This is a genomic window from Gordonia sp. BP-119, from assembly GCF_016924115.1.
GTDB classification, from domain to species: Bacteria; Actinomycetota; Actinomycetes; order Mycobacteriales; family Mycobacteriaceae; genus Gordonia; species Gordonia hongkongensis.
On the sequence record NZ_JAFFZF010000041.1, the window covers coordinates 1 to 42,818 of the forward strand.

The window sequence follows — 42,818 nt, forward strand, 5'->3', positions numbered from 1 at the left end:
CCGGCTCATCGGCATCCTCCACGGCTGCCTCAAACACCGCACCCTCTACAACGAACACACCGCCTGGAACCACCGCGCCAACCTCGCCGCTTGACACCTTGCACCCCTGGGATGTCTTCGTGGCTCGTCGCTTGCGCTCCTCGCACCTCAGGGAGCAGAGGGGGGCATCGCTTGCACAACATAGACCAGCGGTTTGTTGTTCTTTCGTTTTGGGAGCAATGGTTTGCGGGACTCTCGGATTGAGGGAGCGGAAACAGGCGCGCACACGCGTGAACGGTGGGTGGCGAGCCGGGGCGCGGCGGGCGAACTACAGTGAGTTGGTGCGATCGGCCGGACGAAGGGTAGTGGTGTGACGCGGGTGGCTCGTTGGCTCGGCGTCCTGCTCGCCGTCCTGGTCGTCGTAACCGGATGCGTGGACAACGAGGCGCGGGAGCGCGCCGGCCAGGTCGTCCCGATCGACGTCGACGTCGCGACCGTGCCGGAGATCGCCGCGCTGGTCCCACCGGAGATCGCGCGCACCGGACGCCTGATCGTCGGGGTCAACATCCCGTACCAGCCGAATGAGTTCAAGGACGCGTCGGGAAAGATCATCGGCTACGACGTCGACCTGATGAACGCCGTCGGCAAGGTGCTCGGACTCGTACCCGATTACAAGGAGTCCCAGTTCGACACCATCATCCCCTCGGTGCAGGCCGGGACCTACCAGCTGGGGATGTCGTCGTTCACCGACACCCTCGAGCGCGAGAAGCAGGTCGACTTCGTGACCTACTACAGCGCGGGCGTGCAGTGGGCGCAGGCGAGCGACAACGACGACGAGATCGACCCCGACAACGCTTGCGGCCTCCGAGTCGCGGTGCAGACCACCACCTACGAGGACACCGACGAGGTTCCCGCCAAGAGCGCGGCGTGTGTCGCTGCGGGGAAACCGGCGATCGACAAGGTTCGGTTCGACAGCCAGGACGAGGCCGTCAACGCACTGATCCTGGGCCGGGTGGACGCGATGTCGGCCGACTCGCCGGTCACGGCCTATGCGATCAAACGCACCGACGACCGTCTGAAGCCCGCCGGTGGGGTCTTCGACTCCGCGCCGTACGGGTGGCCGGTGCGGAAGGGTTCACCGCTCGCGCCCGCACTGCAGCGGGCTGTGCAGTACCTGATGGACAACGGACAGTACGAAGAGATCGCGGCCAACTGGGGCCTCGAGGAGGGCATGATCGATGTCTCCGTCATCAACGGCGCGGTGAGCTGACATGACGTCACCGCACAGCACCGCCGCGTCACCGCCGGGCGAACCCGAACCGATCCAGGCGGTTCCGCTCCGTCGTCCCGGACAGTGGGTCGCGGCGGTGATCATCGTCGTGTTGGGCGCGCTGTTCGTCTACGGTGCCGCCACCAACGAGGCCTACAGCTGGGGCACGTACGGCAACTATCTCTTCGACTCGCGCATCTTGTCGGGAGTCGGTTACACGCTCGCTTTGACCCTGCTGTCGATGACCATCGCCATCGTGCTCGGCGTCGTCCTCGCGATCATGCGGCTGAGCCCGAACCCGGTGTTGCGCGGCACATCGTGGGTGTACCTGTGGATCTTCCGCGGCACCCCCGTGTATGTGCAGCTGGTCTTCTGGGGCCTGTTCCCGGCGATCTACAAGCAGATCGACCTCGGCATCCCGTTCGTGCACCAGTTCGTGTCGCTCGACATCCAGACGCTCAACGCCGCGTTCCTGTTCGCGGTCATCGGACTCGGCCTGAACGAGGCAGCGTACATGGCCGAGATCGTCCGCGCCGGTGTGTCCTCGGTCGGTGAGGGACAGACCGAGGCGTCGGTGGCACTGGGTATGTCGTGGGCGCAGACCATGCGACGAACGGTGCTGCCCCAGGCCATGCGGGTGATCATCCCGCCCACCGGCAACGAGCTGATCAGCATGCTCAAGACCACGAGCCTGGTGGCGGCCGTGCCGCTCACCCTCGACCTCTACGGACGACAGCGGGACATCTCGGGCGTGATCTTCGAGCCGATCCCGCTGCTTCTCGTCGCGTCCACGTGGTACCTCGTCATCACCAGTGTCCTGATGGTGGGCCAGTACTACGTGGAGCGCTACTACGCGAAGGGCGCGACCCGGCAGCTCACGGCGCGGCAACTCAAGACGATGGCCGACGGCGCGGCCACGGCGCCCGGCGGCGCCGCCGGGCCGGCAGGGGGAGAGAAGGCATGAGTCCCGCAGAAGACACGGCCGCACCGGCCGCCGGCGGATCGCCGCCGCCCATGGTGGTGGCCGACCGGGTCTGCAAGAGCTTCGGTTCGGTCCAGGTCCTCAAGGGGATCTCGCTGGAGGTGGCGCGCGGCGAGGTGCTGTGTCTCATCGGTCCGTCGGGATCGGGGAAGTCCACGTTTCTCCGCTGTGTGAACCACCTCGAAGTCGTCAACGCCGGCCGGCTCTACGTCGACGGTGATCTGATCGGTTACCGGGAACGCAACGGCAAGCTCCACGAGATGAGTGCCAAGGACGCGGCGACCCAGCGACGCGACATCGGCATGGTGTTCCAGCATTTCAATCTGTTCCCGCACCGCACGGCCCTCGAGAACGTGATCGAGGCGCCGATGCAGGTGAAGCGTCAGTCGCGTTCGGAGGCGGTCGACAAAGCCCGCTACCTGCTGGACCGGGTCGGCCTGTCCGACCGGGCCGACGCCTATCCGGCCCAGCTGTCGGGTGGCCAGCAACAGCGTGTCGCCATCGCGCGTGCGCTCGCGATGGACCCCAAACTCATGTTGTTCGACGAACCCACCTCGGCGCTCGACCCCGAACTCGTCGGCGATGTCCTGAAGGTGATGCGTGAGCTGGCTGCGTCGGGCATGACCATGCTGGTCGTCACGCACGAGATGGGTTTCGCCCGGGAGGTCGCCGACCAGCTCGTGTTCATGGACGGCGGCGTCGTCGTGGAGAAGGGGAACCCTCGTCAGGTCCTCGCCGATCCGAGAGAACAGCGCACTCGGGAGTTCTTGTCGAAGCTGCTGTGAGCGCCGCTAGTCGGCCTTGTGGCTGCAGAAGATGGCTGTTCCCGGAAAGTAGCTGCCGCGCAACGGGCTCCATTGCCCCCAGGTGCGGTCGAAACCGTCCGGCCACTCGGGTTCGACGATGTCGTCGAGAACGAACCCGGCGGCCCGGAGTTCGCGAACACGGTCGCCGATGGTGCGGTGGTGCTCGACGTAGGTCAACGTTCCGTCGGCATCGGTCTCGGTGTACGGCGTGCGGCTGAAATAGGGGATTCGTACGGTCAGGCCCTCCGGCCCGGGATCGTCGAGGAACATCCAGCGCATCGGGTGGTTGACGGCGAAAACCCAACGCCCACCGGGTTTCAGGACTCGTGCGACTTCGCTCATCACTCCGGCCGAGTCGGCGACGAACGGTACCGCGCCGAAGGCCGAACACGCGGCGTCGAACGACGCGGCCGCGAAGGGCAGGGTCTCGGCGGTCGCCTGGACGAGCGGGACCCGCACGCCTTCCGCCGCCATCGCGTCGAGTCCGATGCCCAGCATCCGCCGCGACAGGTCGACGCCGACTGCGCGCGCGCCGTGCGCGGCCAGCCATCGGGCGCAGGGCGCCGAACCGCAGCCGATCTCGAGGATGTCCTGGTCCTCGATGTCCCCCAGGAGCCGTACATCGGCCTCGCGCAAACCCTCCGGACACCACACGAAATCCCCGCCCGCGGCATGGGCACCGAGGAAGTCGCCGTGCTCGACGTGATAGTTCTCCGCATCGTGATCCCACCACCACCGGCTGGCACGGTCACTGGTCGCGGAGTCGACCTCGCCGAGGATCCTCGGGGGACGGCTCGACCCCGGGCCGTTCGATGTGGTTTGTTCGGATTCCGCCTGGTTGGGGGACATCCTGCGATGATAAGGCCATGGTCTGTCTCACTCTGCTGGGTCCGGTGGACACACCGGATGACGCGGGTGTGTCCCGACCGCAGTTCGGCACCCCTCGCCTCCGCTGTCTGCTCGCCGCCCTGGCATTGCGCGCGAATGCGGTTGCCGATGTGGACTGGCTGACCGACATCCTGTGGGCCGACGCGCCGCCGGCCACACCTGAGTCGGCCCTGCACAACCTCGTTTTCCGACTGCGAACCACCTTGCGGCGACGTCAGGTCGACGGCCGTCTGCGAGTCGTCACGACCGCGCCCGGGTACACGCTCCTCGTCGATCGGACCGATGTCGACGCACTGCTCTTCGACGACACCGTGGCACGGGCCGTCGCCGTCGTCGATGCCGAGCCACAGCTGGCTGTCGATCTGCTCGACCAGGCCGAGAGTCTGTGGCATGGAACGCCATACGGCGAGTTCGCCGACTGTGCCTGGGCGCAGCCGGAGGTCGGGGCGCTCCTCGAACGGCGTGTCCTGGCCGCGGAGACAGCTGCCGATGCCCTGGTCACCCTCGGCCGTCCGGAAGACGCCTATGTCCGGTTGCTGCCCTTCGCCGATGATCATCCCTATCGCGAGGGGCTCCACCTCAGGGTCATGGCGGCGTTGTGGCGGACGGATCGCGCGGCCGAGGCGCTCGATGCCTACCAACGGTTGCGTCGACGCCTCGCGGAGGACCTCGGCACGGACCCGGCCCCGTCGGTCCGCGAACTGCATGCCCGCATCCTCGACGGGGACCCGCCGCCGCGCCGCGTCCGCGGCGATGGGCGGCCGGAACGAACAGTCGCGGTACCACATACCGAAATCGGCGCGGCGAACCATGATTCGGGCCAGCTGATCGGCCGGGATGCCGACCTGACTGGCCTGACGGCAACCGTGCGGGGACGCGGGGTCTTCACGGTCCTCGGCCCCGGTGGTGTTGGCAAGACGGCGCTTGTCCGGCACCATGTCCGGTCGCCGAGTGACCGTCCCGTCTGGTTCGCCGAACTGGCAGCGGTCGCGAGCCGCGACGCGGTGGTGCACCTGGTGGCTTCGGCGACGGGCCTGTCGATGCGTCGCGATGTCGCGGCCCTGGACGCACTCACCGGCGCGCTGACCGGTCGACGCGGACTGCTCGTGCTCGACAATTGTGAGCACGTCCTCGAGGCAGCGGTCGAACTCGTTGTCGCGCTGCAGGATCGGTGCCCCGATATCACGGTGCTCGCGACCTCACGGGTGCCGCTGGGAATTGCCGCCGAACAGATCATCTCCCTTGACCCACTTCCGGTGCCGGACGTGGATGCGGCGCCCGCCGCCATCGAGTCGTCGGATGCCGTCCGGCTGTTCTGTGTCCGTGCCCGGGCACGCGATCCACGCTTCGAGCTGAACGAGGCAACGGCGCCGGCGATCGCGGAGATCTGCCGACGGCTCGACGGCCTGCCGCTCGGCGTCGAGCTCGCGGCGACGAAGGCGCGCGCGATACCGCCGGCAGTGCTCGTCGACCGACTGCACTGGCGTTTCCGGGTCCTGCGCGGTCCGCGCGGGATCGCGCCCCGGCACCGGAGCCTGCACGCACTCGTCGACTGGTCCTATGGACTGCTGAGCGACTCAGCGCGTGGTCTGTTCGACGTCCTCAGCATCTTCCCCTCCCGGTTCGGACTCGACGATGCGGAGTTCCTGGCCGCGGCGACGGGAGTGCTGGACCGCGAAGACGTGGCCGATGCGATGGCCGAACTGGTCGACGCGTGCATGGTGTCGGTCGATCCGGGGGGCTACCTCCTCTTGGAGACGTTGCGTGCCTTCGGTATCGATGCACTGGCGAGTCGGGACGCCCTCGACGGTGCGCGGTGTGCGCACACCGCGTGGGTCGCGGATTGGCTCGGTCCGTTGGGGTGCGAGGTCTACGGTCGCGGACACCTCGACGCCGCGCGCCTGATCGATGAACGGCTCGATGACGTGCGGCAGGCGATCGACCATGCGAGTGTTCACGATCCCGCTCTCGCCGACACGATCCTGCAGGGGTCGATCCCCTTCCTCGAACTGACCATGAGTCCGGAGGTCACCGCATGGGCGCGGATGCTCATCGACCGTCACGACGACTCGTCGCTCGGGTCCGCGGTGTGGGCGGTGTCGGCCGGCGGTGCCCGCTTCGATGGCGACCTGCCGACCGCGCGGCGGTGCACGCGCCGGGGCCTCGACGCCGGCCCAGACCCGTCGGTCCGCGTCTACCTCCACATGATGCTCGTGGACATCGGCCTGTTTCAGGGGGATCTCGACACTGCGCTCGACGACGCGCGGACGTTCCGCGAACTCGCACTGGCGGCCGGGATGCCGGGGGCGGCGCACATGGCCGACATCAGTGCACTGCTCATCCGCGCCTACCGCGGCGAGGACGCGTACCCGGCTGCGCGGTCCCTCGAGATCGCCTGTGCCACAGCGGGTGAAGACGTTGTCGCGGCCTGGTGTCGCTACGTGTCCGGCGAGTGTCTGCTCGACGCCGATCCCGGGCGGGCGCGGCAACTCCTCGAGGGTGCCATCGAGTCCGCGCGCCGGCACGGTGACCGGTATCTGCTCGGGGTGGCGATGGCGTCGCGGGCGTCGATCGAGGCCCGTTCCGGCGCAACCGACGCCGCCGCCCGGTCGTACGTGGAGGTGCTCGAGCATTTTCGGCAAGCGGGAAACTGGACGAATCAGTGGGTGACCCTGCGCTCGGTGATCGACGTCCTGGTCGATCTCGGGCGGTGCGAACAGGCGGCTCTGATCCTCGGTGCCACCCGGCGAGCACACGAGGCGGCCGGGTCCGATCCGTTCGGGAACGACGTCGAGCGACTCGGTTCCGTCGAGAATCGAATCCGAGCAGCGTTGGGCGAGGCGGTGACGGACGATCTCGTCGCGACCGGTGCCGCCACGGCTCCGTCCGACGTCGTCGACATCGCCGTCACCTCGTTGCGCGCCGGGCGCGCACCGACGGGGTCAGGTCGTCAGCTCGTAGAAGCGGAAGAAGCTGAAATCCTCGATGGGTAGGACCGTCACGTCGGCGTAACCCGCGTCGTGCGCGTACCGACGCAGCGTCGACGGTCGGAACACCGTGCCGGTGGCCGCGGACGGTGGTGAACTCATCGAGTCCGGCAGACACACCAGCAACGAGAACCCGTACATGATCTTGTCGAGATCGTCTGCGGGACCGTCGAACTCGTCGGATACGGCTTCATCCATGACGATCAGGGAAGCTCCGGGCGCCAGTGCGCGCCGGACCGCGGCGAGGACCTCGACCGGCCGCGGCATGTCGTGTAGGCACTCGAACGCGAAGGCGGCGTCGAACGGGCCGTGCGCCGCCGCCTCGTCGCCGTCGGCGACGAGGAACGTCACGCGGTCGATGACACCCGCCGACTCGGCATGCGCACGGGCCATCCGTACCGACGCCTCGTCGACGTCGAGCCCGATGAAGGTGGCCTCCGGGTAGGCCCGTGCGAGTGCGATGGTCGAGTGGCCCGCTCCGAACCCGACGTCGGCGATCCGCGCCCCGGGCCGCGACAACCGCTCGTGCAGGGTTTCGACGCCGGCCAGCGCGGGCGCGAGGCGTGCGTCGAACCAGGGCCGGTTCAGATCGGCCTGGCACTCCCGCGCGTCAGCGCCCAAGGTTTCCCAGCTCACGCCCCCACCGTTCCGGTAGGCATCGAGCAACTCCGGGAGATGGCGTGCCGACGCCGCGAACATGCGGGGGAGCGCGCCGAGGTACGACAGGCTGGTGGTGTCGGTGAGTACCTCGGCGACGCCCGGCGAGATCGCGAAGGTGTGCGGCCGGGTGGTGAGGTCCGCGTCGAGAATGCCGAAGGCGCTCTGCATCTCCAGCCATTCCCGGGCATAGCGTGCGTTGGTGTCGGTTCGTTCGGCCAGCCCGTCGGCGGTGAGGGGGCCCGATTCGGCCAGGCATCGGTACCACCCGAGGCGCTCGCCGAGGTACACGCTCATGGTCTCGGCGGTGGCGAGCGTCGAACCGAAGAGTCGTTCGGCGAACTCGTCGGCGCTCGGTGCTGGTCGGTCGGTGGAGGATCTCAGTGTTTCGGTCATACCCAGATCATCGGGCCGTGGGCTCTCAAGTCACTCTCATCGTGATCTCGGAGGTCTTCACCCGGTGCCGGTGGGACGCGCTCGTCGCCGTGGCGACGACGTGGGTCACAACCTTCGACGACCCCGGTCCGAAGACCCTGCTTGGGTAACCTGAGCGCCGTGGGCGACCAGACTTGCCGATGCGGTCACGACCGATCGGCTCACGAGCACTACCGGACGGGTACGGATTGCGCGCTCTGCGGCGAGCGGTCCTGCCCGCGGTTCCGTCCGGACTCCCGGCTTCGTCGGCTACTCGGCGCGTTGCCGGGCCGACGGGGAAACGGCGGCTCCGCCGTCTGACCCGCAGTGCGATCAGCAGGCCCGCCCCGCGAGCACGACGTCGGTTCCCGCATCTGGATTCCAGCGTCGCAGTGCGGTGAACTCGCCGACGATCTCGGCGCGGATGTCGAGGATGTCGAAGGCGCGGACGAGCTGTTCGGCGTCCATCCGCCGCGCGAGGGTGACGTGCGGGGTCCACTGCCCGGGAACGGTGTGCGCGAACGGCATTCGGCGACCATCGGTCGAGGCTGTCGCCGTGTCGGCCGGCTCGGGGTCGACGAACTCGGCGGACAGCCGCGAGACCTGGGCGTGGACCGACAGTAGTTCGCTCGACGGCACCACGAGCCGCGCGAGCGTGGATCGTCGACCGCCGCCGAAGACGATCGGAGCGCCGAGCCGCATCCCCACCGGCAGGCGCATGGCGACCGCGGCCAGTGCCGCATCGGCGTTCCCGTCGATCCGGGACGCGGCCACCAGCGTCACGTGGGGCCGATTCGTCGGCGACGCGACGCGACCCTGATGGGGGAGTCCGGCTGCGGCGAGGGCGTCCCATTCGGCCCGAACCTGCTGGTCGGACGAGTCGTCGAGGAGGAGTTCGAGTGAGTGCGCCACGTGGGGATCGTCTCATCTCCCGTCGGGCCGCACGTCCTGGCGGCCTCGTGAGACGAGCCATTTGCCCAGCACAATGCCGCTGGAGTAGGCTTCTACACGCGCGTGTGCCCGATGACGCGCGGTTCGCACCTGCCCTGACCGGTGACAGGCCGGTCCAGGTGGTGTCGATCAACAGAGCTTTGCAGAATCGTACCTACTACACACCTGTCCGGAGCAACTCAACATATGTCGTCCCCCACGATCACCTCGCCGCAAGTAGCCGTCAATGACATCGGCACTGCCGAGGACTTTCTCGCCGCCATCGACTCCACGATCAAGTACTTCAACGATGGCGACATCGTGGAAGGCACCATCGTCAAGGTCGACCGGGACGAGGTTCTGCTCGACATCGGTTACAAGACCGAAGGCGTCATCCCTTCTCGCGAACTGTCGATCAAGCACGACGTCGACCCCAATGAGGTTGTCAACGTCGGTGACGAGGTCGAAGCCCTGGTCCTCACCAAGGAGGACAAAGAAGGCCGTCTGATCCTCTCCAAGAAGCGTGCGCAGTACGAGCGGGCTTGGGGCACCATCGAGGAGCTCAAGGAGAAGGACGAGGCCGTCAAGGGCACCGTCATCGAGGTCGTCAAGGGCGGCCTGATCCTGGACATCGGCCTGCGCGGCTTCCTCCCGGCATCGCTCGTGGAGATGCGCCGCGTCCGCGATCTGCAGCCGTACATCGGCAAGGAGATCGAGGCCAAGATCATCGAACTCGACAAGAACCGCAACAACGTGGTCCTGTCGCGTCGCGCATGGCTCGAGCAGACCCAGTCCGAGGTCCGCAGCGAGTTCCTGCACCAGCTGCAGAAGGGCCAGGTCCGCAAGGGCGTCGTGTCCTCGATCGTCAACTTCGGTGCGTTCGTCGATCTCGGCGGCGTCGACGGTCTGGTCCACGTCTCCGAGCTGTCCTGGAAGCACATCGATCACCCGTCCGAGGTCGTCGCCGTCGGCGACGAGGTCACCGTCGAGGTCCTCGACGTCGATCTGGACCGCGAGCGTGTGTCGCTGTCGCTCAAGGCAACTCAGGAAGATCCCTGGCGCCAGTTCGCCCGCACCCACGCCATCGGCCAGATCGTGCCGGGCAAGGTCACCAAGCTGGTGCCGTTCGGTGCGTTCGTCCGGGTCGACGAGGGCATCGAGGGTCTGGTCCACATCTCCGAACTGGCCGAGCGCCACGTCGAGGTGCCGGATCAGGTCGTCGCCGTCGGTGACGACGCGATGGTCAAGGTCATCGACATCGACCTGGAGCGTCGTCGGATCTCGCTGAGCCTGAAGCAGGCCAACGAGGACTACACCGAGGAGTTCGACCCCTCGAAGTACGGCATGGCCGACAGCTACGACGAGCAGGGCAACTACATCTTCCCCGAGGGCTTCGACGCCGAGACCAACGAATGGCTCGAAGGCTTCGAGAAGCAGCGTGAGGCATGGGAGGCCCGGTACGCCGAGGCCGAGCGTCGCCACAAGATGCACACCGCCCAGATGGAGAAGTTCGCCGCTGCTGCCGCAGAGGCCGCCAACGCCCCGACCGACTACTCGTCGGCGTCGGAGAGCCGCGGCGGATCGTCGTCGAGCAGCAGCTCGACCGGCGGATCGTCGGCCGGCGGTTCGCTGGCCAGCGACGAGCAGCTTGCCGCACTGCGTGAGAAGCTGTCGGGCAACGCCTGACACGCCTCGCTCACCGAGCACGATGAAGAAGCCCTCCCGGGAAACCGGGAGGGCTTCTCTCGTGTGTTGTGCTGCTCGCTGACAAGCCAGAACCGCTGACTTGGCTCGCTCTGCTCTGCAAGCCAAAAGAACGACCTGCCCCCTGCTCCCTGGGGAGCGCCCGGAGCTTGCGGAGGGCGCGTCACCGCCTGCTCCCTGAGGTGCGAGCGAAGCGAGCCACGAAGGGCTCCGCAACCTGTCTCATCAGGCCCTTCGTGGCTCGTCGCTGGCGCTCCTCGCACCTCAGGGAGCAATGGTTATGTCGTTCTTTCGGATTAGGGAGCGGTAGAAGGGCCCGCACCGCGCACAACGGCTCGTCCGTGGACTGCGAAAGAACCTCCGCGACCAGGGGTTATGCCGTTCTTTCGGATCAAGGAGCGGGGTGGCGCTCGGGGTCATCGGTCACGAACGGGGCAGCAGCTGCACGCCCGATCGTCCAGTAGTCGCGGGCGTCGAAGGTTGTCAGGGCCGCCCAGCGCAGCGGCATCCGGCTCGGTGGTCCATCCGGGTGTTCCGCGCCACCGGCGACTCCGCTGAGCCGTGCCTCGAAGTCGCGTAGGCGGAGGGCCAGCAAGGGCTCTCGATCGACGGCCGCGGCGAGTGCATAGAGCGTGGCGAGGATGTGCAGGCATCGATCGCCGCGGGCGCGGCAGGAGCAGTCGGCGACGTCGAGAACCGGCGACGACCACGACGCCGCTTCGATGAGGCGACGGTGCATGTCGTCGGTCGGTTCGGTGGACTCGCCGAGCACCTCCCGCAGCGTCGTCGCGGTCGCCGGGGACATGGCATCGAACTCGAGATGTGCCATCGACGCCTCGCCGCCACGCTGCACCAGACCGCTGACCGAACGTCCGTCGACGGTGAGCGTGACGCCGCCGTTGCGGGCGACACTGCGGGCTCGTGGTGCCGAGGCGTTGGGGCCACGCGCCGAGATCGGCTCGGCGAGCCGGACGATCTCGGCGCCCCAGCGGGTGAACCCGAATTCGGCAGGAGTGCTGGTCATCGCGCCTCCCGGTGACGCCGCAGGATGTCCATCAACCGCTCGTCGTCGAGGCCGGTCAGCTCGGTGAGAGCGGACGTGTCGTCCGCGTGCGCGCCGAGCGCGGACTTGCGCCGGTGCAGGCGATCGATGTGCTCTTCGAGGGATGTGGCCGAGGTGAGGGTGGTGATCGTGACGGGACGTTCCTGGCCGATTCGGTGCACGCGGTCGGACGCCTGGGCCTCGACCGCCGGGTTCCACCAGCGGTCGAAGTGGATGACGTCGCAGGCGCGCGTGAGGGTGAGTCCGACGCCGCCTGCTTTGAGGCTCATGACCATCAACCCGGGGCCCTCGCCCGACTGGAAGGCGGCGACGAGTTCGTCGCGACGGCTCGCCGAGAGACCGCCGTGGAAGAACGGTGCGTCGACCGCCAGTTGTTCGGCGAAGTGCCGGACGAGGAGTTCACCGGTTTCCCGGTACTGGGTGAAGACGAGCGTGGGGGAGCCGGTACGCAGGTTGTCACCGAGGATCTCCGTGCACACGTCGAGCTTGCCCGAGCGTCCCGCGAGCACCCGGGTGTCGCCGGTGACGAGGCCGGGATGGTTGCAGATCTGCTTGAGCCGGGTGAGTGTGGCGAGAATCCGTCCGTGTCGTTCGAATCCGTCGCCGAAGCCGGTGTCTTCCACGCGCGCGAGGTGAGCGTCGTAGAGCTGCGCCTGTTCGTCGGTCAGATCGACGAGCACCGGATTGGCGATCTTCGGCGGCAGCGCCGACGCCACGCGGGACTTGGTGCGCGCCAACATCACCGGCGCGACCGCCACCCGAAGTCGTCGCAGCGCGCCGGCGTCGCCGTCGTCGACGGCTTTGGTGAAGCGCCGCCGGAACACCGCCCGGTGAGGAAACAGTGCGGGCGCGACGACCCGGAGAATCGCCCAGAGGTCGTCGAGACTGTTCTCGATGGGAGTGCCGGTCAACGCGACGTGAGCCCGGCCGCCGACGGTGCGCGCCGCGCGTGACACCTGGGTGCGCGGGTTCTTCAGGGCCTGCGCCTCGTCGAACACGGCTGTGGCCCAGTCGAATCGACGGACATCGGCGATGCTCAGTCGCAGTCTCGCGTAGGAGATCACGGTGATCGAACCGGGCCCGTCCGGCGCATGCTCGAGGGGGCCGGTGTACACGTTCAGATCGGGCGCGAAGCGGGCCACCTCGTGACTCCAATTGGTCACGAGGCTGGTCGGGCAGACGACCAGCTGTGGTCCCTCGTGTGCCCGAAGCGTCAGCAGTCCGATCGCCTGGACGGTCTTGCCCAGTCCCATCTCGTCGGCCAGCACGGCACCGCCGGTGACCTCCGCGGTCCGGGCCAGCCAGGCGATACCGCGAATCTGATAGGGCCGCAGGTGGGCTCGCAGAGTGTCTCGCAGTATGTCCTCGGCGGCGAGACACTCCTGCAGCGCTGTACGGGCGAAGTCCGCAGTCGTCATCGCCGTCCCGGTGGGATCGATCTCGGCGTGTGCGGCGAGCGGCAGCGGTGTCGCGGAGTCGCCGGCGAGTGTGCGTCGCCACGCTTCGACCGACTCCGCGACACGGCTCGGATCACCCTGGTCGCACGCGGCCAGGAGCGCCGGGGGGTCGACGAGTTCGCAGCGGACGTCGCGAACGACGAGGTCGCGGCCGTCCGGGACCGCGAGACGGCAGCTGTCCGATAGGTTCCCGGCGTCGGATTGGTGGGAAGACCAGAGCGCGAACTGGTGCAGGTCCGGCAGATACGTGGCCTGAGTGGGCAGTGGACGCTCCTCTTGGTACGGTGTACGGAGTTGTTACTCAGTACACCGTACGGGAAAGGCGTCGCCGTGTCGACCGCAGATGATGCACGCACGCTGGTCCGACTGCTCTGGCGGGCCGAGGCTAGAGATGACGGCCCGCGGCGGGGGCCGCGGCAGCGGGTGTCGGTCGACGACATCGTGACGGCGGCGATCGACCTCGCGGACGAGCGCGGGCTCGGTGCCGTCTCGATGCGCGCCCTGGCCGCCGAACTCGGCGTCGGGCCGATGAGTCTGTACACCTACGTGCCGACGCGTGACGTGCTGGTGGCGCTCATGATCGATCACGTGACGGCACGGACTCCGATGCCCGGGTCGGCCCCGACCGTCGTCGAGTCCCTGGCGGGAGTCGCGCGCGCACTCCGTGCCGAGTGTCTCGACCACCCATGGCTGCTGGCGGCCTCGCCGTGGCGCCAGGTGCTGGGCCCGCACCGTCTGGCCCGGTACGAGCGGCAGCTCGAACTGCTCGAGTCGACCGACATCTCGGATGTGCAGCGAGACCACATCATCGCACTGCTCGGTGCCTTCGTGGCCGGCAACGCCCGCGAGGCGGTCGGGGAGCGGACGGCCGCCGAGGAATCCGGGATGAGCGACGCGCGATGGTGGGAGATCGTCGGTCCTGAACTCGCGGCGGTCATCCCCGATGGTGCGTACCCCCTGTCGGATCGGGTCGGCAGTGCGGTCGGAGAGATCCATCAGGCGCCCGGCGCCCCCGACGACGCCTTCGAATTCGGACTCGCCCGCGTGCTCGACGGGTTGCGGCCGTTGCTGTCCTGATGCCGGGGTGTTCGTGAGGAGCGGCTGTTGCGGGCCACCACCATCCCATGCGTTGTTGACAATGATTTTCATATCCATGTTCACTGTTCGGGTGTTTGCACAACGGACAAAACTGACCCGCTCTCTCGCGTTTCTCACCGCCGCGTCGTTCGCGCTCGTCGCCTGCGGGAGCGAGGATTCGAGCGAATCCGCGCCCGCCTCCAGCTCGGCCGCGGCCGTCGAGCAGCAGAGCGCCACGCCGCGCCTCGCGCTCAGCTACGACGGCGGCATCCTGATCCTCGACGCAGAGTCGTTGGAGCAGGTCGCGGACCTCCCGATCGACGGCTTCATCCGGCTCAACAGCGCTGACAACGGCCGCAACGTGTTCGTCTCGGAGTCGAACGGGTTCCGGGTTCTCGACATGGGTACCTGGACGCGTCAGCACGGCGACCATGGTCACTACTACACGACGACACCGGCCCTCACCGACATGACGTTCGGCGGTGAAGAGCCGGGACACGTTGTGCCGCATGACTCCCGGATCGCGCTCTTCACCGACGGTACGGGCCAGGTCGACATCGTCGAGCCCGCCGAACTCCTGCGCGGCAACCCGGCGTCGACCTCGTTCACCCTTCCCGAGCCGCACCACGGGGTCGCGGTGTTCCGTGAGGACGGCACGGTCGTCGTCACCGTCGGAAACGAGGACTCGCGCAGCGGGATTGCGATCCTCGATCCCGAGCGCAAGGAGATCGTGCGCAACGACCAGTGCCCGGGCGTGCACGGTGAGGCCGCCGGCGCCGACGGAGTCCTCGCTTTCGGTTGCGAGGACGGACTGCTCATCGTGAACGGGAACGACATCCGCAAGGTCGAGAGCCCCGACGAGTACGGCCGCATCGGCAACCAGGCCGGCAGCGAGGAGTCCCCGATCATCCTCGGCGACTACAAGTCCGATCCGGACGCCGAACTCGAACGGCCGACCCGGTTCTCGCTCACCGACACCCGCACCGGTCAGCTCCGGCTCGTCGACCTCGGCACCTCCTACAGCTTCCGGTCCATCGAGCGCGGTCCCGGCGGGTCCGCCGTGATCCTGGGAACCGACGGTGCCCTACACGTCTTCGACGCCGACACGGCGGCCAAGACCGCCACGATCCCCGCCATCGGCGCGTGGACCGAACCCGACGAGTGGCAGTCCCCGATGCCGAACGTCGTGGTGCAGGAGGGCATCGCCTACGTCAGCGACCCGGCGGCCAAGAAGATCGTCGCCGTCGATCTGAACAAGAACGAAAAGGTCGGCGAGGCGGACCTGCCGCACGAGACCATCGAACTGGCGGCCGTCACCGGCTGATCCATCAACCCGAGGAGACCTCGTCTCGACGTCGTGACCCGCTGAGGGTCATCGCGCGAGACGGGGTCTCTCGTGTCTGCGGGGCCCTTCCAACGTGTCGCAGACGAATTTGTCAGACTGGTGGGCGTGATCAGGCTTGGGCTGACCGGTGGCATCGGGGCCGGCAAATCGACTGTGGCGAAGACGTTCGTCGAGCGGGGCGCGTACATCATCGACGCGGACAAGGTCGCCCGGGAGGTGGTCGAGCCGGGATCCGAGGGTCTGGCTGCGCTCGTCGAGGCGTTCGGTCCGGACATCCTGGCCGCCGACGGGAGTCTCGATCGTCCGGCTCTCGCGGCGAAGGCCTTCGTCGACGACGAGTCGAGGCTGACGCTCAACGGCATCACCCACCCGCTCATCGGGGCGCGGACTCAGGCCATGCTCGACGACGCGCCGGCCGACGCAATTGTGGTGCAAGACATCCCGCTGCTGGTCGAGAACCACACGGCGCCGTTCTTCCATCTGGTCGTGATCGTGTTCGCCGAGGCCGACGTGCGGTTGCACCGGCTGACGACCATGCGGGGTGTCGCCGAGGCCGATGCCCGCGCCCGCATCGCCGCGCAGGCGACCGACGAGCAGCGTCGTGCCGTGGCCGACGTATGGCTGGACAACTCGGGCGCCCCCGAGGAACTGGCGGCATCGGCCGCCCGGGTCTGGGACGAGCGCCTCGTGCCGCTCGAGTTGAACGTCCGCGAGCGTCGCGTCGCCGAGTCGGTGCCCGGACTCGTGGCAGCAGAACCGAATCCCGATGGTCCGTCCGCGCGTCTGGTGAACCGATTGTGGGCGCTCGCCGGCGAACTGGCCACCGCGGTCGACATCGTCGACCCGGCGACGGTCGAGTTGCGGGTGACCGCACGTGACGCCGGCGCCGCGGAGGGCTTGGCAGATCGTCTCGCCGACGGTGGATTCGCACCGGCCGGACCGGATCAGTACGGGTCCTGTGACCCGGGGCGGCCGGCCGCGGTGCGGGTCGTGACACGCTGACCGGCGGTTGGCACAAAAACTGACTACAAACGTTGCCAAAATTGGCACTTGCTGCCCCGTCCGCTGCTAACTTGTGAGTCGCACGCCCCCGCGGTGGGGGTGGTCGCTGAGGACGAAGCCCAGGAGTGGAGTACAGCATGGTCGGTCGGGGAAGTCGGAGTCGCGCGCGGATTGCCAGTGGCGCAATAGCTTTCGGTGCAGTTGCGTGCGCAAGCGTGGCGCTGGCCGCGCCGGCGGAGGCGGCGCTGCAGGGCATCGCGGTGGACACTCTTCCGGGTTACGGCTCGTCGGCCAACGGCTCGTTCAACTACGGGGTGTACGGCGCGGGATGTTCCTACACACTGTCGGTTCTCGTCAGCGATCCGCGTTCGGCGAAGTCGAATCTGAAGGTCACCCTGGTGGGCGCCGGGCGCACGGTCACGATCTACGACCAGAAGCCCACGAGTGTCGAGATCCGGCCCAAGTGGCGGCCGTCGACGCCGGGCCGCTACCTGCTGAAGGCGACCCTCGACGGTGTCGAGAAGTCGAGGGCGGTCACGGTGGGCACCGGCGTCCAGCTCCCGGACTTCATCCGTAACGGATCGTGTTTCGTGCTACCGACGTACTGATCTACCGGGCCTCGCCGTGGCGGCGGTGGTCGTGGTCGCGAAAGGCCACCGCACCACCCGCCGCGGCGTCGAGCCAGGCCTGTATGTCGTTGCCGTGTTCCGCCGCGCCGACTAGTGCACGCGTGGCGATCTCGACGGCTTCGACGCACTGCGCGGTGTCGAGAAGTCCCTCACGGTGGGCCTCGAGCAGCTCGTCGGTGTCGAGCAGCAGGGGAGGGGTGCCCGGCACGTCGACGAGATCGAGGTACCAGTCCTCGGCATGCCACCGGCCGTCGTCGTCGGGGCCGGCGAACCGGCCGACATCCAGGTACAGGCGCTGCCCTTCGCGGTAGCCGCCTTGGTAGTGGAAGATGTTGGCGCGCAACCCCAAAGCGGGTAGCAGCCATGACTCCAGGTGGTCGAATCTGGGGTGCCCGGGAGCGTGGCGCGACATGTACAGCCCGAAGTCGGTGACGCGATACTCCTCGACCTCCCGGACGAATCCCTTGTTGTCGGTGTTCGTCATCGCCGGGACGTCGAAGACCTCGCGTTTGGGCGGGTGTAGCGGGTGCGGTGCTGACCCGGGGTCGGCGGTGCGCCCGCCATCGCTCGTCATGCTTTGAATCTAGACAGCCTCACCGACGATCTCAGGGTGAAAGCCCGAGTTCTCACCGATGCGTCCGACCGCCGGTCCGCGGGATGGTCGGAACATGAGGACTTTCGTCGCCGAACGGGGCCGTGGAGTGGCCCGCGAACGAATCACAGCGCGGCCGACCGTCAAGTGCGCACGGCACCTGCTGCTGTGGATACATGTGCTCTCGTCGGTCTGTTGGATGAGCCAGGCGCTCGCGATGGCGGTTCTGATGCTGAGTCCCGGGGACGGGGGCGCGGTCGCAGCACACGTCCTCGACACCACGGTCCTGGTGGTCTCTGCCAATGTGTCCGCGATGTCGGGATTCCTGCTGTCCGCGACGACGCCGTGGGGCTTCTTCCTCCACTGGTGGGTCCTCGTGAAGTTCGCGATCACGGTGAGCCAGCTCGTCGTCGGGATCGCGGTGCTCTCACCAGCTCTCGACTCAGCGGCGCGCGCCCGCGAAGTCGCGTCGGCCGGCCTGCTCGCGTCGACGGTCCTGATGGCCACGTTGATCGCGTTCCAGGGCTGGCTGTCGATCGCGAAACCGTGGTCGCGCGTGCCGCGCCGGTCCCGCGGCAAGGCGCCGGTTCCGGGCCCGGCGGTCCGGATCGCGGCGCCCGTCGCGGTCCTCGCCGACGTCGGGGTGTTCGTCGTCGTCGGCCAGCCGATCCCGCTGTGCTCGGCGCTCGTGCTCGTCGCCGCGCTCGTCGGACGCCGGTCCGCGGGAACATCGATGTCATAGGTCGCGTTTACCCTGGCACTATGGCTTTTGCAGCAGAACGCCCCGTCATCGCGCACTCGGAGTTCCGGCCGGTCGGCGAGATCGAGCGGACCGATGCCCGCCTGCAGGTCGTCAGCGAGTACGAACCGGCCGGCGACCAGCCCGCCGCCATCGAAGACCTCACCCGCCGGATCAAGGCCGGGGAGAAGGACATCGTCCTCCTCGGCGCGACCGGCACCGGAAAGTCGGCGACCACGGCCTGGCTCATCGAGCAGGTGCAGCGCCCGACGCTCGTGATGGCGCCGAACAAGACGCTCGCAGCGCAGCTCGCGAACGAACTGCGCGAGATGCTGCCCAACAACGCGGTCGAGTACTTCGTCTCGTACTACGACTACTACCAACCAGAGGCGTACATCGCGCAGACCGACACCTACATCGAGAAGGACTCGTCGATCAACGACGACGTCGAGCGCCTACGTCACTCGGCGACGTCGAGCCTGCTGTCGCGACGCGACGTGGTCGTCGTCGCCTCGGTGTCCTGCATCTACGGCCTCGGTACGCCGCAGTCCTATCTCGACCGGTCCGTCGAGATCGAGGTCGGTCAGGAGATCGATCGCGACGCCCTGCTGCGTCTGCTCGTCGACGTCCAGTACACGCGCAACGACATGTCGTTCACCCGCGGCAGCTTCCGGGTGCGCGGGGACACGGTCGAGATCATCCCGTCCTATGAGGAACTGGCTGTGCGCATCGAGTTCTTCGGCGACGAGGTCGAGTCGCTGTACTTCCTGCATCCGCTGACCGGTGACGTCGTGCGCCAGGTCGACTCGCTGCGCATCTTCCCGGCCACCCATTATGTTGCCGGGCCCGAGCGCATGGAGAAGGCGATGGCGAGCATCGAGCGCGAGCTCGAGGAACGACTCGCCGAGCTGGAGGGCAAGGGCAAGCTGCTGGAGGCCCAGCGTCTGCGCATGCGCACCACCTACGACCTGGAGATGATGCGTCAGGTGGGATTCTGCTCGGGCATCGAGAACTACTCGCGCCACATCGACGGCCGAGCCGCGGGGAGCGCGCCGGCCACGCTCATCGACTACTTCCCGGACGACTTCCTCCTCGTCATCGACGAGTCGCACGTGACGGTGCCCCAGATCGGCGGCATGTACGAAGGCGACATGTCGCGCAAGCGCAACCTCGTCGAGTACGGATTCCGGTTGCCTTCGGCGGTCGACAACCGACCGCTCACATGGGACGAGTTCGTCGACCGCATCGGACAGACCGTCTATCTGTCCGCGACTCCCGGGCCCTACGAACTGGGCCAGTCCAACGGCGAGTTCGTCGAACAGGTGATCCGTCCGACGGGACTCGTGGACCCGCAGGTCGTGGTGAAACCCACCAAGGGCCAGATCGACGATCTGGTCCATGAGATCCGCGAGCGAACCGATCGCGACGAGCGCGTCCTGGTGACCACCCTGACCAAGAAGATGGCCGAGGATCTCACCGATTACCTGCTCGAACTCGGTATCCGCGTCCGGTACCTGCACTCGGAGGTCGACACCCTGCGTCGTGTCGAACTGCTCCGCCAGCTGCGGTCCGGTGATTACGACGTTCTGGTCGGCATCAACCTGCTCCGCGAGGGTCTCGACCTGCCCGAGGTCTCGCTCGTCGCGATTCTCGACGCCGACAAAGAGGGCTTCCTGCGGAGCACCACGTCGCTCATCCAGACGATCGGTCGCGCGGCCCGCAACGTGTCCGGCGAGGTCCACATGTATGCGGACAAGATCACCGACTCGATGCGCAACGCCATCGACGAGACCGAGCGGCGTCGCGAGAAGCAGATCGCGTACAACAAGGCGAACGGCATCGATCCGAAGCCGCTGCGCAAGAAGATCGCCGACATCCTGGACCAGGTCTACAAGGAAGCCGAAGACGAGGCCGTGGCGGTCGGCGGTTCCGGACGCAACTCCAGCCGCGGACGCCGCGCACAGGGTGAGGTGTCGAAAGCCGGTAGTTCGGGGGTCATCGAGAAGCGTGACGTGTCGATGATGCCCCGCGCCGAGCTCGCCGACCTCGTGTCGCAACTCACCGACCAGATGATGAGTGCCGCTCGGGATCTGCAGTTCGAACTCGCCGGACGACTCCGCGACGAGATCGCCGATCTGAAGAAAGAGATGCGAGGGATGGACGCGGCCGGGATCAAGTGACGGCTTCGGGGTGGCAGCGTCGGGTTCACGATGTGCCGATCACCACGAACGGGGGACAGACGTGCCCGTGGCACACTAATGTCCCCGTGCAGGACCCCTGCATTGTGGGTATACGCGATGACGCCTCGCTGATGGGCAGCGAGGCGAATTCATGTCGAGAGGTTGGGATGAGCTCTTACGAAACCGTCGTCGTCGGAACGGACGGCTCCGAGTCGTCGATGAAGGCTGTGGAGCGTGCGGGTGCACTCGCGGGCGACGCTCAGTTGGTGATCGCGTGCGCGTACTTCCCGAACGAGCGCGGAGCCGGAGACGCCGCGGATGTCCTGAAAGACGAGGCGTACCAGGTCACCGGATCGACGCCGACCGAGGAGATCCTGCGAACCGCGAAGGAACGGGCCACCAAGGCCGGTGCGTCGAACGTGGTGCAGCGCCCGGTCAAGGGTGCTCCGGTCGACGCGCTCCTGCAGTTGGTGAGCGACGTCAAGGCCGATCTTCTCGTCGTGGGCAATCGCGGCCTGAATTCGATCGCCGGCCGGCTCCTCGGATCGGTCCCCGCCGATGTGGCCCGCAAGTCGGCGTGCGACGTGCTGATCGTCCACACCACCGGATAGTCGACGAAGGGTGTCCCACCGGTGCGTTCGCACCGATGGGGTCCCGCTCAGATGTCCCCGTCTGCGCGGACGGCCGGAAATGCTCCGGCACGTCCGAGGAGTGCGGGGACATTCTTGTCGAGGGCCCGGCCCAGCCACGCGGCGGTGTCGATCAGCCCCTGCATGTCGACACCCGTGATGACCTCGGACCGATCGAGTGCGTAGACGAGATCCTCAGACGCGATGTTGCCGGTCGCCGAGGGCGCGAACGGACACCCACCGAATCCGCCGACACTGGCGTCGATGGCGCCGGCACCCGAATCGAGCACGGTGAGAGCATTCGCGTAGCCGGTGTTCCGCGTGTTGTGGAAGTGCCAGCGCTGTGGAATACCGGGCGCACTATCCGTCGTGCGGGCGGCGAGATCGCGGACCTGCGCCGGAACCCCGACGCCGATCGTGTCGGCGAGAGCGATCTCGTCCGGGGCGGCCTGATCGGTCAACCGCGCCACGATGTCGGAGATCCGGCGCGGGTCGACCTCGCCCGTGAACGGGCAGCCGAACGCGACCGCGATGGTCACCGTCGTCGCGAGGCCGGCCGCGCGCGCGTCGCGCACCACGTCGACGGCCGCGGAAACGGTGTCCTCGACGCTGCAGCCCTGATTACGGCGGCTGAACGCCTCGGTGGCCACGACGACCGCGTTCACCTCGTCGACCGCGGAGGCGAGAGCGCGGTCGAGGCCACGACGATTCAGGACGAGCCCGATATAGGAGACACCGTCCACGCGGGGCACCCCGGCCATGACCTCCTCGGCGCCGGCCATCTGCGGTACGCGTTTGGGATTCACGAAACTCACCGCCTCGATCCGGCGCACGCCGGCGTCGACGGCCCGGGCGATGAACTCGATCTTCTCCTCGACGGAGAGCAGGGTCTGCTCGTTCTGCAACCCGTCCCGCGGGCCCACCTCGATCAACTGCACGTCTGACACCAGTCCGATCTTGCCTTGTCCGGCGCAGCGACTCCATCGATCGAGGCCCCCTCGCTTCGCTCCCGGCGCCGGTGTCCATTCGGCCCGCTCGCTTCGCTCCCGGCGCCGGGCGACGCCATGTCCGAGATGTCGTTCTGCCCCGGTGTCGGTCGAACGACCGAATCCTACGGACCCGGAACCCCGCCAGACGGTACGAGAGTGACCAGTGTGGCTCCAACGCACTCGGGTGATCCCATCTGTCACACCAGTTTTCGAACTCGTCTGATCGTCGGGAACGGCCGGTCGTGCGGGATGTATCACTTTCCGAAGCGGATGCGATGTACCGCGTATGATTCGTTGCTGTTCGACGATCGCTGCGGGGGGACGCGGGGGCGTCATCGTCGAGCGACCCAATCGCCGAAACCGACGTCGGACGACGCATGGATGACACTGTGTCCCACCGAGATGGGACTGGGGGAGACTGGCGCCCGGGGGCACTCCGCGCGCCTCGAGGGGCGGATCTACTGGATCTGACCGCGGCCCAACGCGCCATGTGGTTTGCCGAGAACCTGGTCGACGACCACTCGGTCACCGTCGCGCACTACCTCGACATCGTCGACGACGGACGCCCGTTCGATCGGGAGTTGTTCCGTCGGGGAGTACTGGAGGCGGCACGCGACCTGCAGACGGCGTACACGCGCGTGGTCGAGGTCGACGGCACGCCTCGGCAATACATCGACTTCTCCGTTCCGTTCGACGTGATCGACGTCGATCTGCGGACGCACCCGGATCCCGAAGCGGCAGCCGCCGACTGGATGCGCGCCGACCATCAGCGGTCCGTGGACCTGCTGGCCGATCCGGTCGCCGTCGCGGCCTTCATCCGGATCGCCGACGACCGGACGTACTGGTACATGCGCGGGCACCACATCGCGTTCGACGGATACGGCGCGCTGATGTGCCTGCACGAAGCGGTGGCGCGCTACAACGAGCACCGCGCACCGAATACTGCGGCGGAGGTCGCTGCCACGGTGCCGCCGCGAACCGGGCGCCGACCGGTCCGCCGCGCCAGCATCGCCGAGGTGGTCGCCGACGACGCCGCCTACCGGCAGAGCACGCGGTTCGACAAAGACCGCGAGTTCTGGCAGGAACGTGCCGCCGGGCTCCCCGAGCGGGTCAGCCTCGCGGCACACCCGGCCACCGCCGGCGTCCGCAACGAGACCGTCGTCTCCGCCGGGCTGCTAGGTCCGGAACTGGATGAGGCGCTGCGTCGGTGCGCCCGGGATCTCGACGCCTCGGTTGCCGCCATCCTCACCGCCGCGTTCGCCGCGTTCCTCGCGCGCATGTCCGGCAGCGACGACATCGTCCTCAGTCTGCCGGTCACCGCACGGACGACGGCGCGCGTCCGGCACTCGGCCGGGATGGTCTCCAACATGTTGCCGCTGCGCGTGGACGGAATCTCCTCCGCGACGTGCGCCGACGTCGTCGCGGCGGTCAGCGCGGAGATCACCGCGGGTCTGCGCCATCAACGGTATCGATCCGAGGACATCAGGGCGGCAGCCGGTTTCGGTGATGCCCGCGGTACGTCGTTCGGACCGCTGGTCAACCTGTTGCTGTTCGACAAGCCGATCGTCATCGACGGCGCCCGCGTGCGCTATCACATGCTGTCCGCCGGTCTGGTCGAAGACCTGGTGATGAACGTCTTCGCGGCCGGCCCGGAGGCCCCGCTGGAAGTGGGTCTGCACGCGAACCCCACGCTGTACGGGTCGGCGGAACTCGAGGCACATCGCGGTCGCCTGCTCAACGTGCTCACACAGTTCGTCGCGCACCCGAACCGGCCTGTCACCGACCTCGACCTGCTGATGGCCGGGGAGTCGGCAACCCTGGATCACCTCGGTTCCGGCGGGCCGGCCCTCGGCGTGGGCGGTGAGCACGTGCTGGCCGCCTTCGATCGCCAGGTCGAGTCGACGCCGGACGCGCCCGCGGTGACGTTCGGCGACACCACCCTCACCTACCGCGACTTCGCGCGTGCCTGCGACACATTCGCGGACCGGTTCACGAGTCTGGGCGCCCGGCGCGGCGATCGCATCGTCGTGGCACTGGACCGCTCGATCGAGCAGGTGTGCGCCGTGTATGCCGCGATCGGGCTGGGTGCGGCCTACGTGCCGGTCGATCCGGCCGAACCGGACGAGCGGCGACAGGCGATCATCGCCGCGGTCGAACCCGCCCTGGTCGTCGACGCACACTTCATCGCCGGTCTCGACTCCCCGCTTCCCGGTCCGACTGCACGGCCGCATCGGGAGACCCGGGTTCCGGCTGATCTGGCCGCCTACGTCATCTTCACGTCGGGATCGACCGGGACGCCCAAAGGTGTCGAGATCGGTCATCGGGCGATCGAGCAACGCCTCGGGTGGATGCAGCACGATCACCCGATCGCCGCGGGCGACGCCGTACTGTACAAGACGCCGGCAACCTTCGACGTGTCGGTCTGGGAGTTGCTGTGGCCGTTGCGCGTCGGGGCGCGGATGGTGATCGCGGCGCCCGGCGGACACCGCGATCCCGCGTACCTCCGCGACCTCATCGCGCGCTCCGGCGTCACCGTCCTGCATTTCGTGCCGTCGATGCTCGATGCCTATCTCGACGTGGTGCTCGGACCGGACCCCGGTGATTCGACGACTCACTCCGTCGACGAGTTCGGCGGAACCGACACGGTGGCGCACGAACGACTCTCCCTACCCGACCACGTGCGATGGGTGTTCACGTCCGGCGAGGCGCTGCCGGCCCGGCTCGCCCGGCGCGTACGGTCGACCACCCGTGCCGGACTGGTGAATCTGTACGGGCCGACCGAGGCGGCGATCGACGTGACCGCCCAGCGGGTCACGACGGATGGTCCCGTCGTTCCGATCGGACACCCGGTACCGGGGACCGAGGTGCGGGTCCTCGACGGCCGACTACGTCCGGTTCCGGTCGGGGTCGCCGGCGAGTTGTATCTGGTGGGGCCGCAGCTGGCTTCGTGCTACGTCGGTGCTCCGGGACTGACATCGGGCAGGTTCACGGCCGATCCGCGGGGGGGCGTGGGTGCCCGGATGTACCGCACCGGGGATCTGGTCCGATGGACTGCCGACGGTGAACTGGAGTATCTGGGACGAACCGATCAGCAGATCAAGATCCGGGGTCAGCGCGTGGAACCCGGCGAGGTGGAGGCGGTGATCGCCGCGATCCCGGGCGTCGACGCGGTAGCGGTCGTCGCCCGCCGCGATCTCGGGCCCGCACCGGTTCTCGTCGCCTATCTCCGTGCTCGCCGGGATGGGTCCGTGCCCGAATCCCGCGCCGATCATGATGCCGGTGACACCCGGCAACTGCTCGATGCCGACGCTGTGCGTGCGCACTGCCGACGGCGACTCCCCGGACACATGGTTCCGCCGGGGATTGTCTTCCTCGATGCGTTTCCCACCACCCGTTCGGGCAAGCTGGACACACGCGCGCTGCCGGTTCCCGTACTCGGCTCCGCCGCAACGAGTTTCCGGACGCCGCAGACCCCGGTCGAGCGGGCGATCGTGTCGCTGGTGGAGGAGGCGTTGGACCGTGAGGGGGTCAGCGTCTCGGACAATCTCTTCGCTTTGGGTGCGGATTCGTTGCTCGCCGCCCGGATGGTGGCCCGCGCACGTGTCGACCACGGGCTGGGGATCGCCCTGACCGACGTCTTCGACGCGGTCGACCTCGCCGATCTCGCGTCACGCGCCGTGGTCGTCCCGCAGTCCGACAGGTCCGCCCCGACCCGGTCGCAACCACCACGTCCGGCGCGAATCCCGCTGTCGCAGGCGCAGACCCGGTTGTGGTTCATCAACAGGATGTCGCCGGCCGAGTCGACCTATAACATGGCGGGCGCGCTGCGCCTGGCGCACGCGCTGGACGCCGATGCCATGCACCGGGCGGTCCGGGATGTCGTCGACCGGCACGAGATCCTGCGCACGGTGTTCCCGGTCGTCGACGGCGAACCCGAGCAGCGAATCCTGGACTCGCGCACGGCTGCCGATCTTCTGGCCGGCGGGACACACGTTGAGCTCGTCGCCGGGAGCGCAGCGAGCGGGACACATGTCACTGTCGCCGGGAGCGCAGCGAGCGGGACACATGTCACCGACGCCGGAGACGATGTGGACGTGGCGATCTCCGCCATCACCGACGTGGGCTTCGATCTGGCCGAGGAGATCCCATTCCGGTACCGCCTGGTGACCGGACATCCGGATGGCGACATCGTCGTGCTGGTCCTTCATCACATCGCGGCCGACGGGCACTCGCTCCGGCCGCTGCTGCGAGATCTGATGACCGCGTACGACAGTCGACGCGCGGGTGCGGAACCGGATCTCTCACCGTTGCCGATGCAGTACGCCGATGTCGCCGTCGAGCGCGCCGAGACGCTCGGAACGCCGGATGCGCCGTCGTCGGTTCTGGTCGAGGGCCTGGAGTTCTGGCGGGCGGAGTTGCGCGGCGCGCCGGATCTGCTGCAGTTGCCCACCGATCGGCCGCGTCCGCGGGTGATGTCGAGTAGCGGAGCGCATGTGGACACCGTGCTCGGGACGGGCCTGACCGCGGGGATCCGGCAGCTCGCGAGATCGTTGGCGGTCACCCCGTTCGCGGTGTTCCAGTCCGCCCTGGCGATCACCTTGGGTCGGCTGGCCGCCACCGACGACGTGAGTATCGGGACCGCGGTCGCCGGCCGCGACGATCCGGCGCTCGCCGACCTCGTCGGCATGTTCGTCAACACCGTCGTGCTGCGAACGACCCTGCAACCCGGGGACACCGTCGCCGACTTCGTCACCGCCGCGCATCGCCGCTGCGCGCGCGCGATGAGCCGCGCCGACGTCCCGTTCGAACGGGTCGTGGACGCTGTCGCGCCACAACGGTCGCCGTCGCACTCGCCGCTGTTCCAGGTCGCGCTGACGGTTCAACCCGATCAGTTGGCCGAGCTCGCCCGATGGGCCGGGTCCGCAGAGGTCCTCGATGCCCGGGTACCGTCCGCGAAGTACGACGTGACCGTGTCGGTCACCGACCGCACCGACCGTTACGACGTCGAATTCGCCTATGCAACCGATCTTTTCGACGACGCTACGGTGCGTGACATGGCGCGGCGGCTGGAGTTCGTCCTGGAGCAGATGGTGCACGAGTCGTCGCGGAGCATCGGTGCGATCGACCTGCTCCGCCCGGACGAGATGCGTACCCTGGCGGCGCCGGCCCGGGGATCGCGTCCCGAGCAGACCCTCGCGACACTGCTGACGCGCGGTCTCGCGAGCGCCGACCCCGGCGCCCCTGCCCTGCTCGGGGAGAGCGCGGTCCGCTGGTCCGAGGTGACGACCACGACCAATCAGATCGCCCGCGTCCTGATCGAACGCGGCATCGGCCCAGGCGACGTCGTCGCGGTGAGCATCCCGCGCTCGCCCCGGTCGGTCCTGGCCGTACTGGGCGTGGCCATGAGCGGCGCCGCCTTCGTGATGATCGACTCCCGTCTGCCCGCCGCCCGCCGTTCGGCGATGCTCGCCGACAGCGGTGCGGTTCTGGTCATCACGGCGGATCCCGTCACCACGGACGGCGCCGGGTCCTCGGCGACCCGATCCACGGTCGCGCAGCTGGTTCTCGATGACCTCGAGGTGGATCTGGGAATCGCCGGACGGCCGACGCACCGGGTGGCCGACGCCGAGCGGGTACGGCCGATCGCCCTCGACGACGCGGCCTACCTCCAATTCACCTCCGGGTCCACCGGCCGGCCCAAGGCCGTCACGGTGACCAACGCCGGGTTCGCCGAACTGGTCGGTGAGCAGCAGCATCGCCTGGGCGCGGGCCCGGACTCGCGGATACTCCATGTCGCCGCACCGGGATTCGATGTCGCGGTCTGGGAGATCGTGTTCGCGGTGTGTTCGGGCGCCCAGCTGGCGATCAGCCCACCCGAGGTGTTCGCCGGTCCCGAGCTGGCGACCATCATCGCCCGTGACCGGGTCACCCACACGATCATGACGCCCACCGCGCTCGCCACTCTCGATCCTGCCGCGGTGCCCGAACTCTCGGTCGTGATGGTGGCGGGCGAGGCCTGCCCTCCGGAGTTGGTCGCGAGGTGGCATGCGGCCGGCCGCCCGCTGCTCAATCTCTACGGTCCCAGCGAGACCACGATCTGGGCCACCGCCTCCGCGCCCCTCCGGCCCGCGGAACCGGTCACTATCGGTGGGCCGATCGCCGGAGTCGGCGTCCGGGTCCTCGACGCCTGCCTGCGTCCGGTGCCGGACGGTGTCCTGGGTGAGCTGTACCTGTCGGGACGGGCACTCGGGCGCGGCTACCACGGTCGTCCCGGACTGACGGCGGGCCGGTTCGTCGCCGATCCGTTCGAGACCGGGGGGCGGATGTACCGCACCGGTGACCTCGTCACGCGCACACCGTCCGGCGACATCGTCTACCACGGGCGCAACGACTTCCAGATCAAGATCCGCGGCATGCGGGTCGAACCCGGCGAGGTCGACGGCGTGCTCGCAAGCCATCCCGATGTGGACATCGCGGTCACCGTCGGGACGTCGACACCGGCTGGGGACACGGTGCTGGTGTCGTATGTGACCGCCCCTGCCGACCGGGTCCCCGCACCCGAGCACATCCTCGACCACGCCGCCGCCCGTCTCCCGTCGCACCTCGTGCCGCACACCGTGGTGGTGCTCGACGAGTTGCCGGTGACCCGGACCGGCAAGGTCGACCGCCGCGCCCTGCCCGCGGTGGAGATCTCGCCCGCACGTGAATATGTCGGCCCCCGCAGCCGGCTCGAGGGCGTCGTGGCCCAGATCTTCGCCGACGTGCTCGGTCTGCGGGAGGTCAGCGTGTACGACGGGTTCTTCGAACTCGGCGGGAGCTCGCTGTCGGCGACCAAGGTCGCCTATCGCGTCGAACAGCACGTCGGACGCCGCGTGCCGATGTCGCTGCTCTTCGAGAACCCGACCGTCGCGGACTTCGTGGCGGCGGTGGCGACGGCCGACCGGGCGGTCTCGGGACGCATGCTGACGCCGCGCGAACGCACTCATCTCGTCGACCTCACGGGGGTGCAGCGCGGCCTGTGGTCGATCAACCAGACCGATCCGGCCTCGCCCGCCTACAACGTCGGCCTGACCCTGGAACTCGACGGCCGGCTCGACGTCCCGGCCCTCACGGGCGCGGTGGGTGACCTCGTCGCGCGGCACGAGTCGCTGCGCACCCGTTACCCGCTGCACGACGGCACACCGGTGCAACTCATCATCCCCGCTGCGGATGCGGTGCACGCGTTGCGGATTCCGCTCGTCGATCTCGCCGGTGACCGGCCCGACATGCCCGCCGAGGACCGGTTGGGCGCCGAGGTCGCGGCTGTCGTCGGAGCTGGTTTCGACCTGACCGGCCCCCCGGCGGTACGCGCGACGATCCTGCGCGTGAGCCCGGACCGGCACTTGCTGGTGTTCGTCGTCCACCACATCAACGCCGACGGTGGGTCGCTCGGCCCGCTGGCCCGCGACCTCGCCGAGTTCTACTCCGCCCGCATCTCGGGGCGAGCCGGATCGAAAAGTGCGGTGGGGCAGCGCGTGCAGTTCGCCGACTATGCGATCTGGCACGCCGAGCGCCTGCAGACCACGCGGCCCGACGGGGAGACGGAACGGCAGCGTCAACTGCGGTACTGGGGGCAGCGTCTGGATCGGGCGGGGGAGCCGGCGACGATCCCGACCGACCGGCCCCGGCCCGTGGAGCCCCGCCATGTGGGCGGAGTGGTCGATCTCGACATCCCGTCGTCGACCGCGACGATGCTCCGTCAGATGGCGCGGGTGGGCAACACGACGCAGTTCGCCGTCCTGCACGCGGCGCTCGCGGTCCTGATCGGGCGGTTGTCGGGAAGCGACGACATCGTCATCGGCACACCGTTCGCCGGTCGTGATGATCCCGCCCTGACCGACATGGTGGGGATGCTCGCGACCACGGTGCCCCTGCGTACGCGGCTTCGCCTCGACGAGCCGTTCGCGGAGCTCTTGCGACGGGTGCACACCGATGATTTCGCCGACCTGGGTCACACCGACGTGTCCTTCGACGAGATCGTCGATCATCTCGCCCGGACCGACCGTGCGTCGGTCCGCCGCGGACGCCGCAACCCGTTGTTCTCGGTGATGCTCTCGTACCAGAATCTCGAGTTCCCGGACATCGAACTCGACGGGCTCCATGTCCGGCCGCGTCTGCCCGAGTCCTTTCCCGCCAAGGTGGACCTCGAGGTCATGCTCTACCCGGGCGACCCCGACGGCGTCGACCGGAACGGCGCGCTGGGCGGGCAGATCGCCTTCGACACCGATCTCTTCGACCCCGGCACGGTGGCCCTGTTCGCCGAGAGGTTCCGAAATCTGTTGGCCGACATCGTGTCACGGCCGGACACTGCGATCGGGGACCTCGCCGTCTGGGCGGAGCAGAACGCGCCGGATGTGCGCGGAACCGATGCCGTTCGGCCGCTGCACGAGCTGGTGTCGGAGGTCGCGGCCGTCGCGCCCGACACGGTCATCGGCGTCGCGGGGGCGCCACAGGTGACCTTCGCCGATCTCGAGGCAACCGCGGTCGCCATGTCGATGTCGATTCCCGACGAAGACCCGGCGGAGGCGTTGACGATCGCCGTGGCGACGCTCCTCGCCGACGCCGACCGGTCCATCGACGAGGTCTTCGACAGCGTGCGCACCGCCGCCGATGCCGTCGTGCACGGCCACACGGGCGCCGGATCGGGCGCGGTCCAGCGAAATCGAGTGGAACCCGCGTGACGTCGGACACCTCGATTCCCCGCACCTCGACGGGGCACGCCCAGCCGTCGCTGCGCCGCCCGTCCGCGCTTCGGCTGCTGGCGCTCGCCGCCGCCCATGCCGGCGACGACGAGGCCATGTCCGGGACGGCCGGCCCGGTGACCTTCCGTGCTCTGCACCGCCGGGTCTCGGCCTCGGCGATCACCCTGGCGGAGCGGGGCGTCGCGCCCGACGCCGCCCTCCGCGCAACGGTGACGGCGCTGATGCCGCGCGCGGGGCTGAGCGGATCGCAACTCGCAACCGCCGCGGCCGGAATCGTCGATGAACTCGACCGGCGGATCACCGAGATCCTGGGCCTCGGTGACCGCGAGTCGCTGCCGGGGCTCTTTCGGATCGCCGCACGACGACGTGCCGACGCCGTCGCTCTCGCCGACCTCGACGGGGCGTCGCTCACCTACCGGGAACTCGACGAGCGCTCCGAACGGATGGCGCACGCCCTCGTCGATCGTGGTGCGGGTCCCGAAACACTCGTGGGGGTCGCGCTTCCGCGCTCGGTGGACCTCATCGTGGCGTTGCTCGCGGTTCTCAAGACCGGTGCCGCCTATCTACCCCTCGACCGGACACACCCGGTTGCGCGCCTGCGCGGGATCGTCGAGGACGCGTCGCCGGTCGCCGTCGTGGCCGACGCCGAGACGGCCGGAGCCTGGGCTGCGATGCCCGCGCCGCTGTGCACGCCGCAGGACCTGTTGGCGCAGTACGACATCGATGCCCGGTCGGTCTCGACCCCACCGCTGCCGGAGCACGTGACCGCCCAGTCGAGCGCCTACGTGATGTACACCTCCGGTTCCACCGGGCGCCCCAAAGGAGTTGTCGTCACCCACGACAACGTGGTGTCGCTGCTCGATGCGCTCGACGCCGTCGTGGAGAGTTCGCCCGACGACGTGTGGTCGATGTTCCACTCCTACGCGTTCGACGTCTCGGTCGGCGAGATCTGGGCCGCACTGCGCGCCGGCGGTCGTCTCCTCGTGCTCGACCACGCGACGACCCGCGCCCCGGACGACGTGGTCGAGGCGTTCGACCGACACGGGGTCACGATCGTCAACTTCACCCCGTCGTCGTTCTATCAGTTCGCGGCGGTCGTCCGCCCACCCCTCGGCCGTCGATTGCCCGACTCCGTTCGGCGCCTGCACTTCTCGGGCGAACTCCTCGACTACGAGCATGTCCGGACATGGCAGACCGACCGGGCGGCCGACGGGTCGGCGACCCGTCCCGGCGCCGATGTCGCGGGCCCGCAACTGAACAACATGTACGGTCCCACCGAGACCACCGTCTACATGACCCGTCGGGAACTGACGCGCGCATTCGTCGACCGGGCAACCGCCTCCGACATCGGGACCCCGCTGCTCGGTTCGCGGGTGTACGTCCTCGACGGTCGGCTCGCCCCCGTGCCCGACGGCGTGCCCGGTGAACTGTACGTCGCGGGCGCCCAGGTCACCCGCGGGTTCCTGAACCGGCACGGTCAGACGTCCACACGGTACGTCGCCGACCCGTTCGGACCGCCGGGCGGTCGGATGTACCGGACCGGCGACGTCGGGATGTCCCGCAACGGGTCCATCGAATTCGTGGGACGACGCGATGGCCAGGTGAAACTCCGCGGCTTCCGGATCGAGCTGGGAGAGGTCGAGTCGGCGATGTCGGCGCTCGACGGCGTCGACGCGGCGGGGGCGGACATCCGTACGCTCGGCGACACCGAGCATCTGGTCGGCTACCTCGTCGCCGCGGGCGGCGCCGCTTCGTCGGCCGTTGACGCAGTCGGGCTGTCGGACAGCGAGATCCGTACGCGCCTGGCGACCGCGGTGCCCGAGTACATGGTGCCCACCCGGTTCGTCCGGCTACCCCGACTGCCGCTCACCGTGAACGGCAAGCTCGATCGCGGCGCGCTGCCCGATCCGGGGTCCGGCGATGGCCCGGAGGTCGCCGAGCCGCCCGCCGGCGCGACCGAGGCGGCCCTGGCCGCACTGGTCGCCGAGATCTTGGGCGTGAGCGACGTCGGGGTCACCACGTCGTTGTTCGATCTCGGTGGCAACTCGCTCACCGCTACCCGGGTGGCCGCCCGGGCAGCCGAGCAATTCGGCACGACGGTCTCCGCGCGAGATGTGTTCGCCGATCCGACGGTCCGGGGTCTGGCAGCGGTCATCGACGGACGCGACCCCGGAGACCACGACGGACGCGGGGGAGCTGATCGCCGGGTGCCCCTGCGCCGAGTGGGCCGCGACGGGGTGCTCCCGTTGTCGCCCGCACAGCGTCGAATCTGGTTTCTGGAGACGCTGGATCCGGGCGGGGCCGGGTATCTCATCCCGGCCGTGCTCCGCCTCGATGCCGCATCGGGTTCGGGTCCGGAGGCGGCGGATGACCGGTCCCCGGACCCTGCGGTCGTCGCCGCGGCTCTCGCGGATCTGCTTGCGCGACATGAGGTGCTGCGCACGCGATTCGTATCGGTGGACGGCGCTCCCGAGCAGGTCATCGCGCCCGCGGGAGACCCTCGACACGACGTCCGGGTGACACCCCCGATCGACATGCGCGGCGCCGACGAGGGCGACGTCACGGCCACCATCGCCGAGATCACCAGTCGTGGATTCGACCTCGAAGCCGGTGCGCCCGTTCGGGCCCGCCTGATCCGCGTCGCCGACGACGCCGTGATCCTGGTCCTGGTGGTGCACCACATCATCAGCGACGGCGGCTCCGTCGCGCCGATGGTCACCGACTTCGTCACCGCATACGAGGCGCGCGCGGCCGGCCGCGAACCCAGCTGGGCGCCCCTGCCGATCCAATACGTCGACTACTCGGTGTGGCAGCACCATCGGCTCGGGGACGCCGCCGACCCCACGTCTCTCGCAGCACGTCAGCTCGACCACTGGCGAACCCGTCTCGCCGGGGTGCCGGCACTCATCGAGTTGCCGGTGGACCGGCCGCGCACCCCGGTTCGGGACGACTCGGGTGCCGAGCTGTCGGCGACGTTCGACGCCGCCACCTGGAACGCTCTGGGAGACCTCGCCGGTCGGCACGGCGCGACGATGTTCATGGCCGTCCACGCCCTGCTCGCGGTCACTCTCGTCCGGTCCGGCGCCGACGAGGACGTCGTCATCGGGACCCCGGTCGCGGGTCGGGGCGAGCGCGATCTGGACCCATTGATCGGGATGTTCGTCAACACGCTGGCGCTGCGCAGCCGGGTGCGTCGAGCGGCCTCGTTCACCGATCTGCTGGACGACATCCGCGAGATCGATGTGACCGCACTCGATCACGCCGATCTACCGTTCGAGACCGTGGTCGACGAGGTCGTCGCGGTACGCGACACCGCGCATCCGCCGCTGGTCCAGGTCGCTCTGGCATTCCAGAACGCCGCACGGCCGACCGTCGAGTTGCCGGGGGTCGTCGTCTCCGAGATCGAGGCCCCGGTCACCACCGCGAAGGTCGACCTGCAGATCACGGTCCTCGACGAGCCGGGTCGCAGCCCGGCCGACGACACGCGCGTGATCGTCACCTATGCCACCGCCCTCTTCGATGCCGGCACGGTGGACGCGTTCGTCCGTCGGATGACCGCCATCGCGCGAGCGGTGGTGGACGAGCCGCACACGCCGGTCGGCGACCTGTCCACCGGAGACGATCACTCGGATGCGGTGATCGCGGCACCGGGTCTCGCGTCGGCGAGGTCGACGCTCGCCGACCTGCTGGACGCCGCGATCGCCGTGAACCCCGACGGCATCGCGGTCACCGAGAACGGGCAGCACCTGACGTACACCGAGCTCGACCTCCGTACGCGCCGGCTGGCCGACGTACTTCGTGCGCGCGGCGCCGCGCCGGACGCCGTGATCGCCCTCGCCACACCGAGATCTCTCGAAGGCACGGTCGGGTTCTGGGCGATCGCGCGCACGGGCGCGGCGGTGGCGCCCGTCGACCCCGGCCTGCCCGGGGAGCGCCTGCGCTACATGCTGGCCACCGTCGACGCGCGTCTGGGGGTCACCTCGTCCGAGGCCGTCGCCGGGCTGCGACCGGCGGCTGCGGCGGTGGACTGGGTCGTTGCCGAACAGCTCGGCGGTCCGGACGAGACCGGAGTCGCGTCCGCCCGACGTCCGCGCCCCGACGAGACGGCCTATGTCATCTTCACGTCCGGCTCGACCGGCCGGCCGAAAGGCGTCGCGGTCACCCACCGCGGGCTGGCCGATCTGGTCGCCGATGCCCGTGCGAGATTCGGACTCACGCCGGCGGCGCGCGTACTCCGCTTCGCGGCACCGGGTTTCGACGCCGCGGTGTTCGAGACACTGGTCGCGGTGGCGGCCGCGTCGACCATGGTCGTGGTGCCCGGCGGGGTCACGGGCGGCTCCGAACTCGCGGCGATCCTGCGGCGGGAGCGCATCACCCACGCGACGATCACCCCGACCGCCCTCGCCACGGTGTCCGAGGCGGTCACCGAATCGGGCGCGGCGACCGGCACCGGGTTCCCCGATCTCGAGGTCATCTCCGTCGCCGGTGACGTCTGTTCGCCGGAACTGGTCCGGGCATGGTCCGCCGGTCGCTCGATGCGCAATCTCTACGGTCCCACCGAGACCACCATCTGGGCGACATCGTCGGCACCGATGCGGCCCGACTCCGCGGTCACCATCGGCGGTCCGATCGCCGGTGTCACCGCCGCAGTTCTCGATTCCCGCCTGCATCCCGTTCCCGCCGGCGTGGCCGGTGAACTGTATCTGGCGGGTTCCGCCCTCGCCTCCGGCTACGTCGGCCAGACCGCGCTGACCGCCGAGCGCTTCGTCGCGGCACCGTTCGGCGCGCCGGGCGGGCGGATGTACCGGACCGGTGATCTCGTACGATGGCGCCGACGGAGCGGCCGCTGGACGTTGGACTTCCTGGGCCGCAGCGACTTCCAGGTCAAGATCCGGGGTCTCCGGATCGAACTCGGTGAGATCGACGCGGTTCTCGGCGAGCACCCCGGGGTGGACTTCTCGACGACCGCCGGAATCGAACACCCGACCTCGGGTGAGACGGTCCTCGTGTCCTGGGTCCATGGTGTCGCCGGCGCTGCGCCCGACACCGCAGACGTCGCGACCCACGCGGCTCGACGGCTCCCCGCCCACATGGTGCCCACCGTGATCGTGCCGATCGACGACATCCCGCTGACGGCCACCGGAAAGCTCGACAGCAGGGCGTTGCCCACACCGCGTTTCGGTGAACACGTCCACGTCCGTCCGTCGACGGCAACCGAGCAGGCGGTCGCCGCGGTCTACGCCGAGGTCCTCGGACTCGATGCCGCGGAGGAGGTGTCGGCCGAGGCGTCGTTCTTCGATCTCGGCGGCACCTCGCTGTCGGCGACCCGGGTGGTGGCCCGCCTGGATGGCTCGCTCGGCGTGGAGATCGGAGTCCGCGCGCTGTTCGAGACGCCGACGGTCCGGGCGCTGGCCGCCGCCGTCGATTCGGGGCAACACGGTCGCGGTGCCGATCTGCCCGCGCTCGAGGCGATCCGCCGGCCGGACCCGGCGCCCCTCTCGTACGCCCAGCGCCGGATGTGGTTCCTCAACCAGTTCGATCCGCACTTCGCCGCCTACGTGATCCCCATCGTGGTCCGTCTGCGCGGCGACCTCGACGTGTCCGCGATGCGGGCGGCGATCCTCGACGTCGTCGACCGCCACGAGGTGCTGCGCACGATCTACCCGACGACGACGCCCGACGGCGACACCGGCGCGGAATCCATCGCGGCTGGGTCCGCGTCGGCCGAAACGGGCGCTCGCGCCGCCGGTGTCGAACCCGTGGCGCATGCACCCGACGACTGGGCCGGGCGCATCAAGATCGGGCACACCGTGGTCCCGCCGCGGGCCGCCGCATCCTCCGACCAGGTCGTCGACCAGGAGATCCAGGAACTCGTCACGACCACGTTCGACGTGACGACGGACCTACCGGTACGGGTGCGCGTCATCACCGCGTCGGCGGATCACCACGTACTCGTCATCGCGCTGCACCACATCGCCGCCGACGGTGAGTCGGCACCGGTGCTGGCGGCCGAGATCGCGCGGGCGTACGCGGCCCGGCGGTCGGGCCGCGCACCGGACTGGCCGGCCCTGCGCTTCCAATACGCGGATTACGCGGTGTGGCAACGACATCGGCTCGGTGACCCCGCGGACGCCGACTCCGTGATCGCGCGCCAGTTGCAGTTCTGGGTCGAGCGGTTGACCGGCCTGCCCGACATCCTCCCGCTGCCGATCGACCGCCCGCGCCCCGCCGAGACCGACGGACGCGCGGCCACGGTGCGGTGGTCGTTGCCCGCGGCCGTCGTGTCGCGACTGCGCCGACGTGCCGCCGCCCGCCGTGCCACCCTGTTCATGGTCGCGCACACGGCCACCGTCGCGGTCCTCGCGCGCCTGACGTCGACGAACCGGATCGCCGTGGCCACGCCCGTCGCAGGACGAGGCCGACGCGAGATCGACCAGCTGATCGGCATGTTCGTCAACACCGTCATCCTGTCGGTCGACGTCGAGCCGCACCTCACCGTCGGCGCGTTGCTCGAGCAAGTCAAGCACGCCGACCTCGCGGCGTTCGACAACGCCGACGTGCCGTTCGAGCGGGTGATCGACGCGGTGAACCCGCAGCGCATCGAGAACGTGGAGCCGCTCGCCCAGGTGCTGCTCGTCCACTCCACGAGCGGCGGACCGGCGCACGGCACACTGGCCGATCTCGACACCGAGTTCGTCGAGATCGAGGACACCGCCGCGAAATTCGACCTCACCATCGGTTTCCGCGAGACCGCCGACGGTGGGCTGACCGGCTCGATCGCCTATGCCACTGCGCTGTTCGACCCGGCGACCGCGGAGATGATCTCCGCGGCGTTGTCCGCGGCACTCAGCTCGATCGCCGCCGACGCCGACCTACCGGTCGCCGATCTCCCCATCCTCACCGCAGCCGAAGCTGATGCGCAACAACAGCTCTCGGTCGGACCCGCGGTCGTCCTGCCCGACCTCACGATCCCGGCGGCGATCGCGGCCGCCGACCATCTGCGAGCGTCGGAGGCGGTTGCGGTGCGTTTCGGGGGCCGCACTCTCACCCACGGCGAGTTCGCCGCGCGGGTGGCCACCCTCGCGCGGGAACTCATCGCGCTGGGGATCGGCCCGGAGGACTGCGTCGCGGTGTGCATGCCGCGGTCGATCGAACTGGTCATCGCGGTCCACGCGGTACTCGCCGCCGGCGGTCAGTACATGCCGGTGGCACCCGACGCTCCCTCCGACCGCGTTCGCCACATGGTCGACACCGCGCACGCGAGGATCGCGCTGATCTGCGACGACCGGGCGCCCGCGGCGCACGTTGTCCCCCGCGCGATCGTTGTGGACGCCGCGAGCCCGGTCGAACTCGACACCGTCCCGGTCGCCGACGACGAACGTCTGTCGATACTGCGCCCCGACCACGCGGCGTACACCATCTTCACGTCGGGGTCCACCGGCCGCCCCAAGGGCGTCACGGTGTCCCATCGTGCCGTACTCAACCGATTGCGATGGGGAGTCGACGAATTCGGGATCGGACCGCACGACTCGGTCCTCCTGAAAACGCCCTTCACATTCGACGTGTCGGTGCCCGAACTGCTGACCCCGGCGCTGACCGGCGCCCGGTTGGTCATCGCGCCCGACGACGCCCATCTCGATCCGCATTCGATGGCTCGGCTGATCGACGCCGAGCAGATCACCACGGTGCACTTCGTACCGTCGCTGCTCGCCGTCTTCATCGATGAAATCCGGCCCGCTCGCTCCGCTGCCGGCGCCGGTGACATTCGGCCCGCTCGCTCCGCTCCCGGCGCCGGTGAGATCCGCGACGATGCTGCTTCGCCCCTGCCGAGCCTGCGACACCTCTACTGTTCCGGTGAGGCCCTGCCACCGGCGACGCTGCGGGCGACGCGCGTGGCGCTCCCACACGTACGCGTCTCCAACCTGTTCGGTCCCACCGAAGCCGCCGTCGAGGTCGCCGTCGCGACTCCGGACCCCGGCGCGGACGTGGTGCCCATCGGGCGGCCGGTGTGGAACACCCAGACGTTCGTCTTCGACGCACGGTTGCGTCCCGTGCCGGCGGGCGTCACCGGCGAGTTGTATCTGGGAGGCGTCCAGCTCGCCCGCGGGTATGCGGCGCGGCCGGACCTCACCGCCGAACGGTTCGTCGCCGATCCCGCGGGCGGCGGCCGACGCCTGTACCGCACCGGCGACCTCGTCCGGCGTAACCGTGCGGGCGACCTGGAGTACCTGGGACGCAGCGACTTCCAGGTCAAACTCCGCGGACAGCGGATCGAACTCGGTGAGATCGAGGCGATCCTGTCCGGCATCGACGGCGTACGCCAGGCCGTGGTCACCGTCGCGCGCGCCCCGGGCGGTTCGGACCACCTGGTGGGATATCTCATCGGACCCGGCGGCGGTGGACCGGACGGGGACGGGTTCATCGCACGCGCGCGGGAGGCGGTGGCCGCGTCGTTGCCGGCGTACATGCGGCCGACACTGTGGGTGCCGCTGACCGAAGCGCCGCTCGGCAGCACCGGCAAACTGGACCGGAAATCGCTGCCGGCGCCGCGCTTCGACCCGTTGTCGGAAGCCGTCCACGCCGACGCCGCACCCGCCGACGACGCGGAACGGACCGTCGCCGCAATCGTTGCATCACTCCTCGGGGTCGAGGGCGTCCCGGTGACCCGGTCGTTCTTCGAACTCGGCGGGGACTCCATCGCATCCATCCGCCTCACGTCGATGCTGCGCGCCGCGGGGCTCCATCTGACCCCGCGCGATGTGTTCGCGGCGTCGACCATCCGTGAGCTGGCCCGTCGTGCACAGACGGAGGCGATCCGGGGACTTGACGAAATGCCGGGCGGGGCAATCGGTTCGGTCGGGATGACCCCGGGCCTGGCGTGGATGCTCGACCTCGCCGACGACCCGGACGACCTCGCGGACTTCTCGCAGAGCACGGTGCTCGCGCTGCCGGTCGAGGCGGACGAGGCCGCCGTCCGCGCGGTGGTGACCGCGGTCGTCGCGGCCCATCCGATGCTGACCGCATCGCTGCGGACCGACTCCGTCGGGGGTCCGGTCGTCGTGGCGGGCGACGGCGACCCGGGTGACATCACGGTCGAGATCCTCGACCGCTCGGACATCTCGACATCGAGCCGGCCATCGACGCCGGCGCGCTCCGTCGACAGCGCCATCCGGGCAGCCCATGCGCGCGCCCTCGCGACCTTGTCGCCGGCCGACGGACGACTGGTCGCGGCGATCGGCGTCCGCTTCGCCGACGGCACCGGCCGACTCGTCGTCGCCGCCCATCATCTCGGCGTCGACGCCGTGTCGTGGCCGACCATCGTGGCGGGTCTGGGACGCGCGTGGTGGCAGTACCGCAACGGGGAGACGCCGGGCCTCGCGGCCTCGGGTACCTCGTTCCGGCGCTGGTCGGGTGTGCTGGCGGGACTCGCCGATCGCGCAGAGGAGATCGAGTGGTGGTCGCGCCAGCTGCCGCCGACCCCGGCGGAGTGGGAGATCGACCGGGCCCGGGACCGTCTCGCGACCACGATCTCGGTGTCCCGCACCGTCGGAGCCGGTCTGGCAGAGCGGGTCTTGGGCACGGTCACCGAGACGTTCGGTGCGCGCCCGGACACCGTGGTGGCCGCGGCCGTGGCATTCGCGCTGCGGGATCCGGTCACGGCGTCCGGTCCGGTGTCGATGGTGATCGAGAACCACGGCCGCGAAGAGGGCATCGCACCCGGCGCCGACCTGACCGAGACGGTCGGATGGTTCACCTCGTTCGTACCCGTGAGCGTCGACGTCCCCGGGCCGGTGGAGGCGACCGCCCCGGCAGCACGAGGTGAGGCCGCCGAGGAGGCCACCCCCGGTCATCGTCTGGCGACGATGGTCAAGGCGCTCAAGGACACTCAGTCGCGAATGCCGGACAACGGCATCGCGTTCGGGCCGCTGCGATGGCTGCGTCCCGGCTCGCCGCTGCGACACCGGCCCCTCCCGCCGATCACGGTCAATTACCTGGGTCTGCTCGGGGGCGGAGGCATCGACGACACCGATTCGACGGCAACGGATTTCGTGCCGATCGGTGACGCGCCGCCGCTTCCGCCGTCGGTTCGGGGAGACATGATCGCGTTGGCGGCGCTGACCGTGACGGCCGCCTCGGTGGCGACCGCGGGTGGTCGGGAGTTGCGAGTGGACCTCACGGCACCCGAGGGGTTGTTCGACGAGCCCGCGCTGGGCGGGATCGCCGATCGCTGGGAATCTGCACTGTCCTCGCTCGCCGCGTATGTGGATGCCGTGGGCGACCCGGGTCCGAGCGAGACCGACGTGATCGGCGGGCTCGACCAGACGGACATCGACCACGTGCTCGCCACCCGGACACGCGCAGCACGGACGCGCGGTCGCTACGCGATCTGGCCGCCGACGCCGCTCCAACAGGGGCTCTTCTACGAAGCCCAGCGGCTGGTCGGCGTCGATCCCTATGTGACCCAGTCGGTCATCGAGTTCGACGGAGCTCACCCCGCCGACATGCTCCTGCCGGCCGTCCGTGAGCTGTTGACCAGGCAACGTGTACTGCGCTCGGGGTTCACCCGCACGCCGTCGGGTCGACTGGTCGTGGTCGTACCCCCGGCCGATCATCCCGCGGTGACCGAGCCCGACTTCCGCGGCGTGGACCTCACCGGTCTGAGCACGGCCGACGCGGCCTCGCGGATCGTGCAGATCGCCGACGAGGACCTACGACGCCCGTTTGTCCTGGACGACCCGCCGCTCATCCGGTTCTCCGCGGTGTCCCACGACACGGTGACGGGCCCCGCGTGCACACTGGTCATCACCGCACACCACATCATCCTGGACGGATGGTCGGGGCCGATTCTCGTCGCAGACCTCCTCGCGGCCCACCTCGGCCGCCCGGCGATCACGCCGGCACGTGACTTCGAGTCCTACCTCGATTGGCTCGACCGACGCGACGCCGCGACCACGATCACCGCCTGGCGCGAGCATCTCGCCGACATCGTTCCGACGCTGGTCCGTCCACAGGTGCACCCCGGTGCCGACCGCGAGCCCCGGCGGCACGAGGTGACGGCGCGGGTGTCCGCGACCACCCGGGCCGCCCTCGAACGGACGGTGCGGACGCTGGGCACGACGACGAGCACCGTGCTGAATGCGGCATGGTCGATCGTGTTGTCCCGCTTCACCGGCGAGCAACGAGTCGTCTTCGGTGAGACGGTGTCGGGGCGGCCCGCCGACCTCGACGGTGCCGACGGCATGATCGGCCTGTTCATCAACACCGTGCCGGTCGTTGCCGACGTCGCACCGGGTCGATCGCCGGCCGCTCTCATCGGTGAACTGCACCATGCCCGCGCCCGCATGCTCGACCACCAGTTCGTCGGACTCGGCGACATCACCGCGGCGACCGGCCACCCGCGCCTGTTCGACACCCTCGTGGTCTTCGAGTCGTATCCGGTCGACGTGGACACGGTCGTGGCGGGGTCGCGGACCTCGGGCCTCGAGATCCGCGACGTGAGCACGTCCGACGCCACGCACTATCCGCTCGCGCTCATCGCCGCACCGGAGGGCGACGACCTCTGCCTCACGGTCAAGACGGATCTGTCCGTCGTCGGCGAGGGTGTCGCCGAGACGGTCGCCGCCATGCTGACCGACCTGCTCGACGCGGTGATCGACGACCCGTCCCTGCCGGTGGCCGCGCTCGACCCGATGCCGACTGCCCTGCGCCCGACGGTCGAGGGTTGGTCGCGTGGTGTGGAGGTGGGGTTGGGGTGGTC

22 protein-coding genes are annotated in these 42,818 nt (G+C 69.1%); 15 read left to right on the forward strand and 7 right to left on the reverse strand.

Going from position 1 to position 42,818, the window contains the following annotated elements; all coding sequences use genetic code 11:
• Positions 1-349: 349 nt before the first annotated feature.
• Genes JW364_RS19650 through JW364_RS19660 form a run of 3 tightly spaced genes read left to right on the forward strand, consistent with a single transcriptional unit; the run spans position 350 to position 3,016 of the window.
• Positions 350-1,249 carry an ABC transporter substrate-binding protein gene (locus JW364_RS19650; RefSeq protein WP_205334149.1) on the forward strand — a complete coding sequence of 300 codons (900 nt, stop codon included), beginning with the start codon at positions 350-352 and terminating at the stop codon, positions 1,247-1,249.
• Between the two features lies 1 nt (position 1,250).
• Entirely contained in the window at positions 1,251-2,213 is a 963-nt protein-coding gene (locus JW364_RS19655) for an amino acid ABC transporter permease (RefSeq protein ID WP_205334148.1), read from the forward strand.
• Entirely contained in the window at positions 2,210-3,016 is an 807-nt protein-coding gene (locus tag JW364_RS19660; RefSeq protein WP_272498183.1) for an amino acid ABC transporter ATP-binding protein, read from the forward strand. Before JW364_RS19655 ends, JW364_RS19660 begins: the two co-directional genes overlap by 4 nt.
• Positions 3,017-3,022: 6 nt before the next feature.
• Here JW364_RS19660 and JW364_RS19665 read toward each other — a convergent pair whose 3' ends face one another.
• Positions 3,023-3,886, reverse strand: a complete 864-nt coding sequence (locus tag JW364_RS19665) for a class I SAM-dependent methyltransferase (RefSeq protein WP_205334147.1) — start codon at positions 3,884-3,886, stop codon at positions 3,023-3,025.
• Between the two features lie 17 nt (positions 3,887-3,903).
• Between JW364_RS19665 and JW364_RS19670 the strand changes: the two genes are divergently transcribed.
• The gene (locus tag JW364_RS19670; RefSeq protein WP_240199346.1) at positions 3,904-6,918 is read left to right on the forward strand and encodes a BTAD domain-containing putative transcriptional regulator; all 3,015 of its coding nucleotides are present in this window, start codon (positions 3,904-3,906) and stop codon (positions 6,916-6,918) included.
• On the opposite strand, the gene JW364_RS19675 is transcribed toward JW364_RS19670, so the two are convergent.
• Positions 6,868-7,965, reverse strand: coding sequence for a trans-aconitate 2-methyltransferase (locus JW364_RS19675; protein WP_205334146.1), 1,098 nt, complete (start codon positions 7,963-7,965; stop codon positions 6,868-6,870). The genes JW364_RS19670 and JW364_RS19675 overlap by 51 nt on opposite strands.
• Before the next feature lie 17 nt (positions 7,966-7,982).
• Between JW364_RS19675 and JW364_RS24465 the strand changes: the two genes are divergently transcribed.
• Positions 7,983-8,114, forward strand: a complete 132-nt coding sequence (locus JW364_RS24465) for a hypothetical protein (RefSeq protein WP_275892329.1) — start codon at positions 7,983-7,985, stop codon at positions 8,112-8,114.
• A 202-nt stretch (positions 8,115-8,316) separates the two neighbouring features.
• Here the strand turns inward: JW364_RS24465 and JW364_RS19680 are convergent, their stop codons facing one another.
• The gene (locus JW364_RS19680; protein WP_205334145.1) at positions 8,317-8,895 is read right to left on the reverse strand and encodes a 2'-5' RNA ligase family protein; all 579 of its coding nucleotides are present in this window, start codon (positions 8,893-8,895) and stop codon (positions 8,317-8,319) included.
• Between the two features lie 225 nt (positions 8,896-9,120).
• Between JW364_RS19680 and rpsA the strand changes: the two genes are divergently transcribed.
• A complete protein-coding gene (gene rpsA, locus JW364_RS19685; RefSeq protein WP_058251851.1) occupies positions 9,121-10,599 on the forward strand; it encodes a 30S ribosomal protein S1 in 1,479 nt (492 codons plus the stop codon).
• 409 nt (positions 10,600-11,008) lie between these two features.
• Here rpsA and JW364_RS19690 read toward each other — a convergent pair whose 3' ends face one another.
• Positions 11,009-11,641: an SWIM zinc finger family protein gene (locus JW364_RS19690; protein ID WP_205334144.1), complete on the reverse strand. Its 633-nt coding sequence runs from the start codon at positions 11,639-11,641 to the stop codon at positions 11,009-11,011.
• Positions 11,638-13,098, reverse strand: a complete 1,461-nt coding sequence (locus JW364_RS19695; RefSeq protein ID WP_240199347.1) for a DEAD/DEAH box helicase — start codon at positions 13,096-13,098, stop codon at positions 11,638-11,640. The genes JW364_RS19690 and JW364_RS19695 overlap by 4 nt, the downstream gene beginning before the upstream one ends.
• Before the next feature lie 369 nt (positions 13,099-13,467).
• Between JW364_RS19695 and JW364_RS19700 the strand changes: the two genes are divergently transcribed.
• The 4 genes from JW364_RS19700 (at position 13,468) to JW364_RS19715 (ending at position 17,169) form a co-directional block, all read left to right on the forward strand.
• Entirely contained in the window at positions 13,468-14,214 is a 747-nt protein-coding gene (locus JW364_RS19700) for a TetR/AcrR family transcriptional regulator (RefSeq protein WP_205334143.1), read from the forward strand.
• Positions 14,215-14,305: 91 nt separating this feature from the next.
• Positions 14,306-15,538, forward strand: a complete 1,233-nt coding sequence (gene aztD / locus JW364_RS19705) for a zinc metallochaperone AztD (RefSeq protein WP_205334142.1) — start codon at positions 14,306-14,308, stop codon at positions 15,536-15,538.
• 126 nt (positions 15,539-15,664) lie between these two features.
• Positions 15,665-16,561, forward strand: coding sequence for a dephospho-CoA kinase (coaE, locus tag JW364_RS19710; protein ID WP_205334141.1), 897 nt, complete (start codon positions 15,665-15,667; stop codon positions 16,559-16,561).
• A gap of 137 nt (positions 16,562-16,698) precedes the next feature.
• Positions 16,699-17,169: a hypothetical protein gene (locus JW364_RS19715; RefSeq protein WP_065632416.1), complete on the forward strand. Its 471-nt coding sequence runs from the start codon at positions 16,699-16,701 to the stop codon at positions 17,167-17,169.
• Between the two features lies 1 nt (position 17,170).
• On the opposite strand, the gene JW364_RS19720 is transcribed toward JW364_RS19715, so the two are convergent.
• Positions 17,171-17,764, reverse strand: a complete 594-nt coding sequence (locus JW364_RS19720) for a DUF402 domain-containing protein (RefSeq protein WP_137810693.1) — start codon at positions 17,762-17,764, stop codon at positions 17,171-17,173.
• A gap of 94 nt (positions 17,765-17,858) precedes the next feature.
• On the opposite strand from JW364_RS19720, the gene JW364_RS19725 reads away from it, so the two are divergent.
• The 3 genes from JW364_RS19725 to JW364_RS19735 all read left to right on the forward strand — a co-directional run bounded on the left by JW364_RS19725 (position 17,859) and on the right by JW364_RS19735 (position 21,312).
• Positions 17,859-18,524: a hypothetical protein gene (locus tag JW364_RS19725; protein ID WP_240199349.1), complete on the forward strand. Its 666-nt coding sequence runs from the start codon at positions 17,859-17,861 to the stop codon at positions 18,522-18,524.
• A 20-nt stretch (positions 18,525-18,544) separates the two neighbouring features.
• Positions 18,545-20,701, forward strand: coding sequence for an excinuclease ABC subunit UvrB (uvrB, locus tag JW364_RS19730; protein WP_058251857.1), 2,157 nt, complete (start codon positions 18,545-18,547; stop codon positions 20,699-20,701).
• 167 nt (positions 20,702-20,868) lie between these two features.
• On the forward strand, positions 20,869-21,312 hold the full coding sequence (locus tag JW364_RS19735; protein ID WP_058251858.1) for a universal stress protein: 444 nt from the start codon (positions 20,869-20,871) through the stop codon (positions 21,310-21,312).
• A gap of 47 nt (positions 21,313-21,359) precedes the next feature.
• Here the strand turns inward: JW364_RS19735 and JW364_RS19740 are convergent, their stop codons facing one another.
• Positions 21,360-22,277, reverse strand: a complete 918-nt coding sequence (locus JW364_RS19740; protein ID WP_165629957.1) for a hydroxymethylglutaryl-CoA lyase — start codon at positions 22,275-22,277, stop codon at positions 21,360-21,362.
• Positions 22,278-22,807: 530 nt separating this feature from the next.
• Here JW364_RS19740 and JW364_RS19745 point away from each other — a divergent pair.
• Entirely contained in the window at positions 22,808-31,039 is an 8,232-nt protein-coding gene (locus tag JW364_RS19745; protein WP_240199350.1) for an amino acid adenylation domain-containing protein, read from the forward strand.
• Positions 31,036-42,818, forward strand: an 11,783-nt coding sequence (locus tag JW364_RS19750; RefSeq protein WP_205334532.1) for a non-ribosomal peptide synthetase, incomplete at its 3' end; no start/stop codon positions are given. The genes JW364_RS19745 and JW364_RS19750, both read left to right, overlap by 4 nt.

Bases quoted from the DNA above. Each gene is read 5' to 3' on its own strand.
- JW364_RS19655 (WP_205334148.1), top strand. From the start codon at position 1,251: ATGACGTCACCGCACAGCACCGCCGCGTCACCGCCGGGCGAACCCGAA.
- JW364_RS19660 (WP_272498183.1), top strand. From the start codon at position 2,210: ATGAGTCCCGCAGAAGACACGGCCGCACCGGCCGCCGGCGGATCGCCG.
- JW364_RS19665 (WP_205334147.1), bottom strand. From the start codon at position 3,886: ATGTCCCCCAACCAGGCGGAATCCGAACAAACCACATCGAACGGCCCG.
- JW364_RS19670 (WP_240199346.1), top strand. From the start codon at position 3,904: ATGGTCTGTCTCACTCTGCTGGGTCCGGTGGACACACCGGATGACGCG.
- JW364_RS19675 (WP_205334146.1), bottom strand. From the start codon at position 7,965: ATGACCGAAACACTGAGATCCTCCACCGACCGACCAGCACCGAGCGCC.
- rpsA (WP_058251851.1), top strand. From the start codon at position 9,121: ATGTCGTCCCCCACGATCACCTCGCCGCAAGTAGCCGTCAATGACATC.
- JW364_RS19690 (WP_205334144.1), bottom strand. From the start codon at position 11,641: ATGACCAGCACTCCTGCCGAATTCGGGTTCACCCGCTGGGGCGCCGAG.
- JW364_RS19695 (WP_240199347.1), bottom strand. From the start codon at position 13,098: ATGACGACTGCGGACTTCGCCCGTACAGCGCTGCAGGAGTGTCTCGCC.
- JW364_RS19715 (WP_065632416.1), top strand. From the start codon at position 16,699: ATGGTCGGTCGGGGAAGTCGGAGTCGCGCGCGGATTGCCAGTGGCGCA.
- JW364_RS19720 (WP_137810693.1), bottom strand. From the start codon at position 17,764: ATGACGAGCGATGGCGGGCGCACCGCCGACCCCGGGTCAGCACCGCAC.
- JW364_RS19725 (WP_240199349.1), top strand. From the start codon at position 17,859: ATGAGGACTTTCGTCGCCGAACGGGGCCGTGGAGTGGCCCGCGAACGA.
- uvrB (WP_058251857.1), top strand. From the start codon at position 18,545: ATGGCTTTTGCAGCAGAACGCCCCGTCATCGCGCACTCGGAGTTCCGG.
- JW364_RS19735 (WP_058251858.1), top strand. From the start codon at position 20,869: ATGAGCTCTTACGAAACCGTCGTCGTCGGAACGGACGGCTCCGAGTCG.
- JW364_RS19745 (WP_240199350.1), top strand. From the start codon at position 22,808: ATGTGGTTTGCCGAGAACCTGGTCGACGACCACTCGGTCACCGTCGCG.